The sequence below is a fragment of the Pseudomonas sp. FW305-20 genome (assembly GCF_058788075.1).
In genome coordinates, this window is sequence record NZ_JBYTAJ010000002.1 from 1 (window position 1) to 56,280 (window position 56,280).

51 protein-coding genes and 1 pseudogene (1 of these 52 only partly in view) are annotated in these 56,280 nt (G+C 59.7%); 17 read left to right on the top strand and 35 right to left on the bottom strand.

The window, feature by feature from the left end; genetic code table 11:
- Positions 1-198: 198 nt before the first annotated feature.
- Both copD and copC read right to left on the bottom strand, forming a co-directional pair.
- Positions 199-1,059, bottom strand: a complete 861-nt coding sequence (copD, locus tag AC3WP4_RS01990; protein ID WP_102616796.1) for a copper homeostasis membrane protein CopD — start codon at positions 1,057-1,059, stop codon at positions 199-201.
- A gap of 3 nt (positions 1,060-1,062) precedes the next feature.
- On the bottom strand, positions 1,063-1,428 hold the full coding sequence (gene copC / locus AC3WP4_RS01995; RefSeq protein WP_102616797.1) for a copper homeostasis periplasmic binding protein CopC: 366 nt from the start codon (positions 1,426-1,428) through the stop codon (positions 1,063-1,065).
- Positions 1,429-1,568: 140 nt separating this feature from the next.
- Between copC and AC3WP4_RS02000 the strand changes: the two genes are divergently transcribed.
- Complete coding sequence (locus AC3WP4_RS02000) at positions 1,569-2,189, top strand: TetR/AcrR family transcriptional regulator (RefSeq protein ID WP_008149783.1); 621 nt, start codon at positions 1,569-1,571, stop codon at positions 2,187-2,189.
- Between the two features lie 125 nt (positions 2,190-2,314).
- Here the strand turns inward: AC3WP4_RS02000 and preA are convergent, their stop codons facing one another.
- The 3 genes from preA to hydA form a co-directional block, all read right to left on the bottom strand.
- The gene (preA, locus tag AC3WP4_RS02005; RefSeq protein WP_074876206.1) at positions 2,315-3,589 is read right to left on the bottom strand and encodes an NAD-dependent dihydropyrimidine dehydrogenase subunit PreA; all 1,275 of its coding nucleotides are present in this window, start codon (positions 3,587-3,589) and stop codon (positions 2,315-2,317) included.
- Positions 3,590-4,957 carry an NAD(P)-dependent oxidoreductase gene (locus AC3WP4_RS02010; RefSeq protein ID WP_102616798.1) on the bottom strand — a complete coding sequence of 456 codons (1,368 nt, stop codon included), beginning with the start codon at positions 4,955-4,957 and terminating at the stop codon, positions 3,590-3,592.
- 170 nt (positions 4,958-5,127) lie between these two features.
- On the bottom strand, positions 5,128-6,567 hold the full coding sequence (hydA, locus tag AC3WP4_RS02015) for a dihydropyrimidinase (RefSeq protein ID WP_074876208.1): 1,440 nt from the start codon (positions 6,565-6,567) through the stop codon (positions 5,128-5,130).
- Between the two features lie 551 nt (positions 6,568-7,118).
- On the opposite strand from hydA, the gene AC3WP4_RS02020 reads away from it, so the two are divergent.
- A complete protein-coding gene (locus AC3WP4_RS02020; RefSeq protein ID WP_074876210.1) occupies positions 7,119-8,603 on the top strand; it encodes an NCS1 family nucleobase:cation symporter-1 in 1,485 nt (494 codons plus the stop codon).
- Between the two features lie 129 nt (positions 8,604-8,732).
- Complete coding sequence (locus tag AC3WP4_RS02025; protein WP_074876214.1) at positions 8,733-10,016, top strand: Zn-dependent hydrolase; 1,284 nt, start codon at positions 8,733-8,735, stop codon at positions 10,014-10,016.
- Positions 10,017-10,095: 79 nt separating this feature from the next.
- On the opposite strand, the gene AC3WP4_RS02030 is transcribed toward AC3WP4_RS02025, so the two are convergent.
- The 3 genes from AC3WP4_RS02030 to AC3WP4_RS02040 form a co-directional block, all read right to left on the bottom strand.
- Entirely contained in the window at positions 10,096-10,509 is a 414-nt protein-coding gene (locus tag AC3WP4_RS02030; protein ID WP_076031283.1) for a DUF6691 family protein, read from the bottom strand.
- A gap of 2 nt (positions 10,510-10,511) precedes the next feature.
- Positions 10,512-10,946, bottom strand: a complete 435-nt coding sequence (locus tag AC3WP4_RS02035; RefSeq protein WP_074876218.1) for a YeeE/YedE family protein — start codon at positions 10,944-10,946, stop codon at positions 10,512-10,514.
- 203 nt (positions 10,947-11,149) lie between these two features.
- Positions 11,150-11,608, bottom strand: a complete 459-nt coding sequence (locus AC3WP4_RS02040) for a hemerythrin domain-containing protein (RefSeq protein WP_102616373.1) — start codon at positions 11,606-11,608, stop codon at positions 11,150-11,152.
- Between the two features lie 304 nt (positions 11,609-11,912).
- Here AC3WP4_RS02040 and AC3WP4_RS02045 point away from each other — a divergent pair, with 304 nt between their 5' ends.
- Both AC3WP4_RS02045 and AC3WP4_RS02050 read left to right on the top strand, forming a co-directional pair.
- A complete protein-coding gene (locus AC3WP4_RS02045; RefSeq protein WP_074876222.1) occupies positions 11,913-13,409 on the top strand; it encodes a helix-turn-helix transcriptional regulator in 1,497 nt (498 codons plus the stop codon).
- A gap of 129 nt (positions 13,410-13,538) precedes the next feature.
- Positions 13,539-13,787 carry a DUF1652 domain-containing protein gene (locus tag AC3WP4_RS02050; RefSeq protein ID WP_074876224.1) on the top strand — a complete coding sequence of 83 codons (249 nt, stop codon included), beginning with the start codon at positions 13,539-13,541 and terminating at the stop codon, positions 13,785-13,787.
- Between the two features lie 416 nt (positions 13,788-14,203).
- Here AC3WP4_RS02050 and AC3WP4_RS02055 read toward each other — a convergent pair whose 3' ends face one another.
- From AC3WP4_RS02055 to AC3WP4_RS02080, 6 genes and pseudogenes are all read right to left on the bottom strand, one after another.
- Positions 14,204-15,319 carry a Gfo/Idh/MocA family protein gene (locus AC3WP4_RS02055; protein ID WP_102616372.1) on the bottom strand — a complete coding sequence of 372 codons (1,116 nt, stop codon included), beginning with the start codon at positions 15,317-15,319 and terminating at the stop codon, positions 14,204-14,206.
- Between the two features lie 184 nt (positions 15,320-15,503).
- Entirely contained in the window at positions 15,504-16,271 is a 768-nt protein-coding gene (locus AC3WP4_RS02060; protein ID WP_008149805.1) for an SDR family oxidoreductase, read from the bottom strand.
- 33 nt (positions 16,272-16,304) lie between these two features.
- Positions 16,305-17,372, bottom strand: coding sequence for a phosphotransferase family protein (locus AC3WP4_RS02065; protein ID WP_102616371.1), 1,068 nt, complete (start codon positions 17,370-17,372; stop codon positions 16,305-16,307).
- A 145-nt stretch (positions 17,373-17,517) separates the two neighbouring features.
- Positions 17,518-18,477 carry a 2-hydroxyacid dehydrogenase gene (locus AC3WP4_RS02070; RefSeq protein WP_102616370.1) on the bottom strand — a complete coding sequence of 320 codons (960 nt, stop codon included), beginning with the start codon at positions 18,475-18,477 and terminating at the stop codon, positions 17,518-17,520.
- Positions 18,478-18,640: 163 nt separating this feature from the next.
- Positions 18,641-18,805 (bottom strand): annotated as a pseudogene (locus AC3WP4_RS02075) (isochorismatase family protein); the annotation flags it as partial.
- A gap of 84 nt (positions 18,806-18,889) precedes the next feature.
- Positions 18,890-19,273 carry a tautomerase family protein gene (locus AC3WP4_RS02080; RefSeq protein WP_102616369.1) on the bottom strand — a complete coding sequence of 128 codons (384 nt, stop codon included), beginning with the start codon at positions 19,271-19,273 and terminating at the stop codon, positions 18,890-18,892.
- A 271-nt stretch (positions 19,274-19,544) separates the two neighbouring features.
- On the opposite strand from AC3WP4_RS02080, the gene AC3WP4_RS02085 reads away from it, so the two are divergent.
- The gene (locus tag AC3WP4_RS02085) at positions 19,545-20,825 is read left to right on the top strand and encodes a serine/threonine transporter (protein WP_074876234.1); all 1,281 of its coding nucleotides are present in this window, start codon (positions 19,545-19,547) and stop codon (positions 20,823-20,825) included.
- A 219-nt stretch (positions 20,826-21,044) separates the two neighbouring features.
- Here the strand turns inward: AC3WP4_RS02085 and acnB are convergent, their stop codons facing one another.
- The gene (gene acnB, locus AC3WP4_RS02090) at positions 21,045-23,654 is read right to left on the bottom strand and encodes a bifunctional aconitate hydratase 2/2-methylisocitrate dehydratase (protein WP_076031272.1); all 2,610 of its coding nucleotides are present in this window, start codon (positions 23,652-23,654) and stop codon (positions 21,045-21,047) included.
- A gap of 408 nt (positions 23,655-24,062) precedes the next feature.
- Here acnB and AC3WP4_RS02095 point away from each other — a divergent pair, with 408 nt between their 5' ends.
- The gene (locus tag AC3WP4_RS02095) at positions 24,063-24,533 is read left to right on the top strand and encodes a DUF1289 domain-containing protein (protein ID WP_008149863.1); all 471 of its coding nucleotides are present in this window, start codon (positions 24,063-24,065) and stop codon (positions 24,531-24,533) included.
- 121 nt (positions 24,534-24,654) lie between these two features.
- Here the strand turns inward: AC3WP4_RS02095 and AC3WP4_RS02100 are convergent, their stop codons facing one another.
- The gene (locus AC3WP4_RS02100; RefSeq protein WP_074876238.1) at positions 24,655-25,518 is read right to left on the bottom strand and encodes a universal stress protein; all 864 of its coding nucleotides are present in this window, start codon (positions 25,516-25,518) and stop codon (positions 24,655-24,657) included.
- 160 nt (positions 25,519-25,678) lie between these two features.
- On the opposite strand from AC3WP4_RS02100, the gene AC3WP4_RS02105 reads away from it, so the two are divergent.
- From AC3WP4_RS02105 to AC3WP4_RS02115, 3 genes are all read left to right on the top strand, one after another.
- On the top strand, positions 25,679-26,287 hold the full coding sequence (locus AC3WP4_RS02105) for a MiaE family protein (protein ID WP_074876240.1): 609 nt from the start codon (positions 25,679-25,681) through the stop codon (positions 26,285-26,287).
- Between the two features lie 154 nt (positions 26,288-26,441).
- The gene (locus AC3WP4_RS02110; protein ID WP_102616368.1) at positions 26,442-27,149 is read left to right on the top strand and encodes a winged helix-turn-helix domain-containing protein; all 708 of its coding nucleotides are present in this window, start codon (positions 26,442-26,444) and stop codon (positions 27,147-27,149) included.
- Positions 27,150-28,436 carry an ATP-binding protein gene (locus AC3WP4_RS02115; protein ID WP_102616367.1) on the top strand — a complete coding sequence of 429 codons (1,287 nt, stop codon included), beginning with the start codon at positions 27,150-27,152 and terminating at the stop codon, positions 28,434-28,436. It begins immediately after the preceding gene.
- 111 nt (positions 28,437-28,547) lie between these two features.
- Here the strand turns inward: AC3WP4_RS02115 and AC3WP4_RS02120 are convergent, their stop codons facing one another.
- From AC3WP4_RS02120 to AC3WP4_RS02150, 7 genes are all read right to left on the bottom strand, one after another.
- Positions 28,548-29,336: a MipA/OmpV family protein gene (locus AC3WP4_RS02120; RefSeq protein WP_102616366.1), complete on the bottom strand. Its 789-nt coding sequence runs from the start codon at positions 29,334-29,336 to the stop codon at positions 28,548-28,550.
- Between the two features lie 100 nt (positions 29,337-29,436).
- Positions 29,437-29,925, bottom strand: coding sequence for a GFA family protein (locus AC3WP4_RS02125; RefSeq protein WP_102616365.1), 489 nt, complete (start codon positions 29,923-29,925; stop codon positions 29,437-29,439).
- Between the two features lie 46 nt (positions 29,926-29,971).
- Positions 29,972-30,376, bottom strand: a complete 405-nt coding sequence (locus tag AC3WP4_RS02130; RefSeq protein WP_102616364.1) for a PaaI family thioesterase — start codon at positions 30,374-30,376, stop codon at positions 29,972-29,974.
- A 188-nt stretch (positions 30,377-30,564) separates the two neighbouring features.
- The gene (locus AC3WP4_RS02135; protein ID WP_102616363.1) at positions 30,565-31,182 is read right to left on the bottom strand and encodes a DNA-3-methyladenine glycosylase family protein; all 618 of its coding nucleotides are present in this window, start codon (positions 31,180-31,182) and stop codon (positions 30,565-30,567) included.
- Positions 31,183-31,185: 3 nt separating this feature from the next.
- Entirely contained in the window at positions 31,186-31,989 is an 804-nt protein-coding gene (locus AC3WP4_RS02140) for an isocitrate lyase/PEP mutase family protein (RefSeq protein ID WP_102616362.1), read from the bottom strand.
- Between the two features lie 42 nt (positions 31,990-32,031).
- Positions 32,032-33,114: a bifunctional transcriptional activator/DNA repair enzyme AdaA gene (locus tag AC3WP4_RS02145; RefSeq protein ID WP_102616374.1), complete on the bottom strand. Its 1,083-nt coding sequence runs from the start codon at positions 33,112-33,114 to the stop codon at positions 32,032-32,034.
- Between the two features lie 132 nt (positions 33,115-33,246).
- Positions 33,247-34,878, bottom strand: a complete 1,632-nt coding sequence (locus AC3WP4_RS02150) for a phospholipase D family protein (protein WP_102616361.1) — start codon at positions 34,876-34,878, stop codon at positions 33,247-33,249.
- A 258-nt stretch (positions 34,879-35,136) separates the two neighbouring features.
- Between AC3WP4_RS02150 and AC3WP4_RS02155 the strand changes: the two genes are divergently transcribed.
- A complete protein-coding gene (locus AC3WP4_RS02155) occupies positions 35,137-35,724 on the top strand; it encodes a LysE family translocator (RefSeq protein ID WP_074876258.1) in 588 nt (195 codons plus the stop codon).
- 29 nt (positions 35,725-35,753) lie between these two features.
- Here the strand turns inward: AC3WP4_RS02155 and AC3WP4_RS02160 are convergent, their stop codons facing one another.
- Both AC3WP4_RS02160 and AC3WP4_RS02165 read right to left on the bottom strand, forming a co-directional pair.
- A complete protein-coding gene (locus AC3WP4_RS02160) occupies positions 35,754-36,587 on the bottom strand; it encodes a helix-turn-helix transcriptional regulator (protein WP_074876260.1) in 834 nt (277 codons plus the stop codon).
- Positions 36,588-36,621: 34 nt separating this feature from the next.
- Entirely contained in the window at positions 36,622-37,125 is a 504-nt protein-coding gene (locus AC3WP4_RS02165) for a VOC family protein (RefSeq protein ID WP_102616360.1), read from the bottom strand.
- Between the two features lie 181 nt (positions 37,126-37,306).
- Between AC3WP4_RS02165 and AC3WP4_RS02170 the strand changes: the two genes are divergently transcribed.
- The 5 genes from AC3WP4_RS02170 (at position 37,307) to AC3WP4_RS02190 (ending at position 42,741) form a co-directional block, all read left to right on the top strand.
- Positions 37,307-38,665 (top strand): XAC2610-related protein, encoded by a 1,359-nt coding sequence (locus tag AC3WP4_RS02170; RefSeq protein WP_102616359.1) that lies wholly within the window; start codon positions 37,307-37,309, stop codon positions 38,663-38,665.
- Positions 38,666-38,831: 166 nt separating this feature from the next.
- Entirely contained in the window at positions 38,832-39,287 is a 456-nt protein-coding gene (locus tag AC3WP4_RS02175; RefSeq protein ID WP_074876266.1) for a (2Fe-2S)-binding protein, read from the top strand.
- A gap of 25 nt (positions 39,288-39,312) precedes the next feature.
- Entirely contained in the window at positions 39,313-41,481 is a 2,169-nt protein-coding gene (locus AC3WP4_RS02180; protein ID WP_102616358.1) for a xanthine dehydrogenase family protein molybdopterin-binding subunit, read from the top strand.
- 1 nt (position 41,482) lies between these two features.
- Positions 41,483-42,061: a hypothetical protein gene (locus AC3WP4_RS02185; RefSeq protein ID WP_074876270.1), complete on the top strand. Its 579-nt coding sequence runs from the start codon at positions 41,483-41,485 to the stop codon at positions 42,059-42,061.
- A 74-nt stretch (positions 42,062-42,135) separates the two neighbouring features.
- The gene (locus AC3WP4_RS02190) at positions 42,136-42,741 is read left to right on the top strand and encodes a GGDEF domain-containing protein (protein WP_074876272.1); all 606 of its coding nucleotides are present in this window, start codon (positions 42,136-42,138) and stop codon (positions 42,739-42,741) included.
- Here AC3WP4_RS02190 and AC3WP4_RS02195 read toward each other — a convergent pair.
- Complete coding sequence (locus tag AC3WP4_RS02195; protein ID WP_102616357.1) at positions 42,682-43,959, bottom strand: amidase; 1,278 nt, start codon at positions 43,957-43,959, stop codon at positions 42,682-42,684. The genes AC3WP4_RS02190 and AC3WP4_RS02195 overlap by 60 nt on opposite strands.
- Positions 43,956-44,381, bottom strand: coding sequence for a VOC family protein (locus AC3WP4_RS02200; RefSeq protein WP_074876276.1), 426 nt, complete (start codon positions 44,379-44,381; stop codon positions 43,956-43,958). Before AC3WP4_RS02200 ends, AC3WP4_RS02195 begins: the two co-directional genes overlap by 4 nt.
- A gap of 112 nt (positions 44,382-44,493) precedes the next feature.
- Here AC3WP4_RS02200 and AC3WP4_RS02205 point away from each other — a divergent pair, with 112 nt between their 5' ends.
- Positions 44,494-45,360: a LysR family transcriptional regulator gene (locus AC3WP4_RS02205; protein WP_102616356.1), complete on the top strand. Its 867-nt coding sequence runs from the start codon at positions 44,494-44,496 to the stop codon at positions 45,358-45,360.
- 183 nt (positions 45,361-45,543) lie between these two features.
- Here the strand turns inward: AC3WP4_RS02205 and fabI are convergent, their stop codons facing one another.
- The 8 genes from fabI to gloB all read right to left on the bottom strand — a co-directional run.
- Positions 45,544-46,338 (bottom strand): enoyl-ACP reductase FabI, encoded by a 795-nt coding sequence (gene fabI, locus AC3WP4_RS02210; RefSeq protein WP_008152082.1) that lies wholly within the window; start codon positions 46,336-46,338, stop codon positions 45,544-45,546.
- Positions 46,339-46,359: 21 nt separating this feature from the next.
- Positions 46,360-47,970 carry an ABC transporter ATP-binding protein gene (locus tag AC3WP4_RS02215; RefSeq protein ID WP_102616355.1) on the bottom strand — a complete coding sequence of 537 codons (1,611 nt, stop codon included), beginning with the start codon at positions 47,968-47,970 and terminating at the stop codon, positions 46,360-46,362.
- Between the two features lies 1 nt (position 47,971).
- The gene (locus AC3WP4_RS02220) at positions 47,972-48,991 is read right to left on the bottom strand and encodes an ABC transporter permease (RefSeq protein WP_074876282.1); all 1,020 of its coding nucleotides are present in this window, start codon (positions 48,989-48,991) and stop codon (positions 47,972-47,974) included.
- A 1-nt stretch (position 48,992) separates the two neighbouring features.
- Positions 48,993-50,066, bottom strand: a complete 1,074-nt coding sequence (locus AC3WP4_RS02225; protein WP_102616354.1) for a microcin C ABC transporter permease YejB — start codon at positions 50,064-50,066, stop codon at positions 48,993-48,995.
- Between the two features lie 4 nt (positions 50,067-50,070).
- Complete coding sequence (locus tag AC3WP4_RS02230) at positions 50,071-51,912, bottom strand: extracellular solute-binding protein (RefSeq protein ID WP_102616353.1); 1,842 nt, start codon at positions 51,910-51,912, stop codon at positions 50,071-50,073.
- Positions 51,909-53,741 (bottom strand): extracellular solute-binding protein, encoded by a 1,833-nt coding sequence (locus AC3WP4_RS02235; RefSeq protein ID WP_102616352.1) that lies wholly within the window; start codon positions 53,739-53,741, stop codon positions 51,909-51,911. Before AC3WP4_RS02235 ends, AC3WP4_RS02230 begins: the two co-directional genes overlap by 4 nt.
- 329 nt (positions 53,742-54,070) lie before the next feature.
- Positions 54,071-55,525, bottom strand: a complete 1,455-nt coding sequence (locus AC3WP4_RS02240) for a transglycosylase SLT domain-containing protein (RefSeq protein WP_074876289.1) — start codon at positions 55,523-55,525, stop codon at positions 54,071-54,073.
- Positions 55,526-55,624: 99 nt separating this feature from the next.
- Positions 55,625-56,280, bottom strand: partial view of a hydroxyacylglutathione hydrolase gene (gloB, locus tag AC3WP4_RS02245; protein WP_074876291.1) — the 3' portion only. It continues 112 nt past the right edge of the window; only the last 656 of its 768 coding nucleotides appear in the window; its start codon lies beyond the right edge, outside the window; it ends in the stop codon at positions 55,625-55,627.

Below are 56,280 nucleotides of genomic sequence, written 5' to 3' on the forward strand. Positions count from 1 at the left end.
CTCCCACGGTCTGTACTGCGTCAACAGTCAGAATCGAGCCTTGTCCCTCCTCCTCCCTTCAAGTCCTACCATACAAGTGAGCCGGCTCCGGGCGGCGTTCCGACGATAGCGGTCTGACATTCACTGCAGTGGTGTCTGTTCTACCGTCATCGTCGGAACGCCGCCCGGAGCCGGCTCGCTCCCACAGGGTTTTGTGTTTTAGCTCACGATCATCGGGGGCATGGTCCCCAGCAGGGAAACCGCCGCCACCGCGCCAATCCCCAGAAACCATTCCATGATCACGCTGGTTTTCAGCATTGGCAGTCGTTGCTCGCAATGCTTGATCCGCAGCCGATTGAACAACGCCAGCCCCAGCATCGCCGCGACGAGCACAACCTTGATCAACAGAATCAGCGCAAACCCGGATAGCAATGGCGTAGGCCAGAATTGCCCGGTTAGTACCCGCACGTTGATCAAACCGGTCATCACCAACCCCGCCACCAAGACGTAACCAATGCCGCTGAAGCGTTGCAAGGTCGCCTTGATGGAATGCTCTGCCGGCTGCCGCAGGATCAGCACCAACACCATCAAACCGCCGAGCCAGGCACCGACGCACGTCAGGTGAATGATTTGATTGAGGATCAGCAATTGACCGTTGAGGCCGTCGAGCATGGCCCCGTGGCCGACCGGGGCGAGGGTGGCCAGCAGCAGGCTGGCGAGGCCGATTCGCAGGGGCAGGTTGGCACGCAAGGGCGACATCAGCAGCGCGATCAACAGCCCATTGAGAAACAAGTGCCAGCGCCAGACCTGGCCGAAAAATGTATTGCCGAGTACCAGTCGCAGGGTCGATGGATCGAATGCCGCCTCCCAGGAGCCGGCCATGCTGGCGGTGATCAGCAGCAACCAGCTGACGCCAGTGACCAGCGCCGTCACCGCCAGCCAGCAGGTTGTTTTCGTCAGTCGCTGATCCAGATGTCCAGGGTTGCCATTGACCAGCAGCGGCCTGAACACCCACACCCCGAACAACATCAGCACGACGGTGAAATGCACAAACCGGCACAGCACCAACGCGCTCGTCATGAATTACTGGCCAACCTTGAAGCTATAGGCGCCTTCGCTTTTGTGGGTATCGACCGACACCGCGTGCCATTCGACTTTGTAGGCCCCCGCTGCCAACGGTGCGGCCGGGGTAACGATCAGGGTTTTCTTGTCGCTGCCTTCGGTGGCGAGGCCCTTCACCGGCAATTCGATGCCGTCCTTGCTGATCGAGACCTTGGAAAAGGTCGCTTCAACGCCTTCGGAAAACACCAGGCGCAGCTCCGACGGTGCGCTCACCGTGCTGTCGGCGGCCGGGGTCTGGTCTTTCAGATGGGCATGGGCAAACACCGATGAAGCGGCGAACAGCGAGCCGAGCAGGGCGACGATGGTCAGGGTTTTCTTGAACAGCATCGTGGAATACCTCTGAGGCGGGTTCGAAAAGGCGGTCAGTTTACCTGCGTGTAGCTGGGTGTACGAAGTTTCGTTTTCCCTTGTCGCCGCGAGGTAGAGCGGATGCTAGTCTTGAGCAACGCTGTTGTCAGGGAGCCCTCATGGGCAATCACAAGATCGAGATTCGTCGCAGTAACGTCGAGAAAATTCTGTTGGGAGCCGAAAAGGTTTTCGCCGAAAAAGGTTTCGGCGGCACTGCCATGGCCGACATCGCTGCCGAAGTGCAACTGCCGCGCTCCAACCTGCATTACTACTTCAGCACCAAGAGCGAGCTGTACAGCGCTGTGCTGTTGGGTCTGCTGGAAGTGTGGAAACAGGACGCCCTGTGCTTCGAGATGTTCGACGACCCGCGCGTGGTGCTCAGCAGCTACATCCGCGCCAAGATGAACCACTCCCGCAGCCGGCCTTACGGCTCCAAAGTCTGGGCCAACGAAATCATCCACGGCGCGCCGACCCTCGGCGAGAAACTGGATGTCAGTCTTTACGACTGGGCCAAGATGAAAGAAGCGAAAATCCGCCAATGGGTGGACGACAAACGCATCCTGCCGGTAGAACCTTCGAGCCTGCTGTACATGATCTGGGCGTCGACCCAGCATTACGCCGACTTTGATCATCAGGTGAATATTCTGAATGACCACCAGCCATTGTCGGACATGCAGTTCGAGCGGGCGGTGCAGACGGTGACGAGTGTGATCTTGCGGGGGATTGGGTTGGAGCCCTAACTTTTGCGGTGTTGCTGCTGGCCTCATCGCGAGCAGGCTCACTCCCACAGGGTTCTACTGAACACTGAAGATCCAATGTGAGAGCGAGCCTGCTCGCGATGGCGTCGGTTCAGGCGCCTCTGACCTCAAGGGCTGACATGGTAGGGATTGCGCGGATCATGATTCCAATCCAGAAACGGCTTCCCATTCTCCATCGGCACCATCTCGATACAATCCTGCACCGGGCACGTGATCTGACACAGATTGCACCCCACGCACTCATCATCAATCACTTCATATTTATGCGTCCCGTCCGCCTGCTTAAGGCTCGCAACCGCCTGGTGCGAAGTGTCTTCGCAAGCAATGTGGCAACGACCGCAACCGATGCAGGCCTCCTGGTCAATCCTGGCAATCACTTGATAGTTGATGTCCAGATACTTCCAGTCCGTGGTGTTGCCCACCGCACGCCCGGAAAATTCCGACACGCTGGCATAGCCCTGACTGTCCATCCAGCGCGATAAACCGTCCTTCATCTCCTCGACAATCCGAAAGCCATGCAGCATCGCCGCCGTGCACACCTGCACCGAGCCGCTGCCCAGCGCAATGAATTCCGCCGCGTCGCGCCAGCTGCCGATGCCGCCAATGCCGGAGATTGGCAGGCCTTGGGTCTGTGGGTCGCGGGCAATTTCGGCGACCATGTTCAGCGCAATGGGCTTGACCGCCGAACCGCAATATCCGCCGTGGGTGCTTTGACTGCCCACGGCGGGATTGGCGACCATGCGCTCCAGGTTGACGCTGGTGATCGAGTTAATCGTGTTGATCAACGACACCGCATCCGCACCACCGCGATGGGCCGCGCGGGCGGCGACGCGAATGTCGGTGATGTTCGGGGTGAGCTTGACGATCACCGGCAGCGAGCAGTACGTCTTGCACCAGCGGGTGACCTGCTCGACGTACTCCGGCACCTGGCCGACCGCCGCGCCCATGCCGCGCTCCGGCATCCCGTGCGGGCAACCGAAGTTCAGTTCGATGCCATCGGCGCCGGTGGCTTCCACCAGTGGCAGGATGGTTTTCCAGGATTCTTCGACGCAGGGCACCATCAGCGACACGATCAGCGCGCGGTCCGGCCAGTCTTTTTTGACCTGAGTGATTTCCCGCAGGTTGATCTCCAGCGAGCGATCGGTGATCAGTTCGATGTTGTTGAAGCCCACCACTTCGCGATTGGCACCAAAGTGTGCCGAGTAACGCGACGACACGTTAACCGCCGCCGGGTCTTCACCCAGGGTTTTCCAGACCACGCCACCCCAGCCGGCCTCGAAGGCGCGGACCACGTTGTAGGCCTTGTCGGTGGGTGGCGCGGAGGCCAGCCAGAACGGATTGGGGGCTTTGATGCCGGCGAAGACAATCGAGAGATCGGCCATTTACGCAGCCTCCACGTTGAGCATGAGTTGGGTGTTGATCGCCTCGGCGGCCCGTTTGCCGTGTTGCACGGCCTGCACGGTGAGGTCCTGATCGAGACTGGTGCAGTCACCGCCGGCGTACACGCCGGGGATGCTGGTGCGCAGGTTTTCGTCCACTTGAATCCGCTCGCCCTCACGCTTGAGTTCACGGGCCAGCGGGTCGGCGAGGGCGCTGGAGTCGAAGGCCTGGCCGATGGCTTTGAAGATCGCATCTGCGGCCAGTTCGAAGGTTTCGCCGGTGGTTTGCAGGCGACCGTCTACCAGGTGAGTGCGGGCGAAGCGCATGCCGCGCACGTTGCCTTGATCATCGAGTAGCACTTCTTCAGGTTGAGCCCAAGTCAACAGGCGCACCTGATTAGCCTTGGCGATGTCCTGTTCGTGATCTGTCGCGCCCATTTCATCGACACCGCGGCGGTACACCAGATTGACGTCGCGTGCCCCCAGACGTGCCATTTGCACGGCCATGTCGATGGCGGTGTTGCCGGCGCCCAAAACGATACAACGGTCAGCGAGGGGAAGTTGAGTCAGGTCATCGGCCTGACGCAGTTCGCGGATGTAGTCAGTAGCGGCGAGCAGGCCCGGTGCATCTTCATGAGCAAGACCCAGCTGTTTGCTGGCGGCCAGGCCGAGGCCGAGGAACACCGCATCGAATTGCTGATGCAGATCGCTGAGCGTCAGGTTCTCTCCAAGTTTCTGCCCGTGGCGGATTTCGATCCCGCCGATTTCCAATAGGAACTCAAGCTCCTTCTGCGCGTAGTCATCCACCAGTTTGTACTTGGCGATCCCGTATTCGTTGAGGCCGCCAGCCTTTTCCCGTGCCTCGAAAATCACCACGTCATGACCGTGCATGGCACTGCGATGAGCGCAGGACAAACCGGCCGGGCCGGCGCCCACCACGGCGATGCGCTTGCCGGTTGAGGCCGCACGCGTGAAGGGGTGTTCGCTGAAGTGGGCATTGTCGACGGCGTAACGTTGCAACAGGCCGATCAGCACCGGTGCGCATTCATGGTCGTTGTTGCGTACGCAGGCTTGTTGGCAAAGCACTTCCGTCGGGCACACCCGGGCGCAACTGCCGCCGAGGATGTTTGCCGAGAGGATTTTCTGCGCGGCACCCTGAACGTTTTCCTGGTGGATATTGCGGATGAACGACGGAATGTCGATCTCGCTCGGACAGGCATTCACACACGGCGCGTCGTAGCAATACAGGCAGCGCGAGGCTTCCAGATGGGCCTGGCGGTCGTTGAGCGGTGGCGCCAGATCGGTGAAATGGCCGGCGAGGGCGGCCGCATTCTCGTGCGGATGCGGGAGGTGGTTCAGGGTCTTGATCACGGTGTTGGCCTCACGGTTATTTGAGGTGCTGCCTCTGGTGGGCAGTGGTTTTGTGATCGTTCCCACGCTCTGCGTGGGAATGCAGCCCGGGACGCTCCGCGTCCCATTGGAACGCAGAGCGTCCCTTGAGGCATTCCCACGCAGAGCGTGGGAACGATCATTGGTACGGATCAGCGTTTCACAGCAACCGGCTTGTTCAACTCAGCCCGCTTGCTCAGCAAATCAAACACCGCCGGATACGCCGGCCGCTCGACATACCGCCCGGCACCGCGCTCGGCGCGCAAATCACCATCGGCCCACACCACCCGGCCCTGGCTGACGGTGTGGCTCGGCACACCGCGCACGGTCTTGCCTTCGAAGATGTTGAAGTCCACTTGCTGATGGTGAGTCTGCGCTGAAATCGTCCGCGTACCTTCCGGATCCCACAGCACCAGGTCTGCGTCCGCACCGACGCGAATCGCGCCTTTGCGCGGGTAGAGGTTGAAGATTTTCGCGGTGTTGGTGGAGGTAAGCGCTACGAAGTGCTGCATCGACAAACGCCCGGTGTTCACCCCTTCATCCCAGAGCACCGCCATGCGGTCTTCGATACCGGCCGTGCCGTTGGGGATCTTGCTGAAGTCGTCACGGCCGGCGGCTTTTTGCTCGGCGCAGAAGCAGCAATGGTCGGTGGCGGTGGTGTGCAGGTTGCCCGATTGCAAGCCGTGCCAAAGCGCCTCTTGATGGCCGCGCGGACGGAAGGGTGGGCTCATCACGTAACCGGCGGCGGTCTGCCAGTCCGGGTGTTGGTAGACGCTGTCGTCCAGCAGTAAATGCCCGGCCAGGACTTCGCCGTAGACTTGTTGGCCCTTACTGCGGGCGTAGGTTATTTCGTCGAGGGCTTCCTTGGTCGAGACGTGCACCAGGTACAGCGGCGTGCCTAACGTTTCGGCGATGCGGATCGCTCGACTGGCCGCTTCACCTTCCACCTGCGAAGGGCGCGATAACGGATGCGCTTCCGGGCCGGTCATGCCCTGGGCCATCAACTTGCGTTGCAGGTGATAGACCAGCTCACCGTTTTCCGCATGCACGGTCGGCACCGCGCCCAACTCCAGGCAGCGCTCGAAACTCGCTACCAGGGTGTCGTCGGCGGCCATGATCGCGTTCTTGTAGGCCATGAAATGCTTGAAGCTGTTGACCCCGTGCTGGCTGACCAGCTCGGCCATTTCCTCGCGCACCTGTTCGCTCCACCAGGTGATCGCGACATGGAAACCGTAATCCGACGCCGACTTCTCGGCCCAACCGCGCCACTGATGAAACGCTTCCATCAGGGATTGCTGCGGGTTGGGAATCACAAAGTCGATGATCGACGTCGTGCCACCGGCAAGTCCCGCCGCGGTGCCGCTGAAGAAGTCTTCGCTGGCCACCGTACCCATGAAGGGCAGTTGCATGTGCGTGTGCGGATCGATGCCGCCGGGCATCAGGTATTGGCCACTGCCGTCGAGCACTTCGGCACCCGCCGGAACATCAAGATTTTCACCGATGGCTTTGATCACGCCGTCGGCGCAATAGACGTCGGCGCGATAACTCTCATCATGGGTAATAACGGTGGCGCCACGGATCAACAGAGACATTCCGAGTTCCTCGCAGGCAATGACCGACTGGTGCCGGTTCTAAATGTTTTATAGGAAGCCTGCGCAAACAGGTGTATTCCTGTCAGCGCTGTCAGGAATAAACGCTAGTCTGAGTTTGAGGATTGAGCAAGAATATTTTTTATATGCTTATAACTTCTATAAGTAATTGATAATTAAAGATTAATTGTAAAAATCACCAAAATGGTGAGGCCTCTCACCATTTTGACGCACTTGACAGGTTGTAAAAATAGACGAGATTTCTTATGTGAAATCAGCCGCTTGAGAATGGTCTATGGTTGATGCGCGACATTGAAAAAAAGTGGTATGCACCAGATTGAGTCCTGACTGTTCGGACAACTTGCCTGGCATTCGGCCTGAGTGAACAGGCAAGTAACCGATGACTCATCGGCTAAATCAATAAAACTGATAAACATCAGTTGGTTATGAAGCGTTTATGGAACTGCCCGATGCGCAAACGGGGTAACCGGCACGTTAATTGATCCCGTCAGCCCCTGATGAGCAACAATAATCAAAAGAACAGTGGAGCGGCCATGCAACAGATCAGATCGCAAGTGACCGAGCGCGACGGCTTGTTTGAGCTCGAAGCCGGCAGTGACGTCCTCGACAGCCCCCGTTACAACCACGACATGGCACCGACCAAGGTGCACGAACGAACCTGGAACAAATGGCACATCACCGCGTTATGGGTGGGCATGGCGATTTGCGTGCCGACCTACACCCTCGGCGGTGTGCTCACTGCGCATTTCGGCCTCAGCGTCGGCGAAGCGCTGCTGGCTATTCTGTTCGCCAACATCATCGTCCTGATCCCCCTGACCCTGAACGCCTTTCCTGGCACCAAGTACGGCATTCCGTTTCCGGTGTTGTTGCGCTCGTCCTTTGGCATCCTCGGTTCGAACATTCCGTGCCTGATCCGGGCGCTGGTGGCGTGTGGCTGGTTCGGCATTCAGACGATGTTCGGCGGGCTGGCCATTCACCTGTTTCTCGGCTCGGTGTTCGACGGTTGGAAATCCCTCGGCGGTACCGGTGAAGTGATCGGCTTCATGGTGTTCTGGGCCTTGAACCTGTGGGTGGTGATTCGCGGCGCGGACTCGATCAAATGGCTGGAAACCCTCTCGGCACCGTTGTTGGTGCTGGTGGGCGTGGGGCTGCTGGTGTGGGCGATGCCGAACGTGTCGATGACCGAGTTGATGGCGATCCCGGCCAAGCGTCCGGAAGGGGCCAGCGTGGCCAGTTACTTTGCCGCCGGGCTGACCGCCATGGTCGGGTTCTGGGCCACCTTGTCCCTGAACATTCCGGATTTCAGCCGCTTTGCGAAAAGCCAGAAGGACCAGATCGTCGGGCAGATTATCGGCTTGCCCCTGACCATGTTTCTGTTCGCCTCCCTCGGCGTGGTGATGACCGCCGCCTCGGTAAAACTGGTGGGCGTCACCGTCTCCGATCCGGTCACCCTGATCGGGCATATCCAGAGCCCGGTCTGGGTGGCACTGGCCATGGCGCTGATCATCATCGCCACGCTGTCGACCAACACCGCGGCCAACATCGTTTCGCCGACCAATGATTTCCAGAACGTTGCACCTAAATTCATCAACCGCACCAAAGCGGTGATGCTCACCGGCCTGGTCGGTTTGGCGCTGATGGCCCATGAGCTGTTGAAGAAGCTCGGTTTGATCGTCTCGGATTTAAGCCTGGAGACGGTGTATTCCAACTGGTTGCTGGGCTATTCGAGCCTGTTGGGCCCGATCGCCGGGATCATGGTGGTGGACTATTTCCTGATCAAGAAACAGCAACTGGACCTGGCTGGCCTCTATCGCGATGACGTTTACCCGGCGTGGAACTGGTTCGGGTTCATTGCCTTTGGAGTGCCGGTGGCGCTGACGCTGCTGTCGCTCGGCAGCGATGCATTCAGCTGGTTCTACGACTATGGCTGGTTCACCGGCTCGGTGCTGGGTGGGCTGATTTATTACGGGTTGTGCTCGATGCGCCCCAGCCCATCAATCGCAAAATCCACGGTTTGATCGTTCCCACGCTCTGCGTGGGAATGCAGCCCGGGACGCTCCGCGTCCCTGAAGCGGACGCAGAGCGTCCATGGATGAATTCCCACGCAGAGCGTGGGAACTATCAGAAGAAAAACTGAGGAGATCATCATGAACGCTGCCGTAGACGTTCTGCAGTCCACCCATCAGCACATCAACCGCGACCGCTTGTGGCAGTCGCTCATGGACCTGGCCAGGCTCGGCGCCACGGTCAAGGGCGGCGTCTGTCGCCTGGCCCTGACCGACCTCGACCGTCAGGCCCGGGACATTTTCGTCAACTGGTGCGAGGAGGCCGGTTGCACCGTCAGCATCGACGCTGTCGGCAACATCTTCGCCCGCCGTCCGGGCCGCAACCCGAACCTGCCACCCGTGATGACCGGCAGCCACATCGACACCCAACCCACCGGCGGCAAGTTCGACGGCTGCTTTGGCGTACTGGCCGGGGTCGAAGTGCTGCGCACCCTCAATGACCTGGGCGTGGAAACCGAAGCGCCACTGGAAGTCGTGGTCTGGACCAATGAGGAAGGCTCACGCTTCGCGCCGTGCATGATGGGCTCCGGCGTGTTCGCGGAAAAATTCACCCTCGAAGAAACCCTGGCCAAGGTCGATGCCGAGGGTGTCACTGTCGGTGAAGCCTTGAACGCCATTGGCTATGCTGGCGAGCGCAAGGTCAGCGGGCATGCCGTCGGTGCCTATTTCGAGGCCCATATCGAACAAGGCCCGATCCTTGAAGACGAACACAAAACCATCGGCGTGGTGATGGGCGCCCTCGGCCAGAAATGGTTCGACCTGAAACTGCGCGGCGTCGAAGCCCACGCCGGCCCGACGCCGATGCACCTGCGCAAGGACGCCCTGGTCGGCGCCGCGGTGATCGTCGGTGCAGTCAACCGCGCCGCCCTCGGTCATCAACCTCACGCCTGCGGCACTGTCGGCTGCCTGCAAGCCTATCCCGGCTCACGCAACGTCATCCCCGGCGAAGTGCGCATGACCCTGGACTTCCGGCATCTGGAACCGGCGCGACTGGACTCGATGATCGCCGAGGTCCGCGAAGTCATCGAAACCACCTGCGAGGAACACGGCCTGACCTTCGAACTCACACCCACGGCGGACTTCCCGCCGCTGTACTTCGACAAAGGCTGCGTCGAAGCGGTACGCGGCGCCGCCCAAGGGTTGGGCCTGTCACACATGGACATCGTCAGCGGAGCCGGGCACGACGCAATCTTCCTCGCTGAGCTCGGCCCGGCCGGGATGATTTTCGTACCGTGCGAAGGCGGGATCAGCCACAACGAAATCGAAAATGCCGCGCCGGATGACCTGGCGGCCGGGTGTGCGGTGTTGTTGCGGGCGATGCTGGCGGCGTCGGCGGCGATTGCCAGCGGAGCATCGGCAGCCTGAAACGCAAAAATCGTAGCCTTCGGCAATGACTGCGCCGCCGAAGGTTACGACCTCTGGACATTGAACCAGGCGAGGCGATTTATCGACGCGCTTGCAACACGCTGAACATCAACATTCCCGCCAGCATGGCAATCGCAAACACCCACGCCTGCCAATGCCCCGTCGGCAACAGCACCAGTGCCGGCCCGGGGCAGATCCCCGCAATGCCCCAACCGACCCCGAACAGCAAACTACCACCGATCAAGCGCCGATCCAGTTCACGACTGACCGGCAACTGCATCGGCCCTCCCAGCAACGCCTTGGATTGTTTCATGGCCCAATGAAACGGCACCCAGGCCACGGCAATCGCCCCGATCATCACCAGCGCCAGGGAGGGATCCCACAGACCGGTGATATCGAGGAACGCCAGTACTTTGGCCGGATTGGCCATGCCGGCCAACAGCAGGCCGATGCCGAACAAGAGGCCTGCGAGGAAAGCCGTGAGTTTTTTCATGTTCAAAACCCCAGCAGATGGCGCAGCACAAACACGGTCACAAAGCCCGCGAACATGAAGCACAACGTCGCGACGATGGAGCGCGGGGACAACCGCGAGATACCGCACACCCCGTGGCCACTGGTGCAACCGGAGCCATAACGGGTGCCGATCCCGACGCACAACCCGGCGATGATCAGCCCCACGGTGCCGGTCTTGAATTCAATGGCCGGCCATACCTCAAACAGCGCCCACAACAGGGGCGCCGCCAGAAGCCCGAGGATGAACAAGGCTTTTTCGCCCCGTCCCGAATCACCTGGCGATAGGAGACTGCCGAGTAATCCGCTGATCCCGGCGACCCGTCCGTTGGCCACGACCATCACGCTCGCCGCCAAGCCGATCAACGCACCGCCTGCCAACGCGGACCAAGGCGTGAAATGTAACGTATCCAGGATCATGGAAACTCTCCAGGCAGATAAGGGACAGCATTAAATCAATTGTTTACGCGAGTTTAGGGCAGCCGCGGCGAGAGGGCGCTACGACCAAAAGATCAAAGTTTTTTGTCGCGGCACTGATTGAGGCTGTGCAGTGACTCAGTGCAGCAATGTTGCGCGCCAAAGCGAAGGGATTTGCAATATTGAAGGTATACGGTGAACGCCAACTAATGCCATTGACGCGTTATTTCCTGCCACTGATCGTCTGACAGCCATTTATTTGCCAACGGAAAGAAAATATTTTCCTCCGAGTCCATATGATCGAAGTATTTTTTGATGAAGTCATCGACAGTGTCAGCAATTACTCTCGTTTCCAGAGTTGTGTCCTCCAATGTCTTCAACTGTCCGGCAATGCGCCCAAATGCCTGGTGATCTCGCTCGATATCCTTGACCCGTTGGTGGATCGGTGCCTCAGTCGTTAGCAAGGCCAGCCGAATCAGTTCTTCATTTTCGTGGTGGTGTCGCTCTGCATCACCATGCAAGGCTTCCAGCATCTTGAACAACAGCTTGCAGTCATCAGCAGCATCGGATTCATGCTTCATTTTTCTCAGCAACTCTTTGATCCGAGTGATTTTTATAGCCACCTCATGATGATAGGCCTGAAGTTCTTTCAACAAGACGTTCATATCAAATCCTCGTTACGACACCCAATCATCACAGAGAAATATCTTTAACCAGCAACCTCCAAGGATACCAAGGCTATTAAATCACCATATTTATCAATGATTTAGTAATCGAGCTCGGCAGAACTGTTTACCCTTTTCAGTATAGGCGAGCACAAAGATCTCACCTTCGGAAATTTGCCGTCCTCGTTACAGGGGGCGCGTTCGCAAGTTCCCGCAGGTGAGCCATTTGCACTATCCCACCCCCTCGCGGTCGTAATCTTCACAGGGCGGCGCATGAAGGCGCCGCCGTACGCGTGGAGATCCAATGAGCCAGGACGTCCTGACCACCGAAACCAATCGCCGTCAGTTGCAGCAGATCATCGCCGGGCTGTCCGACGGGGTGATTCTGCTGGAACTCGACCAGACCCTTCTCTGGGCCAATGACGCCGCGTTGGCCATGCACGGCGTCGGGCAACTCAGCGAGCTGGGGGCGAATGCCAACGAGTACGCCAAGCGCTTCGCCTTGCGTTATCGCAATAATCATCCGGTTCAGACCGACAACTATCCGATCAGCCGCGTCGCCCGAGGCGAGTCCTTCAGCGATGTGTTGGTTGAGGTAACGCCTGCCGCCGACGAAGAGCGCACCTGGGTTCACAGCGTGCGCAGCATGGTGTTGGCCGACAGCGCTGGCAAACCGGAGTCGCTGGTGCTGATCATGAACGATGTTACGGAGTGGGCCAGCGCCGAACAGCGTTTCGAAAAAACCTTCAATGCCAACCCGGCCCCGGCGGTGATCTGTCGCCTCAGCGATTTGCGCTATATCAAAGTCAACCCGGGCTTTCTGGAGATGACCGGCTATACCCGTGATCAGGTGATCGGCCGTTCGACCTATGAACTGGACGTGCTGGAGGGCGCCGAAAACAGAGACCTGGCCAAGCAGCGGTTGCGCGAAGGGGTGACCATTCCGCAAATGCAGGCGCAGCTGCAGTTAGCCGAAGGTGGCAGCAAACAGGTGATCGTCGCCGGCCAGCCCCTTGAGCTGAACGATGAAGCCTGCATGCTGTTTTCCTTCGTCGACATCGAGCCTCGGCATAAGGCCGAAGTCGCCCTGCGCCAGAGCGAGGAACGTTTTGCCAAGGCTTTTCGACTGACCCCAGTGCCGATCCTGGTGTGCAACGCCGTCGATCAGGTGGTGATGGACGTCAATGAAGCCTTCCTCGATACGCTCGCGTACACCAGTGAAGAAGTGCTTGGCAAATCGGTCACGCAGATCGATTTTATCGATGACAAAGGCGCCCGCGCGCAACTGTTTACCGCGCTGGAAAAAAACGGAAGCGTGGATCGTGTCGATGTCCGGGTACGCAAGAAAGGCGCCGGGCTCATCGATTGCGCGGTCTCGGCCGACACCGTGAACATTCAGGACAGGCCCTGCTACCTGCTGGTGTTCATGGACATCACCGAACGTAAACGCACAGAGCTGGAGTTGGTGTCGGCGATCGAAGAGGTCATGAAGGACGCTTCCTGGTTCAGCCGCACGCTCATCGAGAAACTCGCTAACGTAAAAAACGTCAACTCGCCGCTGTTGCCTAGTGTGTCTTTCACCGACCTGACTGCCCGCGAGCGTGATGTGCTCGGCCTGATTTGCGAAGGCCTGGCCGACAAGGAAATCGCCGCACGGCTCAAACTTGCGCCGAACACCGTGCGCAATCATGTCTCGACGGTGTATTCCAAACTCGACGTTCACAGTCGCAGCGAGGCGATTGTCTGGGCTCGCGAACGCGGTTTGTTCTCCAGCGAGTGGCGGCCAAAGGCCCAGCGTTAGGTGCAAATGCACTACTCGAGGGGGTGCAAATTCATGTTCTGGACGGGCGCGGCAGTTCTTAGTCTGTGAGGGTGCGATACCGATCTGCGGGTATCGCCTCCCTATCAAAACAGCGACAGGAACTGCCGGATGATTCATGTGGCGCAATTGCGTATGCAACTGGAGCGGAGCTTTTCCCCGTTGGCCTGTGAGTGCAATGTCACGGGTGATCATTCATTGACGGTGAAGCTCTATCATCCCGTATCGGGTGAGGTGGACCTGGTGGTCAGTGGGTTGAACGTGGCCAACCTCAGAACGCCAGAGGCGGTGGCAGCGTTGATCGACGAGCTGCGTTATGAACTTGAGAGCAGCACGTTGCATTGTCGCCAGATGTCCTAGGAACTGTCAGGTTTTGCCGGCGGTCGTATGAGGAATACGAAAGTATTTTTTCTGTGACCGGTCCGCTGATAAGCGGTGAGAATGTTGGGTCGCGGAAGATCTCGATCACTTACCGCGGGTCAATCTATGAAAAGTCTTGGGAAACGCACTTTTACAACACTGTCGTTCGCACTCTGCATGGCGATTCTCGGGGGGTGTGCGAGTCCTCCGCCGCCACCTCCCGCGGCACCGCCTCCACCCCCTGTGCGCACCTGCCAAACCACTGAAGACACTGATGTGCAAGGCGATGTGAGGGCTGAGGGGCAGGTGACCCGGGAAACGACGCTCACTCGTTGCGTCACTCAGTAAGCACCTATTTGCCCACGTTGAACCGCCAGCGGCGCTGTGCCGCTGGCGAGTATCTGGGCGTTTTGCTCTCAAACTTCCTCGATCCTGACCCAACGCGACTCCCGCGCGGCCAACCGGATCGCCGTCGCCAGGCGTTCGACTTCCCACGCCTGCTCGAAATTCGTTCCACCCTGAGACAAGCCTGCCAGCGCCAACACCAGATCATGGACTTCCAGCGTCTTGAGCTCGTTGTATCCAAGCTGATGCCCTGCCGCCGGGCTGAACGCGGCATAACCCGGCAGATTGGGACCTGCCAGCAAGCGCTGGAAACCGTCCTGACCGGCACGAAACAGCCGCAGTTCATTCAGGCGTTCCTGATCGAACACCAACGTTCCTCGGGTGCCGCTGATTTCAAAACTCAGATGATTCTTGTAGCCGTGCTTGAGCCAACTGCTGCTGAACGTGCCCCGGGCGCCATTGGCAAACCGCAACAAGGCATGGACCTGATCATCGACGGCGATGCTGCGTTGCTCCGGACTGCCAGCCGTGGCGGGACGTTGCCGGTGTACGGTCTGGGTATCGGCGCTCACTGCTTCGACATCGCCCACCAGATAACGGGCCATGGCCAGCAAGTGACTGCCCAGATCGGCCAATGCTCCACCGGCATGATTGGCATCGCAACGCCACGACCAGGGGGATGCAGGATCGGCCATGAAATCTTCGCTGAATTCACCCTGGAAACTAATGATCCGACCCAGGTCGCCGTTTTCAATCAGCTCCCGGGCCAGCCCGATCATCGGGTTGTGCTGATAGTTGTAACCCACCCGCGTCACCACGCCCGCCGTTTTGGCCGCCAGGCGCATGGCGTCGGCCTGTTCCAGGTTCACGGCCAACGGCTTCTCGCAATACACCGGTTTGCCGGCGGCGAGGGCGGCCATGGCCATGGGATAGTGCAGGTGATTGGGCGTGGTGATGGCGATCAGATTGACCTGGGGGTCATCGATCAGTTGCTGCCAGTCGCTATGCGCGGTGCCGAAACCCCAGGCATCGGCGCAGTGGCGGGCACGCTGAGGATCGGCGTCGGCCAGGGCGGCGAGTTTGAGTTTGAGGGGCAGTTCGAAAACCGCACTGACGTTGCGAAACGCCAAGGCATGGGCGCGGCCCATGAAACCTGTGCCGATGAGTCCGATACCGAGTTCGCGCATAGCCGGGGTCCTTTTGGATTTTATTTTCAGGAGGGGCTATTTATGGAATAAATATTCTCAAGTTGCAAATAGTAGAATTAATATTCTTTCGTGCGGTCGTTCCCACGTTGTGCGTGGGAACGATCATTAGCGCAAAAAAAGAAGGCAGCCCGAAGGCTGCCTTTTGTTCATCCGGTACATCGGATCAGGACAAGAACCCACCATCCACATTCAACGAAACCCCGGTGGTGTAACTCGACGCATCACTGGCCAGATACAACACCGCTCCCGCCATCTCACTCGGATCCGCTACACGCTTGAGCGGAATCTGTTGCAGCGCGGTGTTCAAAATGGCCTCGTTCTTCACCAGTGCCGAAGCAAACTTGGTGTCGGTCAGGCCCGGCAGCAGGGCATTGCAGCGGATGCCGAACTGCGCGCATTCCTTGGCGAACACTTTGGTCATGTTGATGACCGCCGCTTTGGTCACCGAGTAGATGCCCTGGAAGATTCCTGGCGAGATGCCGTTGATCGACGCGACGTTGATGATGCTGCCGCCGCCGTTTTCGCGCATCAGCTTGCCGGCTTCCACCGACATGAAGAAGTAGCCGCGGATGTTCACATCGACGGTTTTCTGGAAAGCGCTGAGGTCGGTGTCCAGTACGTTGCAGAACTGCGGGTTGGTCGCCGCGTTGTTGACCAGGATGTCCAGGCGCCCGAACTGTTCGCGGATGCCGGCGAAGACCTGGCTGATCTGTTCCATTTCACCGATGTGGCACGCCACCGCAGTGGCTTTGCCGCCGGCGGCGATGATCGCGTCGGCTACGTGCTGGCAGCCGTCGAGTTTGCGGCTCGAGACGATGACGTGGGCGCCTTGCTGGGCCAGCAGTTTGGCGATGGCTTCACCGATGCCACGGCTGGCGCCGGATACAAATGCGATTTTGCCGTCGAGGTCGAACAACTGAGTCTTGGACATGGTTTTTCCTTGTTATTGGGGCCAGTGGCGTGATCAGAGGCTGGATTTCGAAATGACTTGCAGGCTCATCTGCTCCAGCAGTTTGTTCATGTGAATGAACTGCGCGAAGCGTTTGTCCTGGGTCTGGCCATGGAAGAAGCGGTAGTAGATCTGCTGCACGATGCCGGCCAGGCGGAACAGGCCGTAGGTGTAGTAGAAGTCGAAGTTGTCGATCTGGATGCCAGCGCGCTCGGCGTAGTAATCGACGAACTCACGGCGGGTCAGCATGCCCGGGGCGTGGCTTGGCTGGCGGCGCATCAATTGCACCGGGGCCGGGTCGTCGGCTTCGATCCAGTAGGCGAGAGTGTTGCCCAGGTCCATCAGCGGATCGCCGAGGGTGGTCAGTTCCCAGTCGAGCACGCCGATGATCTCCATCGGGTTGTTCGGGTCGAGGATCACGTTGTCGAAGCGGTAGTCGTTGTGGACGATACTGGAGGTCGGGTGATCGGCCGGCATCTTGTCGTTGAGCCAGGCTTTGACCGCTTCCCACTTCGGCGCGTCCGGGGTCAGGGCTTTCTCGTAGCGATCGCTCCAGCCCTTGATCTGCCGTGCGACATAACCTTCGGGTTTGCCGAGGTCACCCAAGCCATAGGCGTTGTAGTCGACCCGGTGCAGTTCGACGAACTTGTCGATGAAGCTCTTGCACAGCGTTTCGGTTTTCGCCGAATCCAGACCCAGTTCCGGCGGCAGTTCGGAGCGCAGGATGATCCCCTTGACCCGTTCCATCACATAGAACTCGGCGCCGATCACCGATTCGTCGGTGCAGTGCACGTAGGCTTTCGGGCAATACGGAAAACCGTCCCGGAGCTGATTGAGGATGCGAAACTCGCGGCCCATGTCGTGGGCGGACTTGGCTTTGTGGCCAAAGGGCGGGCGACGCAGGACGAACTCCTGTTCGGGGTATTCCAGCAAGTAGGTGAGGTTCGACGCACCGCCTGGAAACTGGCTGATCTGCGGCAAACCACTCAGGCCCGGAATGTGGGCCTTGAGGTATGGATCGATCAGGCTGGCATCGAGTTCTTCGCCGGTGCGGATACGGGTGGACTGGTCAGTAAGCGCCATGCTTATCCCTTCTGCTTATTCTGGAGGCCTGAGACTATTGGCTAATCTAATGCGCACACCCGACACCCACAACCACGAACGGCCCTTATAGGTGAGCGTGTTGCCGGACAATCATTGTTTTTGATACATCTGTTTGAATAGTGAATCAGATCATGCTCATCGACGATGGCAGGGCAATCGGGGTCAAAACCGGGTTGCCGGAGAAGAACGCCACCAGATTGCGACCTGCCAGCTCCACGGTGCCTTGAGTGGCTTCCGGGGACAAACCGGCGACATGCGGGGTGAGGATCACATTGGCCAACGCCTTGAAGGCATTGGGGACTTGGGGTTCTGTGTCGAAGACATCCAGCGCAGCGCCGGCAATCCTGCGCTGCTCAAGCGAGCTGATCAGGTCGGCGGTGACGATCACGCTGGCTCGGGCGATGTTGACGATGAACCCCTGGGGGCCCAAAGCGTCGAGTACTTGCCGGTTGATCAGGTGCTTGGTGCCTAGCCCGCCAGGGGTGGCGACGATCAAAAAGTCTGATTCCCGTGCCAGTTCGGTGGGCGTCGAGCGGAAGCTGTACGCCACGTCGCTGCGATGCTGGCGGTTGTGGTAACTGATCGTCATGTCGAAGCCGTGGGCGGCGCGTTTGGCGATGGCCATGCCGACCGCACCGAGCCCCAGGATGCCCAGGTGCTTGCCGGCCAGGGAAGGGCGCATGATTTTCGGCCACTCACCCCGGCGCACGGCGGCATCGCAACGGGGAATGTCACGCACCAGCGACAGCAGCATCGCCATGGCATGGTCGGCGACTGAAGAGGCGTTGACTCCGGCGCCATTGGTGACCGTAATGCCCCGGTTGGCGGCGGCTTGCAGGTCGACATGTTCATAACCGGCACCGATCACGCAGATGATCTTGAGATTGGGCAGGGCGGCGATTTCGTCGGCATACAAGCCCAATGGACCACGGGTCAGCACCGCATCGATCCGGGCGCCATGGCGCGTGATGGCGTCGGCGCGCTCGGCAGGTGTGGGAGCCAGAATCAGGTGAAAACCCTGATGTTCGAGAATCGGCAGGTACTCATTGATGGTTTCAACCAGTACCAGAACGGTTGCGGGCATGCTGGGCTCCTGTGGGCATCGGTAGTTCGGAGGCTCGAACGTCGCTTCGGATGGCTGATGGCGCAACGGTCTGGCATTAACCAAAGATAGCAGGCTTGTGGCCTGCGACCTCAGTGTAGGAGCGTTCCTTGGCGCTCACACATCCACGGTGTTCAATACCTTGGCGAAGGCACCGTTTCGGCATGTTGCGCTCCCTGGCCTGACGAATGAGTTGCTGGATGTTCGCCAGTACCCGTTCACCGTCGTAGGGTTTTTCCGCGCCATGGTACAGACCGACCTGCATATCGATGATCAATAGCGCTGATGAAACGACAAGACCCCGGTCCATTGCTGGCGGGGCCTTGGGTTCACCCGGCGTCGCGGGCGTGTCAACGGCCGTACCCGGGGTGGGAAATTTCCGGGCTGCCAGCAATCAGCTGACGTACTGGGCTATTCCATTGCCAAACGACCAGTTCTCTTTCTTTACCTCCACCAGATTGATGAATACATCTTCCAGGCGCACCGCCAGTTCCGCGTTAAGGCTCTCGGCGATGGTTTTGTAGAGGAGTTTTTTCTGCTCGATCGTGCGGCCTTCGCTCAGGGTGATCTGAATCACCACCAGATTGTCGGTTCGATTGATGCCCAGGTAGCCGGGATCAAAGATGAAATGCTGTTCGTCGTGCTCGGCCAGAATCTGGAAGTTATCGTTCTCGGGCACGGCGATGGCGCTGTGCAGGGCGGCGTAGATCAATTGCCCGACACGTTTGGCGTGCGTAGGGTCTTGATGCTTCTTGATGTCGACGCGAACGAGTGGCATGAGAGGGCTCCGCAGGTAAGGGCTGACGGCCAGCAGTCGGAATCGAAATTACAGGACGACAATCCTTTATTGGATAGATTTTTTTAGAACAGCTATTCAATAAAGGGATGCCAAGCATCTGATCCGTTCAACCACTCCTCAGCTAAGTCTTTGCTTCTGCTCATTAATCCCGGACAATCGCGCCCCTGTTTCGGCCAGGGCGCTGCCTGTCGGATTTTTCCGACTCGTCCTGACCGGGTAGCAACTGACCGGAATGCGGAGATCCCACCGGATGAATGATCAGGCCAATAGCGTCGACGAACGCTATGTATCGACGGCACCAGCGACGCTTGAGAGCTGGAATCGCCATGACACCACCTGGATGCTGGGCCTGTTTGGCACAGCCATCGGGGCCGGCACGCTGTTTTTGCCGATCAACGCGGGTCTGGGCGGCTTCTGGCCGTTGCTGGTCCTGGCGGTGTTGGCGTTCCCCATGACGTTTTACGCACACCGTGGCCTGACCCGCTTCGTGTTGTCCGGACGCGAAGGCGCGGACATCACTGAAGTCGTGGAAGAGCACTTCGGGATCAAGGCTGGTGCGCTGATCACCTTGCTGTATTTCTTTGCGATCTTCCCGATCCTGCTGATTTATAGCGTGGCCCTGACCAATACCGTGGGCAGTTTCCTCGAGCATCAATTGCACATCATGCCGCCACCGCGCGCCGTGCTGTCGCTGGTGCTGATCCTCGGCCTGTTGGCGGTGGTGCGTTGCGGCGAGCAGGTGATCGTCAAGGCGATGAGCCTGATGGTTTATCCGTTCATTGTTGCGCTGCTGTTCCTCGCGGTGTTCCTGATTCCACACTGGAACGGCGGCATTCTCGCCACCGCATCGACACTGCCGGAACCCTCGGCACTGTTGCATACGCTGTGGCTGGCGATTCCGGTGATGGTGTTCTCGTTCAACCATTCGCCGATCATCTCGGCGTTCGCGGTGGACCAGAAGCGTCGTTACGGCGATCACGCCGAAGAGCGCAGCTCGCAGATCCTGTCCCGGGCCCACCTCTTGATGGTGGTGATGGTGTTGTTCTTCGTGTTCAGTTGCGTGCTGACCCTGTCGCCGGCGCAACTGGCGGAAGCCAAGGCGCAGAACCTGTCAATCCTGTCGTACCTGGCCAACCACTTCAGCAACCCGACCATCGCCTTCGCGGCGCCGTTGATTGCGTTCGTGGCCATTTCCAAGTCGTTCCTTGGCCACTACATCGGCGCCAGCGAAGGCCTTAAAGGTCTGATCGTGAAGAGTGGCAAGCGCCCGGCACCGAAGACCCTCGATCGCATGACTGCCGCCTTCATGCTGGTGGTCTGCTGGATCGTTGCCACGCTGAACCCGAGCATTCTGGGGATGATCGAAACCCTCGGTGGTCCGATCATCGCCGCGATCCTGTTCCTGATGCCGATGTACGCAATCCGCAAGGTTCCGGCCATGGCGCGTTATCGCGGTCAGGCTTCCAACGTCTTCGTGACGGCGGTGGGCCTGGTGGCGATTTCGGCGTTGATCTATTCGCTGACAGCTTGAATTTGAGCGACCACTGACGTTTCTATGGGGCTGTGAGTCCGCTATCGCGAGCAAGCTCACTCCCACAGGTTCTGCACCCGTTCCTGTGGGAGCGAGCCTGCTCGCGATGGGGGGCGCCTCGTTCTTCAGGTAAGCCAGGCAGTGGGCCCCATATTTCTTCAGGCATAAAAAAACGCCGCTCATCTCACGATGGGCGGCGTTTTTTATTGCGTTGCAGCGTTAGGCTTGAACGACCGGGATGTTGGCGTTCGCAGCAGCTTCACGGAACTCGGCGATCTGGTCGAAGGACAGGTAGCGGTAGACATCGGCCGCCATGCTGTCGATCTTGCCAGCGTATTCCATGTACTCCTCGACGGTCGGCAGGCGACCCAGGATGGAAGCAACAGACGCCAGCTCGGCCGAAGCCAGGTAGACGTTCGCGCCGTCACCCAGACGGTTCGGGAAGTTACGGGTCGACGTCGACACAACAGTGGAGTTCGGTTCTACACGTGCCTGGTTACCCATGCACAGCGAGCAGCCCGGCATTTCCATGCGTGCGCCGGCCTTGCCGTAGATGCCGTAGTAGCCTTCTTCGGTCAGCTGGTGAGCGTCCATTTTGGTCGGCGGCGATAGCCACAGACGGGTTGGCAGCTGGCCTTTGACCTGTTCCAGCAACTTGCCGGCAGCGCGGAAGTGGCCGATGTTGGTCATGCACGAACCGATGAACACTTCGTCGATTTTCTCGCCAGCAACGCTGGACAGCAGACGGGCGTCGTCCGGATCGTTTGGCGCGCAGAGCACAGGCTCCTTGATGTCGGCCAGGTCGATTTCGATGATTTCCGCGTATTCGGCGTCAGCATCGGCAACCATCAACTCAGGGTTGGCGATCCAGGCTTCCATCGCTTGAGCACGACGTTCCAGGGTGCGCGCATCGCCGTAGCCTTCGCCGATCATCCAGCGCAGCAGGGTGACGTTGGAGCTCAGGTACTCGGTGATCGACTCTTTCGACAGCTTGATGGTGCAACCGGCAGCCGAACGTTCGGCCGAGGCGTCGGACAGCTCGAACGCTTGCTCGATGCTCAGGTTGTCCAGGCCTTCGATTTCCAGGATGCGGCCGGAGAAGGCGTTCTTCTTGCCTTTCTTCTCGACGGTCAGCAGGCCAGCCTGAATCGCGAAGTAAGGAATGGCGTGAACCAGGTCACGCAGGGTGACGCCCGGTTGCATTTTGCCTTTGAAGCGCACCAGGATCGATTCCGGCATGTCCAGCGGCATAACGCCAGTGGCTGCGGCAAACGCTACCAGACCGGAACCGGCCGGGAACGAAATGCCCATCGGGAAACGGGTGTGCGAGTCACCACCGGTACCGACGGTGTCCGGCAGCAGCATACGGTTCAGCCAGCTGTGGATGATGCCGTCGCCCGGACGCAGGGAAACGCCGCCGCGGGTCATGATGAAGTCTGGCAGGGTGTGATGGGTGGTCACGTCGATCGGCTTAGGGTACGCCGCGGTGTGGCAGAAGGACTGCATCACCAGATCGGTCGAGAAGCCCAGGCACGCCAGGTCTTTCAGTTCGTCACGGGTCATCGGACCGGTGGTGTCCTGGGAGCCGACGGTGGTCATCTTCGGTTCGCAGTAGGTGCCAGGACGAACGCCTTTGCCTTCTGGCAGGCCGCACGCCTTGCCGACCATTTTCTGTGCCAGGGTGAAGCCTTTGCCGGTGTCGACAGGTGCTTCAGGCAGCTTGAACAGGTCGGTAGGGCCCAGGCCCAATTCGGCACGGGCCTTATCGGTCAGGCCGCGACCGATGATCAGCGGAATCCGGCCGCCAGCGCGAACTTCGTCCAACAGCACCGGAGTCTTCATTTCGAAGGTGGTCAGGACTTCGTCAGTGCCGTGCTTGCAGACTTTGCCAGCATGCGGGTACAGGTCGATCACGTCGCCCATGTGCATGTTGGTAACGTCGAATTCGATTGGCAGTGCGCCCGCGTCTTCCATGGTGTTGTAGAAGATCGGAGCGATTTTGCTGCCGAAGCAGAAACCACCGGCACGCTTGTTCGGTACGAAAGGAACGTCGTCGCCGAAGAACCACAGCACCGAGTTGGTGGCGGATTTACGCGAAGAACCGGTACCGACCACGTCACCGACGTAGGCGATCGGGAAGCCGGCGTTGCGCATTTCTTCGATCTGCTTCATCGGACCGGTGACGCCCTGGACGTCAGGCACGATGCCTTCACGGGCCATTTTCAGCATGGCGAGGGCGTGCAGCGGGATGTCCGGGCGGGACCAGGCGTCCGGAGCAGGGGACAGGTCGTCGGTGTTGGTTTCGCCGGTGACCTTGAACACGCGAAGGCTGATCTTGTCGGCCAGGACAGGGCGGTTCTTGAACCACTCGCCGTCAGCCCAGGATTGCAGCACGCCTTTAGCGTGAACGTTGCCGTTCTTGGCTTTTTCAGCGACGTCGTGGAAAGCGTCGAACATCAGCAGGGTGTGCTTGAGTTCTTCGGCAGCGACTGGCGCCAGTTCGGCGTCTTCCAGCAGATTGACCAGCGTCACGATGTTGTAGCCGCCCTGCATGGTGCCGAGCAGTTCAACAGCGCGTTTCTTGTCGATCAGAGGGGATTTTGCTTCGCCTTTGGCGAGGGCAGACAGGAAACCGGCCTTTACATAGGCTGCTTCGTCCACACCTGGCGGAATGCGATTGGTGATCAGGTCAACGAGGAAAGCTTCTTCGCCCGCCGGGGGATTCTTCAGCAGCTCGACCAGGCCTGCAGTTTGTTCGGCGTTTAGCGGCTGGGGAACGATACCCAGTGCTGCACGCTCTTCGATATGTTTGCGGTAGGCTTCAAGCACAGTTATTACCCTCATCAGTGGTCCCAAATGGGTGTCCGGGACGCTCATCCCGAAATTGCCGTACTCATGCGCTGCGTGGCGTTGTGGGCCGCTTAGCCAGAATTACCGACAATTCCTTACAGAAGCTGCTTTCAAAGTTTTACGCCTGCAGAACGGGGAGCTGATGAGGGTTGGCGTTGGGCTTTTCCCCGCTGGAAAAACCCTTCGCCAACACCGCTCTGAAGGAACGACTGTGCTCGTGACGCTTTGAAAACAGCTTCTAACGGACATTGGCGCCTTAAAAGGCTGGCTGATTCTACGGCAAAAAAAATTTAAAGGTAAGTTGGCCCTCGAACTTTGAGGGGTGATGAATGTTAGACAAAGGGCTAACATGCCGACCTGTTCTGCTTTCCCGTGCTCTCCCAACCTATGCCCAATCAGACCATCAAGACCCCCTGCGTCGGCCTCTGCTCCACTGTTTACGGTGATTTGGTGTGCCGAGGCTGCAAGCGTTTCCACCATGAAGTGATCAACTGGAATGGTTACAACGAGGAGGAAAAGCGCGCGGTGTGGCTGCGTCTTGAGCTATTGCTGTCCCAGGTGATGGCCAGCAAGCTTGAAGTTTTCGATCCCCAGCGCCTGCGTCTGCAGCTGGAGCAGCGCAAGATCCGCTTTGTGCCGCATCAGTCGGAATATTGCTGGGCGTATCAGTTGATCGCCCGGGGCGCGCGGGTCATCAACAACCTGGAAGCCTACGGGATGGTGCTGATGCCGGAGTTTCGCGACTGGAACCTGCCGGAACTGCGGGATGCCATTGATCGGGAATTCTTTTTGCTCTCCGAGGCGCATTACCAGCGCTACATTGCGCCCGGTTTCCTCAAAGACGCGTTCGGCGGCTGAAAAGCATCGCGGGCAAGCCACGCTCCCACAGGGTTTGTGTCGTGCACAATGGTTGTGATCGACACGAACCCTGTGGGAGCGTGGCTTGCCCGCGAAGGCGTCCTTATTGGCGCTGCCTATATCAATGCTGGGTCACGATCTCCTCCAGATGGTCCATGATCGTGTCCGGCTTCAGCACCAGCACATCGCTCTCCACCGCATCGAGCACCACTTCCGCCGTATTGCCGATCAACGCCCCTGACAAACCGGACCGCGCCACGGTACCAATCACCGTCACCGCCGCTTGCAGCTTGTGGACCATGAACGGAATCAACACATCCGCCGGGCCTTCCTCGATATGCAGGTGCTCGTCATCAATATCGAATTCGGCCTGAAACGATTTGCACTGTTCGCGATAGCGCGCCTCGATGGTTTCGCTGAGCTGTAACGTCGGGTCGGCCGCCGACAGCATCGGCGATGGATGGGCGCTGACCACGTGCAAATGGGCCTTCGCCAGGCTGGCGATGTCGTAACCGTGATCGACGATACAAGCGTGCAAGGTGCGGTGTTCGGCATCGGTATTACCGACATCGATTGCCGCCAGAATGACCCCGCCAGTCCACGGTTTCGAGGTTTTGACCAGCAGCACCGGCGTCGGGCAGTAACGCAGCAGTTTCCAGTCCGCCGGGGTCAGCAGGGCTTTTTTCAGCGGGCTGTCGGGGTAATGTTGTTTGATCACCAGTCCGCAGCCTTCAGCCTGCTGCACATCGACAATGGTTTCGTGCAGGCTTTCGTTCCACGCCTGCTCGGTGGTGACGCTGTAGCCGTCCTCTATCAGCGCGGCCTTGAGCACGCCCAACATGCCGCTGTGGTCATGCTTGCGGTCGCAGACCAGCAGATGCAGATGAGCCTGGGTCACGCCGGCAATCAGCTTGGCCCGTTTGAGCGCCAGGCTTTCCGAGTGTTCAGGTTCGAGGACCACCAGAATGCTGCGAATGGCTTGCATGATCGGGATCTCCATGAAGTAAAAAATACTGCGTTGGACAACTATAGTTGCTGGCTGGCCATTCGGGACTTGATGTATATCAACGGTCGCGACTGGTGGTCTGCTGGCAGGCCGGTATAATCGGCGCCCTTCGATTTTGAACCTCTTGTCCGTGAGCCCCATGATCCTTCCCGAAATTCACGAGTTCCTCGGCTGCCGCACCCCCGATGGCTGGGTTCAGGCCGCGCTGGCTGATCAGGAAACCTTGCTGATCGATCACAAAAACTGTGAATTCAAGGCCGCCAGTACCGCGTTGAGCCTGATTGCCAAGTATCACTCCCACGTCGATCTGATCAACCTGATGTCGCGACTGGCCCGGGAAGAGCTGGTTCACCATGAACAGGTCATGCGCCTGATGAAAAAGCGCAAGATCGAGCTGCGTCAGCTGTCCGCCGGGCGCTACGCTTCGGGCCTGCGCAAAGTGGTGCGCAGCCACGAGCCGGTCAAACTGGTGGACACCCTGGTGGTCGGCGCCTTTATCGAAGCCCGTAGCTGCGAGCGCTTTGAAGCGCTGGTGCCGCACCTGGATGAAGATTTGGGCAAGTTCTATTTCGGCCTGCTGAAAAGCGAGGCCCGGCATTTCCAGGGTTACCTGAAACTGGCCTACCAGTACGGTGACGCCAAGGACATCGCCCAGGTGATCGACAGGGTTCGCACCGCCGAGCAAGAGCTGATCGAGTCGCCGGACGTAGAGTTTCGTTTCCACAGCGGTGTGCCAGCGGCCGCCTGATGCTTCGACGGCAAATGTAAAAAACTCTTAAAAGTATGAAACATCTCCGAAAACCGGCCCCCGAGGCCGGTTTTTGCTGCCTGCGATAACCGTCCGGTCACCGATTGGCGCCATAATGCCGGCCACTTCTCACAAGGGTTGGCAGACGGTCGTTATGGATAGCCTGGGTTTTGGCAAAGTACTGCTGGTGGAAGACGACGAGAAGCTCGCCGGGCTGATCGCGCATTTCCTGTCGCAACATGGTTTTGAGGTCCGGCAGGTGCACCGCGGCGACCTCGCATTGGCCGCGTTCCTCGAATTCAAACCGAAAGTCGTCGTGCTCGACCTGATGCTGCCGGGCCAGAGCGGCCTGCACGTGTGCCGCGAGATCCGTAGCGTGTCCGACACGCCGATCGTCATTCTTACCGCCAAGGAAGACGACCTTGACCACATCCTCGGCCTGGAGTCCGGTGCCGATGACTATGTGATCAAACCGATCAAGCCGCCGGTCCTGCTGGCCCGGTTACGCGCCTTGCAACGCCGCCAGATGCCGGACAGCAGCGTGTGCAGCGCTCTGGAATTCGGCCATCTGAGTATCGACCGCAGCTGCCGGGTAGTGCGGCTGGCGGGAGAGGGCATCGAACTCACCACCATGGAGTTCGAACTGCTGTGGTTGCTGGCCAGCGCTGCCGGAAAAATCCTGTCCCGTGACGATATTCTCAACCGCATGCGCGGCATCGCTTTCGACGGCCTGAACCGCAGCGTTGACGTCTACATCAGCAAACTACGGGGCAAGCTCAAGGACAACCCTCGAGAGCCGCTGTGTATCAAGACCGTATGGGGCAAGGGTTATCTGTTCAATCCGTTTGCGTGGGAGCGGTGAATGCTGCGGTTATTTTTGGGGCTGTTTCTGGTGATGACGGTTGGCCTGGTCCTGGGGCTGCAAACGGTCGATCGCGCGTTCAATGCGCTGCTCGACGGTCAGATGCAGAGCTACAACCGCGAGGCGGTGCGGGGCCAGGCCTGGTCGCTGGCCGAGCAGTTGCGCGGCCTGGACGGGGCGGCCCGGGAGCGACAACTGGACGCGGTGCGCCCCTACTACGGCTTGGGCCTGAGCCTGGTCGAGACCGACCAATTGTCCCTGAGCGATCAGGAGAAAGCCGAGTTGGCCCAGGGCCTGCTGGTGATTCGTGAAAAGTACACGCAATTCATCTCGCGCATTGACGACGGTTCGCAACTGCTCAGCATCATGCTGCCGGCGGAGCCGAGTCTGATGTCGTTCTACATTGCCGCGGCCTATCTGATGATCGCGGTGATGATCGGGTTCGTGTTGTTATTCTGGGTGCGCCCGCACTGGCGCGATCTGGAAAAGCTGCGTCTGGCGGCCGAGCGTTTTGGCGATAACGACCTGTCATCGCGGATCCAGCTGTCCAAGCGCTCGAACATCCGCGACCTGTCCGAACATTTCAACCTGATGGCGGCGCGCATCGAAAGCCTGATTGCCAATCAGCGCGAGCTGACCAACGCGGTGTCCCATGAATTGCGCACGCCGATTGCCCGACTGTCTTTCGAGCTGGACCAGCTCAAGCAACAACCCGATCCGACCCAGAACCGTGAACTGATTGCCGACATGTACGCCGACCTCGGCGAGCTCGAAGAGATGGTGTCCGAACTGCTCACCTATGCCAGCCTCGAGCGCGGCGCCACGGTGATCACTCGGGAAAACATTCAGGCCAGCAGCTGGCTCGACAGTGTGCTCGGCAGCGTCGCGCTGGAAGCTGAAGCCGCTGGTGTGCAATTGCTGATTGTCGAGTGCCAGGTCGATGAGGTCCGCATCGAGCCGCGCTTCATGGCCCGGGCGGTGATCAACCTGCTGCGCAATGCCATTCGTTATGCCGATGGGCGGGTGGAGGTGTCATTGGTTCGCACCGGTGATCACTACGAAGTGCGGGTCAACGACGACGGGCCAGGCGTGCCGATGGACGGGCGGGAGAAAATCTTCGAGCCGTTCTCGCGCCTGGACGCCAGTCGCGACCGCCGCACCGGTGGCTTCGGCCTGGGCCTGGCGCTCGTGCGGCGGGTGTCGCAATCCCATGGCGGGCAAGTGGAAGTGGCGGATTCGCCGTGGGGCGGGGCGTCGTTTCGCATGACCTGGGCGCACCAGGATTAATTGCGCCGCTCTTGCGGACCCCTTCGCGGGCAAGCCCGCTCCCACAGGGGAATGCATTCCAAATGTGGGAGCGGGCTTGCCCGCGAAGAGGCCATCTGCAACACCGCATCGTCAAAAGGTGTACGCAACCTGGCCAGCCAACGATGTCTGCATCCGCTGCTCAACAATCGGACTGTCCGCCGCATCGTTCGCCAGATACTGCACCGCCAGCACCGTCGAAACACGCCACTGCCCATTGACGGGTAATGTCCAGGTCACATCCGCGCCGCGACTCACCAGCCCGCCATGTGTGTCATAAGCCCTGAACTGGCTGCGCGACGCTTGGGCATCGCTGACGCCGTACCAGGTGCGCACGTAATGACTGTCACCAAACTGGCTGTTGAGGCTGCCGACGACCTTGCCATGCTCACCTTCATAAAATGGTGCGCTGATGCTCAGTTTCAACCGGTTCCACGCCGAGCCGGTGTCATGATCGTCGTCGTCCTTTTCCAAGGCATGCTCAAAGCTCGCACCGAGGATAATCGGCCCCATGTGGTAAGCCCCGTCGAGCCCCAGCGCCGGGCGTGACTTGATCGAGCCCATGCCGTTGAGCTCATCCGAACCTTTGAACCCGGTCTTGCGATCCTTGCGCACATCACTGGCGCCGATGTACACGCTGAGGCCGAAATCTTCCTCGTCGAACGCCCAGCCCAGACCCTTTTCAGTGTCCAGGAAGAATCCGTAAGGGCTGAGGATTTCAGCGCCCAACAGCGGCGCCACCACACGTTCGTCACTGCCGCTGTAACGGGGCACGCTGGCGGCCCCGGCCCGCAAGGTGTAGCGCCAGTCTTCAGCACGCAAAGAGTCAACGGGAATGAGCAGGCACAGCGAAGTCAACGACAGGGATAGCGAGCGAAACATGGGAGCACCCGAGGAAATTTGGATGCGCCCATGCTAGGCGGCTGCCGGGCGGCAATCTTTGACAGCTTTGTCGGGAAACTGTCAAAGACTGTGAACCGGTTTAGCGGTTCAAACCCAGGCGCTCATGCCATTCGGCAATGGATTCTTTGGGAAAAATATCGAACTGTTTATCGCCAGGCTGCACCTGTGCCTCGACCCAAGGCGCCTTTGAACCGAGCATCAAGTGGGTGTGCTCCGGTGGCACCGGCAGCGGGGTGTCGATAGCAGAGGCAAACGGGTGAATCAGCTCTGGCCACTCGGGGCTGAATATCCATAAGCCCGAGCCGCAGGTCGTGCAGAAATGTCGCTCCAGGCTGCTGCGGTGGGCGCGCTTCTGGCCTTCATCCTTGAGCCGCGCACGGTAAATCGCAACGTGTTTGCGCCCTCGCACTTTCAGGCTATTGGCATCACCGGCAATATTGATCGCGTAGCCGCCACCGCCCTGAGTCTTGCGACAGATCGAGCAATAGCAACGCTGATACGGGTAGGGGTGGGCGCTGGTCAAACTGAACGACACCGCGCCGCAATGGCAGGAACCTTCGAGCTGCATGGGAACCTCCGTCAAATCTGCAACGTTCCCAAGTTAGCCTAGACCCTCAGCGCCCCTCGACCGGTACGAGAATCGCGTCGCCGGTCGCCACCAGTTTCAGCTGATCGCCGGTTTGCGCGAACAACTCGGCGCGGGCGAACACTTGTTTCTTGCCGGCCTTTACCACCCGCCCCCGAGCGATGAACACTTCGCCGATGGCGGGTGCCAGGCAGTTCACTGAGAAATGTGAGGCCAGCACATTGCCGGCGACCGTTCCGGCTGCGAATCCGCAGGCGGTGTCGAGCAGCGCGCCGATCAGCCCTGCGTGCAGGAAGCCTGCGTACTGCGCCATATCGCTCTCGCGAAAAGCCATCGTGAGCTCGGCTTCGCCGCTCTCGGCACGAGTGACTTCGAAACCGGCCCAGCGATTGAAGGCTGAGGTTGAGTTGATCTGTTTGAGTGCGTTGAGCATGGCGAATCCCTCCGGTTGAGGGATCAACATGCGCCGGGTTTGAGGATAAGTCATGGCGGATAAGGGAGGGTGATGGGTAGTTGGATTTGTGGTGAATGGTCCGGCCTCTTCGCGAGCAAGCCCGCTCCCACATTGAAATGCATTCCCCTTGTGGGAGCGGGCTTGCTCGCGAAGAACGATAACGCGGTCTACTTGCCGGTCATCCGCCACAAATACCAGGAAGCCACCGTCCGATAAGGGCTCCACGCCAACCCGATCTCAATCATCTGCTTGCGCGTCGGCTGCACCTCCAGCCCCTTGAGCCGGCGATATCCCTCACGCACGCCAAAGTCATCGGCGGGCAAAATATCCGGCCGCTCCAGGCTGTAGATCAGCAACATCTCAACCGTCCAGCGCCCAACCCCGCGCAAGGTAATCAATCGCTCGACCAGCGCCTCATCCTCCATCGCCATTGCCTCAGCGTAATCCGGCACCACACCGTCCAGCGCCGCTTGGGCAATGCCCTGAATGGTTGCGATCTTGCTGGCGGAAAAGCCGCAACTGCGCAGTTGATCGAACCCGGTCGCGACAATCTGCTCAGGCCTCGGGAACGCGCCCGTCCCAAACAACGCGATCAACCGACCGACAATCGCATCACCGGCCTTCGCATGCAGCTGCTGATAGGCAATCGCCCGCACCAGCGACTCATAAGGATCGCGTGCCGCATGGGGCTGGTGCAGGCATGGGCCGATGGCGGCAATGTGGCGACGCCAGTCGTCATCGATGGACGATAGAAACTCGGTGGCGGGCAGGTAGGCGTCGGGCATGGGTCAAGCTTTCCCGGACGGCGCCAACAGGGCGTTCACTTCGCCATAGGTGAAGGCCTTCAGCTCACGGCTGTCGAGTGTCCCCGTTTCCAGAAAGCTCTTGGCCAGTGCACTCATGGCGCCATACAGAAACTCGGCGATGCGTGACCCCGCGCTCAAACGGCGTACGCCGAGGGCCTTCAGTTCTTCAGGCGAAGGCAAGCCGGGGAGCCCGAGCACGTTCAACGGCAACCGAGTGCCCTGGCACAGCGCGGCGATTTCGTACTCGGCCGTGACGCCAGCCGCGAACAAACCATCGGCCCCGGCCGCCTGATACAACGCGGCGCGCTTGAGCGTCTCGGCCACGCGATCTTCGGCGGGCACCAGGCTCTTGAGGTACACATCGGTTCGGGCGTTGATGAACAGCTTCACGTTATGGCGCTTAGCAACCTGCCGAGCGATTTCGATTTTGCGTACCAACAGTTCGGGCGGGGAAGCGCCGTCCTCGATATTGATCCCGACCGCCCCGGCGGCAATTACCGCCTCAATGACTTCGGCCACCCGCGTCAGGTCATCGGAATAACCGGCCTCGATGTCCACGGTCAACGGCACCGAGATCACCCGGGCGATGGACTCGACTGTCGATACCAGACGCTCGAGGGGCAGGGCGTTACCGTCCGGATAACCGTGGGCCCAAGCGACTGCCGCGCTGCTGGTGGCGACGGCTTTACAACCCAGTTGCTCCACGATGCGCGCCCCGGCGGCATCGGCAACATTGGTGAGGATCAGCAAGCCGTCGTGGTGCAGTTGGTGAAATTGCGTGTCCATCAATGTCCTTCCTTATGACTTTTTGAGAAACCCGGAAAGTAATCAGAATGCGAGTTGTTGCGTGATCTGCACCGCTGCTTTTTCCAGCCTGAGCAGGAACGCCTTACGCGGTTGTCCTCCACCATAGCCGGTCAGCGAGCCGTCAGCGCCGATCACCCGGTGACAGGGCACAACAATCGAGAGACGGTTATGCCCGTTGGCCAGGCCCACGGCGCGGCTGGCGCCGGGCTTGCCCAATAACGCCGCAATGGCGCCGTAGGTGCTGGTCTGGCCGTACGGGATCTTCGCCAGTTCGGCCCAGACCTGTCGGGCGAAATCGCTGCCAGGCAAGTGTAGTGGAACGTTGAAGTCAGTGAGTTTTCCGGCGAAATACTCGGTCAGTTCGGCTTCAATCTGCTGCAAATGCGCGTTATGTCCTGGCGCAACCGCGTAGCCGTATCGATTCTGCAGTTCTTCGACTTCCTTGGTCAGCGCTGGTCGATCAAGAAACTCCAGCAGCACCAGCCCGCGTCGTTCGGCCATGGCGATCATCGGCCCCAGCGGTGTGGTCAGGCGCGTGAACAGCAGTGGTTCGCTGTTGCCGGCGCGGCCGGGCGTGATGTTGAAGGACTTTTGAAACGCATCGCGAAACCCGCTCAGGGACTCGTAGCCCGAATCGAACGCGGCGTTGTCGATGGAGTCGCCCTGTTTGATTCCGCCCAACGCCATGCCGAGGCGTCGGGTGCGCAGCCAGGCGTGAAAGGTCATGCCGAAATGCTGCTTGAACCAGCGGCGCAGCTTCAGTGGTTCGATGCCCTCGGCCAACAGTTGGGCATCGGTCCAGCGCTGCTCGGGGTCGGCATCCACCGATTTGAGCAGCTGCTGCACCCAATCCGGTGCAATGGCCGCCGCGTCCAGTGGTTTGCAACGCAGACAGGCGCGGTAGCCGGCCGACATGCACTCATCGGCATGGGCGAAGAACTCGACGTTCTCCGGTTTCGGCTTGCGCGCCGTGCAACTGGGGCGACAGAAGATGCCGGTGGTTTTGACCGCAGTAAAGAACACCCCCTCATAGGCGGTGTCTCGTTCGAGCATGGCACGAACCATCTCGGCGTGGGGCGGAAGCAAAGTGTTTTGTAGGTTCATGGGCTGAGCATAAGCCGCGTCGCCCAGCGCCTCCACCGGAAAATCGACAGAGAATTCCAGCCATCGTTTCGCACCGGCTGATCAGTCCAGGTGCAGTGTGTTTTTCCGAGTCCCGTAAAGAACCTTTTCAAGCTAGAGCAACTTCTCCAGGCCGATCATGCTGGTGAACCATGAGTTGAAGTGTCGCCACCAACTCCCCGGTTCCTTGGTCAATGTGCGCTGTTTGCCGTCATCTTCGGTGACCCAGACGATCTGACCCTTTTCCAGCCGGACCTGATAGCTGAGCGCTGGCGCCATACCTTCCAGCGCCAGTGCGCGAACCCGACTGGCGAGCTCCGGATTGTCCACCAACACCCCGACTTCGGTGTTCCACAGTAATGAGCGCGAGTCGAAATTGAACGATCCGATGAAGGCTTTCTGCTGGTCGAAAATCATTGTCTTGCTGTGCAGGCTGGAGTCGGAGCTATTGGATGATGACCCCTTGTTGAACGGGCGCGGCCCACTGCCACCGTTGCCGTTGCCGTTGCCGTTGCCGTTGCCGTTGCCGTTGCCGTTGCCGTTGCCGTTGCCATTGCCGTCGGGCTGACGGCGCAATTCGAACAGCTGCACGCCATGCTCCAGCAAGGTTTTGCGATAGGGCGCGTAACCACCGTGCGTCGCCGGTACATCCGTGGCTTCCAGTGAGTTGGTCAGCAAGCTGATCGACACGCCGGCATCGGCGCGATCCGTCAGGTACACCAGCCCCGGTTGGCCGGGCACGATGTAGGCCGAGACCATGATCAGTTCCTTGCTGACGCCATTCAGCTCGGGTGCCAACTGGGTGGCCAGCAACAGGTGCGGGTCAGGCTCGCCCTTGGACAGCACCTTGCTCGGTGCGTCCCACAGCGCCTGGTTCCATGCCCAGACCAGCTCCCGGCGCCAGACGTTCAGACGCGGGTGAGTGGTGTAGGTCTTCAACTGCTGATACAGCGCGTGATTCTCTTTGCGCGTTTCCTCCAGGGACTCATTCAGCCGGGTCCGGGTGTTTTCCAGGTCTCGGGCTGTCGGTTTACTCGAGATGAATTGATCGATCGGCTTGCTCAGGGCGCTGTTCCAGTACTGGTCGAAGCTATGCCCCAACTGTTCGGCGACCGGGCCGATGCCGAGCAAATCGATGTCGGTGAAATTGCGGTTAGGCTCGGCATCGAAATACTCGTCCCCCAGGTTGCGCCCGCCAACAATGGCCGCGCTGTTGTCGGCTACCCACAGTTTGTTGTGCATGCGCCGGTGTTGCTGCGACAGGTTGAGCAACCGGCCCATCGTCCGTGTCACGACGGTGCTGCGGCCCAGGTGCAGCGGATTGAACACGCGGATTTGAATCTTCGGATGGACGGCGAGGGTCGCGATGATCCAGTCCAGATCATCGCTGGTGGTGTCGTCGAGCAGGATCCGCACCCGTACTCCGCGGTCGGCGGCGTCGAGCAGTTCGCTCACCAGTACCCGCGTGCTGATGCCGTCGTGAACGATGTAGTACTGCAAATCCAGGCTGCTTTGGGCATTGCGAATCAGTTCGGCGCGGGCAGTGAAAGCCTCGGCGCTGTCGGAGAGCAAGCGAAAGCCCGATCGGCCCTGATGGGGGACTGCCTGCGCCTGAATCGAACGGCCGAACGCCGAATGGATTGCCGGCAGGGCCTGACTGGGTTCGCGAGGGACATTAACGGTCGTACAGCCACCAAACAGCGAGGCGAGTAACAGAAAAGCAAGCAGGGGCTGTCTGATTCTCACGGAGCGTATTCCGGGTGGTAGCGGTTAGCATATGGACGCCGGACGCCGAAGAAAGGTCAGTCGGTATGCGCCAGTGGTTTTATCGCTGCCGCACCGGCTTTGCGCACCGCTTCTTCAATCTGCGGGGTTGTTTTGGCAGCGTAGTTCATCCGCAGGCAATTGCAGCACAGGGTCAACCGAGGGGCGTTTTGTTCAATACAGCCCTCAGGTGGCTCTTTACCTTGGGGCCTTGTTCAACTGAATTGAAGAAGGTCTGTGATGAGTCTGATTATCTCGATGGCGGCATTTGCCCTGGTGGCCTCGATAACGCCAGGGCCAGTGAACATCGTGGCGTTGAGTTGCGGCGCGCAGTTTGGTTTTCGCGCCAGTCAACGGCATGTCGCCGGGGCGACGCTGGGTTTCGTCGTGTTGTTGGTGTTGATGGGGTTAGGGCTGCACGAAGTGTTGCAGCGCTGGCCAGCGCTGACGCAGGGGGTGCAATGGGCGGGCGTGGCTTTCCTGTTGTACATGGCCTTCAAGTTGGCTGCCGACAAGGGAGATCTGGATGCGAAGGAATCGGGCCGGACACCCTCGATGCTGTATGGCGCCGCCATGCAATGGCTCAACCCGAAAGCCTGGCTGGCCTGTGTGGCCGGTATGGGCGCTTTTGTGGCAGATGGCGAGGCGCGGCTGGTCTGGCAGTTTGCGGCGGTGTATCTGGTGATTTGCTACCTGTCCGTCGGCTGTTGGGTCTACGCCGGGACGTTTTTGCGCGGGTATTTGAGCAACGCCAAAGGCATGCGGTTGTTTAACCGAAGCATGGCGTTGCTCTTGGTGGTATGCGCGGGATATTTGATCCGGGCTTAAGCGTTGCCCTTTGGGGGTGACGGCTGATGTCAACTCCGGTATTGCCCCGGCGTCGCCGCCAGATGCTGTTTGAAAACCCGTTGAAAGTGCGCCTGATCGGCAAACCCTGCTTCAAGTGCCACATCGGCAATCAATTTGCCGCGACGCAACCGCTCCCGGGCGAACTGGATTCGCTGGTTGAGTACAAACGCGTGGGGCGTCATGCCGTAATGCTGCTTGAACGCGCGGATGAGGTAGGAAGGCGACAACTGAGCAGCCGCGCAAATATCTTCGAGCTTGAGCAATTGCGTGAAGTTGTCGCGGATGTACTCGGCGGCCCGCTCCAGTTTGAAATTGGGCTCGCGCAGAGGCTGATCACCGGGGTTGAGGCGCTGCTGTACATCGGTGAAAAACTCCACCGCGGCGCTGTGCTTGCGCAGGATGTCGTGCTGATCATCGACCAGCACGTCGTACAAACCCTTGAGCCCGGCAAACAGATCGGCGTCGTCCACGTGAGTGATGGAAAACCGGCGGAACGCCAAGTCCGGGCTGAAACCGAGCTGATGCTGCAAATCGGTCAGCCAGGGTGTCTCGACGTACAGCATCAGGTACGACCACGGTTGGTCATCGAGGGGATTGCAGGCGTGGACATCACCGGGATTCATCAGCACCACGGTGCCGGCACTGACCTGACATTCCGATTGTTCATGGAGATAGGTACTGCACCCGGCCGTGATTGCACCAATGGAAAAGTGCTCGTGAGAATGCCGGGTGTAGCAGACCTCGCGGCCGTCGGCGATGGAACGGGCTTCGATGAAGGGCAGGGCGTCGTCGCGCCAGAAGCGCGGGGCTTTGTCGGCATCTTTGGCAACGGCGGGCTTCATGGTCAGCGTCCTCGGCAGGTCAGCGCGAAGTGTATTAGCTCTCGCCGTCAAAGGCTCGTTGCAGTGCAGCGATATCGAGTTTTTTCATCTGCAACAGCGCCGTCATGGCGCGTTGGGATTTTGCCGTGTCGGGGTCTTTCATCATGTCCGTCAGGGCCACCGGAACGATCTGCCAGGACACGCCGAATTTATCCTTGAGCCAGCCGCATTGCTGAGTCTCAACGGGCCCGCCCGCGGACAGACGCCCCCAGAAGTGGTCGACTTCTTCCTGAGTATGGCAATTGACCTGGAATGAAACCGCTTCATTGAACTTGAACAGGGGGCCGCCGTTGAGGCCGGTGAAACTCTGTCCGTCCAGTTCGAAACTGACCGTCATCACCGAACCTTCGGGCCTGCCATGTATCTCCTGGCCGGCCTTACTGTAGTGGGTAATGGCACTGATTTTCGAATGATCGAAGATCGCACAGTAGAACTTCGCGGCCTCCTCGGCTTGATCGTCGAACCACAGGCAGGGCGTGAGTTTTTGAACGCGGTGCATGGCGCAGCTCCTCTTCGGATTACTCAGGCTGGACTTTCAGCGTAGTCAGCCTCGGGTGGTCTGGCCGTACCGTAGATCGACAAGTTGAAAGAGTTTGCTTTGGCGACGGAATCAACAATGTCGGGATGACCCGATAGCCGCTAGACTTGCCGACCTGATTGCCGCAAGGAAGCTCTGCGCCATGGTTGCCTCTCGTTTACTGGCTGTTTCCTGTCTGCTGGCTGCCGGTGCTGTAAGCGCCGGGCCGGTGACGTATCACCTCACGGATCCCGCGAAGAAATACGTCATTGACGTGCTGTTCGCTCAGCCGCCCACCCAGACTTTCGACGGCGCCCCTGCGCTGATCACCTTGCGCAAAAGGGCCGGCGGGCAGGTGCTGCAGCGCATCGAGTCAGCCGAAGCGTTCGCCCTGTTCAAGCCAGGCCGCAAAGCTTCGGAGTTCGACCGCAACCTGGCGTATGCCGATCAAAGTCTGCTGTTGTTCGGCGATTTCAATTTCGACGGCCAACAAGATCTTGCCGTACGCAATGGCAATGATGCGGGCTATGGCGGTCCTTCCTATGACATCTACCTGTTCGATCCCCAGAGCCGGACGCTGCTGTTGAGTCCATCCTTTTCCGCTCTGACCCGTGACGAACACCTTGGCATGTTCGAGATCGACCCGGTTACCAAAAGCCTGCACACCCAGTCCAAAAGCGGTTGCTGCTGGCACCAGAGCGCGACCTGGCAAATACAGGACAACCGTCCTGTAAAGGTGGCCGAGAAAACACAGGTGGAGCAAAAACCCTCCGAAGCCAACCCGTTCATGCCTAATGGCTATGTGGACGTCACCGATCGTGAACTGAAGTCCGGCCAGTGGACTGAGCGTCGTCGCCTCGAAGGGCCCATCGGTGAAGCGCCTGTCATGTTGCGCGGCACCCTCGATGACAAGATCCCCGTTGAACTGTGGTGGCAACGTCAGGGGGATGTCTACGTCGGGGAAGTCCGCTACAGCAAGACGGGCAGCGGCAAACCGATCCGGCTGGTGGGCAATACCTACGAAGATGGTGGAATCGTTCTGCGTGAACTGGGCGACGACGGTCAGATGATCGGCAACTGGTTCGTCGAAGGCACGCCGAACGAGCAGGGCAGCCAGACCGGCACGTGGATCAACGGCTCGCGGCAATTAAGCATCAATTTGAGACCGACTGCGTTCAAGGTTGCTGCGCAAAAACTCGAGCCGGTTGCAGACAGTCAGCGAGAAGGGCGCTACCTCGTGAGCAATGTCCAGGATCAGCGCGTCGGCGAATTGACCGTCAAAGTATTGCCGGCAATCGACAACGGCCCGGAGATGGCGGACGTCAACCTGAGCATTTTTCAACTCAAGGATCCGCCCGTCGAAATCGGTCATCAGTACCCGTTGCTCGCCGGCAATCTTGTTATTGCACTGAACCCCGAGGGCGACCCGCTGTTTCGCCTGCAATTGCTGAACGGCGCCGCAGAAGTGACCGGTTTTGGTGAGTATCAGAAGTACAGCGCGGCTTATGTGAAACAACCTTGATGTCGTCGGGTTACCTCGGTCTTCTTTGTGTGACCGGTGGTCGATGAACCCGTCTCGCCCGGTAATTTGCGCTTAGCTGAAAGGATAACGCTGCTCCTGCAAAGGGCGTAACGGCGCAGCCCCGAGAGAGCCCGTTCAGAACACCGTGAATCTGAGGAAATTCGCAATGCTGACCCTCAACATCAATGGCAAGGACCAGGCGCTGGATGTCCCCGCAGACATGCCGCTGCTGTGGGTACTGCGCGATGTCGCGCACCTGACCGGCACCAAATTCGGTTGCGGCATGGCCCAGTGCGGCGCTTGCACCGTGCACGTCGACGGCGCGCCGCTGCGCTCCTGCGTCACCCCCGCCACAGCTGTGGCCCATGGGCAAAAAATCCTCACCATCGAAGGCCTGTCCAGCGACGGTTCGCACCCGGTGCAGCAAGCCTGGGCCGAACTCGATGTGGTGCAATGCGGCTACTGCCAGTCAGGGCAGATCATGTCGGCCGCCGCGTTGCTGGCGAAAATTCCCAAACCCACCGACAGCGACATCGATCAGGCGCTCTCCGGCAACATCTGCCGCTGCGGCACCTACCCAAGGATCCGTGCAGCGGTCAAACGCGCCGCAGAAATCGGTTGATGCCACGTCGAAGGGAGTCCGAACAATGAACAGCCTCAATCCTCTGTCACGCCGCGGTTTCCTCAAGGGCAGCGCGTTGCTGGGCGGTGGTCTGGTGGTGGCGTTTGTTATCCCCGGTGGCCATCGCTTTGCGATCGGCGCGGAGAATCAGGGCAATGTTTTTGCGCCCAATGCGTTTCTACGGATCGGCAATGACAACAGCGTCACCATACTGCTCGGCCATTCGGAAATGGGCCAGGGCATCTGGACCGGCCTGACCATGTTGATCGCCGAAGAACTGGACGCCGACTGGTCGAAGATCCGCGTCGTACATGCACCCGCTTCGGCCGCCGAATATGGTCTGGCTGGGTTTGGCGGTATGCAGATCACCGGTGGTTCGACCTCGACCTGGATGGAGTTCGACCGCTACCGGCAGGCCGGAGCCGCAGCGCGTTTGATGTTGATTGAGGCGGCGGCCAAACGCTTCAACGTCGCACCCTCCGCGATTCGCACCGAATCGGGTGTGGTGATTGCCGGCGACCAACGCGCCACCTACGGCGAACTGGCCGATGACGCCGGCAAGCTGCCGGTGCCGGATCCGGCGTCGATCAAGCTCAAGGAGCCCAAGGACTGGAAAATCATCGGCAAACCGACCAAGCGCCTGGACACCCCGGAGAAAATCACCGGCCGCGCCAAGTTCGGCATGGACGTGCAGTTCGACGGGCTGATGACCGCCATGGTCGCGCGCTCGCCGGTGTTCGGTGGCACCGTCAAATCCTTCGAAGGCGCCGAAGCGCTGTCGATTCCGGGCGTACACAAAGTGGTGCAGGTGCCCACCGGGGTGGCGGTGATTGCCGATCATTACTGGGCGGCGAAGCTGGGGCGCGATGCATTGAAGGTCGATTGGGACCTGGGGCCGAACACCGGGCTCGACAGTCAAACGCTGCTGGACAGCTTCCGCAAACTCGCCGCCACCCCTGGCGCTTCGGCCAGTCAGGCGGGGGATGTTGCGGCGGGTCTGGGTAAAGCGGCGAAGACCATCGATGTCGAATACAGCGTGCCGTACCTGGCCCACGCGCCGATGGAGCCGCTCAACTGCACAGTAAAAATCAGCAAAGACAAATGCGAAATCTGGACCGGCACCCAGTTCCAGACCCTGGATCAAATGGTCGCCGGGAAAATCACCGGGCTCAAACCCGAGCAGGTGGAGATTCACACCGAGTTCCTCGGCGGCGGATTCGGTCGCCGGGCCAATCCGACCTCGGACTTTGTCGCTGAAGCCGTGGAAGTTGCCAAGGCTGCGGGCGCACCGGTGAAAACCGTCTGGTCCCGGGAGGATGACATTCGCGGCGGCTACTACCGCTCCGCGTTCCTCCATCAGGCGCGCGTCGGGCTCGATGCGGGCGGCCTGCCGATCGCCTGGAAGCATGTGATGGTCGGGCAGTCGATCATGGCGGGCACCTCGTTCGAGGCGACGATGGTCAAGAATGGCATCGACAAGACCTCTGTCGAAGGGGTTGCCGACAGTCCGTACCTTTCAGGGTTGGCGAATCACCAGGTTGAACTGCATTCGCCGCAAACCGGCATCCGCGTGCTCTGGCTGCGCTCGGTGGGGCACACCCACACCGCGTTCGTGATGGAGTCGCTGATCGACGAACTGGCAGAAGCGGCCGGCAAGGACCCGGTGGAGTACCGGCGAACCTTGCTCAAGGACCATCCGCGGCATCTTGGCGTGCTGAACCTGGCCGTCGAGAAAGCCAACTGGAAGGCGCCACTGCCGGCCGGCCATGCATTGGGTGTTGCGGTGCATGAGTCGTTCGGCAGCTACGTCGCCCAGGTGGCCGAGGTGTCCCAGGACAACCTGGCGATCCGCGTGCATCGGGTGGTGTGTGCGGTGGATTGCGGCATTGCGGTCAACCCGATGAGCATCGCGGCGCAAATGGAATCGGCCATCACCTTCGGCCTCGGGTTTACCTTGCACAGCAAGTTGACCTTCAAGAACGGGCAAGTGGTGCAATCCAATTACCACGACTATCAAGTGCTGCGGCTCAACGAAATGCCGGTGGTGGAGGTGCATATCGTGCCCAGCAGCGACAAACCCGGTGGCATCGGTGAGGCCGGTGTGCCGCCCACGGCGCCGGCAGTGGCCAACGCGGTGTTCGCCCTGACCGGCCAGCGCTTGCGGGAATTGCCGTTGCAGCTGTCGGGGGTGTGAGATGAGACGACATCTGATGCTTGGCGCAGTGGTGTTGATCGGCCTGGTCGGCTACGCCGAGGACTTGTTCGCTGACAATAAGGAAGCGATCAAGGCGTTCGATACCGTGCAACAGGTCTTCCAGAGCCCGCGCTGTCAGAATTGCCATATCCCCGGCGATTCGCCATTGCAGTTTGACGCCGGGATCCCTCACGCCATGAACGTCGTGCGGGGCATGGACGGCAAGGGCGCGGCGGGTTTGCCCTGCGCGACCTGTCACGCCGAGCGCAATCCGCCGGCCAGTTACGGCGCAAACGCACCGCCAGGGGCGCCGCACTGGAGCTTGCCGCCAGCCGCGCACAAAATGGCCTGGATCGGTCTGCCAACCGATAAATTGTGCGCAATGATCAAGGACCGTTCGAGCAACGGTGACCGCGATTTCGCTGCGCTGATCAAACATGTCAGCGAAGACAAACTGGTGCTCTGGGGCTGGAATCCAGGATATGGAAGGGCGCCGGTACCGGTGCCGCACGACATTTTCGTCACCCAGTTCAAGCTTTGGGCTGATGCAGGAGGGCCATGTCCGGTCGCGGGTAGCTGACCGGCGGTCCGTTAACAGGGAGTCAAAGCGGGTATGGACGACTCTAAGAAATATACCCGCCAATGGAGTGAGTAATGCTGATCCCAGGCAAACCGGTAAAACCAGGCGCGTGCGCCGACCCGTTGCGCACGCCATTGCAGGAGCGCGAGCTGCTGCGTGACTTGGCCCGCAAGGCCGAGGAGGAGTTGATGGGCGTGCAGATGGCGAGCATGGACGAGTTGACGCTGCTCTCCAACCGACACGGTTTTACAGCGCTGGCCCAACAAGGGCTGGATGTCTGTCACCAGCTGAAAAAGCCGGCAACGCTGCTGCTTTTCAATATCGATGACTTCAAGCACATCAATTATCTCTATGGTCGTGCCGAGGGCGACAAAGCCCTGAAAACCTTCGCTGATGTGCTGCGCATTGCCTTTCGCGAGAGCGATGTAATCGGCCGGCTGGGCAGCGACAAATTCGTCGCGTTACTGACCGGATCAAGCGTTGTGGAGATTCCCGCGATCAGGGCACGACTCGAAGAAATACTCGAAGAGCGCAATGCCACAGAGCATCGCGGTTGCGACATCCACTTCAGTGTCGATCAGATTGAGTTTCATCCTGCGCTCCACGAGACGGCCGAAGGCTTATTGGCCGCGATCAACGAGCAAATCGACAGCGACCCGTTCGGCCACCCGGAGCAGTGAACCGTCATTTCTGAACCGGCCGATCATCTGTAAACCGATGGGCATCGATCCTTCTGCGCGAACCAGCGGGATATTCACCTGCGGCCAGCCGAACGCGCCCCAGAACTTGATGAAATCCGATGGGCCGGTGCTTTCCAGACCCAGGGGCGCAACCATCCCGCAGCAAGGGCCGAGCATCGCGTCGTAGGGCTGGCAGCGTTCATTCAGGCGCGGTGCAAGCGCTGCCAATCGGGCCTTGGCAGCGGACTCCTGTTCCCAGGTGGTCGCCGCCGCTCGGTCGAACATTGCCAAGGTCGAAGGGCTTAGCAGTGCGCGGTGTCCCTCAAACTCCTTCGCCAGAGAACGCGCGCCTTCGCAGTCGTTGATCAACAGGTGATCGTCGAATACCCCGGCAAACTCATCCGGTAGTTGCACGTAGTCGACCTGATGGCCGGCACTGCGCAAGTGGTCCACCGCCTGTTCCAGGGCGTTGGCCACCTCGGGGTCGACCTGATCCCAGCGCGCTGTGCGATAGAAGCCCAATTGCAGAGGGCGTGGTTCAACCTCCGGCATTGTAAAACCTGGAATCAATACCCGCGCCACCAAGTGCAGATCCCGCACCGAGCGACCGTACCAGCCTACGGTGTCGAAGCTCGGTGCCAGCGGTTTTACACCTTCCAGCGATACCAGTCCAAACGACGGTTTGAACGCGAACAGACCGCAATAGGACGCCGGTTTCAGCAGTGAGCCGGCCGTCTGGGTACCCAGCGCCACCGCAAAGAAATCCGCTGCCATCCCGGCCGCCGAACCGGCGCTGGAGCTGCCCGGCGTGCGGTCCGGGTCATGGGGGTTGCGGGTCGGGCCGGTGTGCATGTACGCAAATTCAGTGGTGTGGGTCTTGCCCATGATCAGCGCGCCGGCCTGGCGGAGCAGGGTCACCACATGGGCATCCCGGGCAGGTTGATGACCGGCATAGATGGGTGAGTTGAATTGCGTCGGATGATCGGCACTGTCGAAGACATCCTTCACCCCCACCGGAACGCCGGCCAGCAAGCCACGATTGGTGTGCGACGCAGCATCGGCGCGGACTTTTCGGGCATCGAACGAGACGAAGGCCTGAATCTCCGGCTCCAGTGCCTGAATGCGCTCCAGGACCGTTTCGGCGACGGCGGCGGCGGTGGTCTCACCCTTGATCACGGACTGACTGAGGGTCGTGGCATCCGGGACGGGGCGGATCATTTGGCGAACAACTGAGTGATGTCCTTGAACGCCTTGAACTCCAGCGCATTGCCGCAAGGATCGAAGAGAAACATCGTCGCTTGCTCACCCACCAATCCCTGGAAGCGAATGCCCGGTTCGATGACGAACCGGGTGTCGAGGGCTTTCAATCGCTCGGCCAACGCCTCCCATTCGTTCATCCCCAACACCACGCCGAAATGCGGCACCGGTACGTCATGACCATCGACAGCATTGGTGTGCGCGGCTTCTTGCGAGGCGTTTTTCGGCGCCAGGTGAATCACCAGTTGATGGCCGAAAAAATTGAAATCGACCCAATGATCGCTTGATCGACCTTCTTCCAGGCCGAACACGTTGCCGTAGAAATTACGTGCGGCAGTCAGGTCATGGACCGGGATGGCCAAGTGAAAAGGGGAAAGTTGCATCGGATGTGCCTCGACTGTCTGGATTCGAACTGATTTTAGTCCTGTGCTTTTTGATTAAAAGACGATAATTTTTGCCGCGAGCTCAAATTATTTCGATCAATCGGGAGCAATCATGCTGCGCGAACTGAAAACTTTCATTGCCGTCACACGCTATGGCACGTTCGCGGCGGCCGGAATGCACATCGGCCTGACGCAGTCGGCGGTCAGCGCGCAGATGCGCAATCTGGAGCAGGCGTTGGGCATTCGCTTGTTCGATCGCACCGGGCGTCAGGCGCTGCTCAATGCAGCGGGGCAACGCGCGTTGCCGATGGCGCGGGAGATCCTTGAGACCTTCAGCCGCATGGCGGTCAGCGATGATGTCAGCGAGTATCGCGGCGAGTTGAAAATAGGCGCCGTGGCCACGGCCCAGACCGGACTGCTGCCCCAGGCATTACTGCGACTGAGGCAACAGGCGCCGTTGCTGGAGCCGAAACTGGTGCCCGGCGTGTCGCTGAACCTGCTGAGCCAGGTGGACACCGGTGAGGTGGATCTGGCGATCCTGATCAAGCCGCCGTTCGAGTTGCCCAAGGAGCTGTCAGCGCAGATCATCCGCAAGGAACCGTTTGTATTGATCGTGCCGGCGGACCTTGAAGGCGATGAGCCGTTGCAGATCCTCGCGAGCCATCCGCAAGTGCGTTACGACCGCAATTCGTTCGGTGGAAGACTGGTAACCCGGTTTTTGCGCGAGCAGCAGATTGATGTGCAAGTGGCTTTGGAATTGGATGAGCTGGAAGCCATCGTGAAGATGGTTGAATGCGGATTAGGGGTGTCGCTGCTACCCGAGGCCGGGCTCTGGCTTGAGCATGGGGCGAAGGTGCGGATCATCCCGTTGGGCGCGTTGACGTTCTACCGGGAAATGGTCCTGTTGCAGCGCTATAGCCAGCGCACACAGCCGATCCAGCAGCTATTTGCCAGTTGCCTGACACCGAGTGATGGTTAAACACAAATCCCCTGTGGGAGTGAGCCTGCTCGCGATAGCGGACTGACATTCAAAATTGATGTCGACTGACACTCCGCTATCGCGAGCAGGCTCACTCCCACAGGGGTTCTGCATCAGGCCGCAAATCGCAGGTATAAAAAAACCCGCCTGAAGAGGCGGGTTTTTTAAGGGGCTGACCGAAGATTATTCTTCGAGGCTACCCATGGCCGTGGTGTTGAAACCACCGTCCACGTACATGATTTCGCCGCTGATGCCGGACGCCAGGTCCGAGCACAGGAAGGCGCCGGCATTGCCGACTTCGTCGATGGTGACGTTACGACGCAGCGGAGTTTGCGCTTCGTTGGCGGCCAGCATCTTACGGAAGTTCTTGATGCCGGAAGCAGCGAGGGTGCGGATCGGGCCAGCCGAGACGCAGTTGACGCGAGTGCCGTCCGGGCCCAGGGAGCCAGCCAGGTAACGAACGCCAGCTTCCAGGGAAGCCTTGGCCATGCCCATCACGTTGTAGTTCGGCATGGTGCGCTCGGCGCCCAGGTACGACAGGGTCAACAGGCTGCCATTGCGGCCTTTCATCATTTCGCGGCCAGCTTTGGCCAGGGCCACGAAGCTGTAGGCGCTGATGTCGTGAGCGATGCGGAAACCTTCACGGGTGGTGGCTTCGGTGAAGTCGCCATCCAGTTGGTCGCCCGGGGCGAAGCCGACGGAGTGCACGATGCAGTCCAGGCCGTCCCACTTCTTGCCCAGCTCAACGAAGACCTTGGCGATTTCTTCATCGCTGGCCACGTCGCACGGGAAGCACAGATCAGGGTTGGAGCCCCAGCTTTGTGCGAACTCTTCGACACGACCCTTGAGTTTGTCGTTCTGATAAGTGAAGGCAAGCTCAGCGCCCTCGCGATGCATGGCGGCAGCGATGCCGGATGCGATGGACAGCTTGCTGGCGACACCGACGATCAGTACGCGCTTACCGGCGAGAAAACCCATGTGTTGCTCCTCTCTTTCAGGTTATTGCGCAGTGGCCGGGGCCAGGAAAGCGGCTTCCAGCAACTGCTGTGTATACGGATGTTTGGGGGACGCAAAAATACTTTGCGCGTCTCCCTGTTCGACCACTTGGCCTTGCTTGACCACCATCAGCTGGTGGCTCAGCGCTTTGACGACAGCCAGGTCATGGCTGATAAACAGATACGTCAGGTTGTACTTGGTTTGCAGTGAACGCAAAAGCTCCACCACTTGGCGTTGCACTGTCCGGTCGAGGGCCGATGTCGGCTCGTCCAACAGAATCAACGCCGGTTTTAGCACTAATGCCCGGGCAATGGCGATTCTCTGCCGTTGCCCGCCGGAAAATTCGTGGGGGTAGCGGTGCCGGGTTTCCGGATCCAGGCCTACCTCCTTGAGTGCCGCAATAATCGCCAGTTCCTGTTCCGCCTCGGTGCCCATCTTGTGGATCCGCAGGCCTTCGCCGACGATCTGGCTGACGCACATCCGTGGGCTCAGGCTGCCGAACGGGTCCTGAAACACCACCTGCATCTGTCGACGCAGCGGCCGAACCTGTTGCTGCGTCAGGCAGTCTAGCTGCTTGCCTTCAAAACGGATCGCGCCTTGGCTGCCGATCAGCCGCAAAATCGCCAAACCCAGTGTCGACTTGCCCGAGCCGCTTTCTCCCACAATCCCCAGGGTCTGGCCCTGAGGCAGGCTGAAATTGATGCCGTCCACCGCTTTGATGTGGTCTACGGTCTTTTTCAGAAAGCCTTTCTTGATCGGGAACCAGACTTTCAGGTCCTCGACTTGCAGCAACGGCGGGCCGATAACGTTAGTTGCCGGCTTGCCGCTGGGCTCCGCTGCCAGCAGTTCCCGAGTGTACGGATGCTGTGGTGCGCGGAACAACTCTTCGCACGATGCCTGTTCGACGATGCAACCGCGCTGCATGACACATACGCGATGCGCAATTCTTCGTACAAGGTTCAAATCGTGACTGATCAGTAGCAGCGCCATGCCCAGCCGGGCCTGTAATTCTTTGAGCAATTCAAGGATTTTCAGCTGGACGGTGACGTCCAGCGCGGTGGTCGGCTCGTCGGCGATCAGCAGTTCCGGCTCGTTGGCCAGGGCCATGGCAATCATCACCCGCTGACGCTGGCCACCGGACAGTTCGTGGGGCAGGGCCTTGAGACGCTTCTCGGGCTCCGGGATGCCGACCATTTCCAGCAGCTCCAGCGTGCGCTTGGTCGCGATTTTGCCGATCAGGCCTTTGTGGATGCCCAACACTTCGTTGATCTGCTTCTCGATCGAGTGCAGCGGATTGAGCGAAGTCATCGGCTCCTGGAAGATCATCGCAATCCGGTTGCCGCGGATGTGGCGGATGGTTTTCTCTTTCAGGTCCAGCAGGTTCTGGTCGGCGTAGGTGATGGTCCCGGCCGGATGTCGAGCCAGCGGGTAGGGCAGCAGCCGCAGGATGGAATGGGCGGTCACTGATTTTCCGGAGCCACTTTCACCCACCAGTGCCAGGGTTTCGCCGCGCTTGATATCGAAGCTGACGCCTTCGACCACCCGTTGAACGCGCTCGCCAACGACAAATTCGACGGCCAGGTCGCGCACTTCGATCAGATTGTCCTGATTCATTTCACTTCCTCGGGTCGAAGGCATCGCGAGCGGACTCGCCGATGAACACCAGCAAACTCAACATCAACGCCAGCACGGCAAACGCGCTCATACCGAGCCACGGCGCTTGCAGGTTGGATTTGCCCTGGGCCACCAGTTCACCCAGGGACGGAGCGCCAGGCGGCAGACCGAAGCCCAGAAAGTCGAGAGCGGTCAGGGTGCCGATGGCGCCGGTCAGGATGAACGGCATGAAGGTCATGGTCGAGACCATGGCGTTGGGCAGGATGTGGCGGAACATGATCGCACCATTCTGCATGCCCAGAGCCCGCGCGGCGCGCACGTATTCCAGGTTACGACCGCGCAGGAACTCGGCGCGCACCACGTCCACCAGGCTCATCCAGGAGAACAGCAGCATGATCCCCAGCAGCCACCAGAAGTTCGGCTGGACGAAGCTGGCAAGAATGATCAGTAGATACAACACCGGCAGCCCAGACCAGATCTCCAGAAAACGCTGCCCGGCCAAATCCACCCAGCCGCCGTAAAAGCCCTGCAAGGCCCCGGCGATCACGCCGATGATCGAGCTGAGAATGGTCAGTGTCAGGGCGAACAGCACCGAAATCCGGAAGCCGTAAATCACCCGGGCCAGCACATCGCGCCCCTGATCGTCGGTGCCCAGCAGGTTGTCGGCGGAAGGCGGCGCCGGGGCCGGGACTTTCAAGTCGTAGTTGATGCTTTGATAGCTGTAGGGAATCGGCGCCCACAGCACCCAGGCGTCCTTGGCCTTGAGCAATTCGCGGATGTACGGGCTCTTGTAGTTGGCTTCCAGCGGGAATTCGCCGCCGAAGGTGGTTTCCGGGTAACGCTTGAGCGCCGGGAAATACCAGCCATTGTCGTAGTGCACCACCAAGGGTTTGTCGTTGGCGATCAACTCGGCGCCGAGGCTCAGCCCGAACAGCAGCAGGAACAGCCACAACGACCACCAGCCACGCTTGTTGGCCTTGAAAAGTTCGAAACGTCGGCGATTGAGAGGGGACAGGTTCATCTCAATGCTCCCGGCTTTCGAAGTCGATGCGCGGATCGACAAAGGTGTAGGTGAGGTCGCCGATCAGTTTCACCACTAATCCCAACAGGGTGAAGATGAACAGCGTGCCAAAGACCACCGGGTAATCGCGGTTGATCGCCGCCTCGAAACTCATCAGCCCGAGGCCGTCGAGGGAGAAGATCACTTCCACCAGCAACGAACCGGTGAAGAAAATCCCGATAAACGCCGACGGGAACCCGGCGATGACCAACAGCATGGCGTTGCGGAACACGTGGCCGTAGAGCACGCGGTGATTGGTCAGGCCCTTGGCCTTGGCGGTGACCACGTACTGCTTGTTGATCTCGTCGAGGAAGCTGTTTTTGGTCAGCAGGGTCATGGTCGCGAAGTTACCGATCACCAACGCCGTCACTGGCAATGCCAGGTGCCAGAAGTAATCGAGGATCTTGCCGCCCATGCTCAATTCATCGAAGTTGTTGGAGGTCAGCCCTCTGAGCGGGAACCAGTCGAAATAGCTGCCGCCGGCAAAGACAACGATCAGCAGGATGGCGAACAGGAACGCCGGTATCGCGTAACCGACGATGATCGCCGAACTGGTCCAGACGTCGAAATGGCTGCCGTGCCGCGTCGCCTTGGCGATCCCCAGCGGGATCGACACCAGGTACATGATCAGCGTGCTCCACAACCCGAGGGAGATCGACACCGGCAACTTTTCCTTGATCAGGTCAATAACCTTGGCGTCGCGGAAGAAGCTGTCGCCGAAATCCAGGGTGGCGTAGTTCTTGATCATGATCCACAAGCGTTCCGGCGCCGATTTGTCGAAGCCGTACATGTGCTCGATTTCCTTGACCAGCGCCGGGTCCAGGCCTTGCGCCCCACGATAGGCCGAGCCGGCCACCGAGACTTCGGCACCGCCGCCAGCGATGCGGCTGGTGGCGCCTTCGAAGCCTTCGAGCTTGGCGATCATCTGCTCCACTGGCCCGCCGGGGGCGGCCTGGATGATCACGAAGTTGATCAGCAAAATGCCGAGCAAGGTCGGGATGATCAGCAGCAGTCGCCGAAAAATATACGCCAGCATCTGATTACTCCGTGCCCGCAGGGTCGGCTTGCAGTTTGGTTTCGACTTCTATCGGCAATGTCGCGTCGGGCTTGACCCACCAGGTATTAATGCCGATGTCGTACTTGGGGGAGATTTTCGGGTGGCCGATGTGGTTCCAGTACGCCACGCGCCAGGTCTTGATGTGCCAGTTGGGGATCACGTAATAGCCCCATTGGAGCACGCGGTCCAGTGCGCGGGCGTGGGCCACCAGACTTTTGCGCGAATCGGCGTTGATCAGTTGCTCGACCAACTGGTCCACCACCGGGTCTTTGAGGCCCATGGAATTGCGGCTGCCGGGTTTGTCGGCGGCGTCGGACATCCAGAATTCGCGTTGCTCGTTGCCCGGGGAGTTGGACTGCGGGAAGCTGCCGACGATCATGTCGAAGTCCCGCGAACGCACGCGGTTGATGTACTGCGAGACGTCGACCCGACGGATCACCAGTTCGATGCCCAGGTCGCTGAGGTTGCGCTTGAACGGCAGCAACACACGTTCGAATTCGGTCTGGGCCAACAGGAACTCGATGGTCACCGGTTTGCCATTGGCGTCGACCATCTTGTCATCGACAATCCGCCAGCCCGCCTCTTGCAGCAATTGATAGGCTTTGCGCTGCTGGGTGCGGATCATCCCGCTGGCGTCGGTCACCGGGTTCTGGAACGCCTCGCTGAACACCTGCTCGGGAATCTTGCCGCGGAACGGGTCGAGGATCGCGAGTTGATCGGCGTCCGGCAGGCCACTGGCCGCCATTTCCGAATTCTCGAAGTAGCTGCGGGTGCGCGCGTAGGCGCCGTTGAACAGTTGCTTGTTGGTCCATTCGAAGTCCAGCAACAGCGTCAGGGCCTGACGCACGCGCACATCCTGAAACACCGGGCGGCGCAGGTTGAACACGAAGCCTTGCATGCCGGTGGGGTTGCCGTTGGGGATCTCTTCCTTGATCAGCCGACCTTCGGCCACCGCCGGAATGTTGTAGGCCTTGGCCCAGTTTTTCGCGGCCGATTCCAGCCAGTAGTCGAACTGGCCGGCCTTGAGCGCTTCCAGTGCGACGGTGTTGTCGCGGTAGTAGTCGGTGGTCATCACGTCGAAGTTGTAGAACCCACGGTTGGCCGGCAGGTCCTTGGCCCAGTAATCCTTGACCCGCTCATAGCGCACCGAACGTCCAGCCTTCACTTCGCTGACCTTGTAGGGGCCGCTGCCCAATGGCATTTCCAGGTTGCCCTTGGTGAAATCGCGCGTCGCCCACCAATGCTTGGGTAGCACCGGCAGTTGGCCGAGGATCAGCGGCAGCTCGCGGTTGTTGGTGTGCTTGAACTTGAACAGCACCGTCAGCGGATCTTCAGCGACCACTTCCTCGACATCGCTGTAGTAACCGCGGAACAGCGGAGCGCCGTCCTTGATCAGGGTCTGGAAGCTGAACACCACATCCTCGGCGCGCAGCGGATGCCCGTCGTGGAAGCGTGCCTCGGGGCGCAGGTAGAAACGCACCCAGCTGTTGTCCGGGGCTTTTTCGATCTTGCCGGCAACCAGGCCGTACTCGGTGAACGGCTCATCCAGGCCCTGTTTGGCCAGGGTGTCGTAGATCATGCTGATGTCGTCGGCCGCGACACCCTTGTTGATGAAAGGGTTGAGGCTGTCGAAGCCGCCGAAACCGGCCTGGCGGAAGATCCCGCCCTTGGGCGCGTCGGGGTTCACGTAATCGAAATGTTTGAAATCGGCCGGATATTTCGGCGGCTCGTTGTACAGGGTCAGGGCATGTTGCGGGGCGGCACAGGCCAGCCCGGCAAACAACAGACCGCTGGCCTGCAAGAGCAGGGTGCGTACGGGTTTCATCGATCTTTCTCCGAAGATTTCAGCCACCAGGCGCTCAGGCCCAACGTGTAGGGCGGCGTGGTGACGAAGGCGAACCGGTTGCGGTAGGCCAGGCGGTGATAATTGAGGTACCAGTTGGGAATGATGTAGTGCTGCCACAGCAACACCCGGTCGAGCGCCTTGCCGGCGGCGACCTGTTCATCGCGGGTCTGGGCGGCGAGCAATTGTTCGAGTAAATGGTCGACCACCGGATTGGCAATGCCGGCGTAGTTTTTGCTGCCCTTGACCCCGACCTGGCTGGAATGGAAATACTGCCACTGTTCCAGGCCCGGGCTGAGGGTCTGGTTGAGGGTCATCAGGATCATGTCGAAGTCGAACTGATCGAGGCGTTGTTTGTACTGGGCGCGATCGACGGTGCGCAACCGGGCGTCGATGCCGATGCTGGCGAGGTTCTCGACGTAAGGCTGGAGGATACGTTCCAGGTTCGGGTTGACCAGCAGGATCTCGAAACGCAACGGTTGGCCGATGGAGTTTTGCAGTCGCTGACCGTTGAGCTTCCAGCCGGCCTCGGCGAGCAGCGACAGGGCCTTGCGCATGGTTTCCCGCGGAATGCCGCGGCCTTCGGTCTGCGGCAGGCTGAACGGTTCGGTGAGCAGCTTGGCGGGCAACTGATCGCGATAGGGCTTGAGCAGCAGCCACTCATGACCGACCGGTAGGCCGGTGGCGGAGAATTCGCTGTTGGGGTAATAACTCATGGCGCGCTTGTAGGCGCCGCTGAACAGCGTGCGGTTGGTCCACTCGAAGTCGAACATCAGGCCCAGCGCTTCACGGACCTTGGCCTCGGCAAAAGCTGGCCGCCGGCTATTCATGAACAGGCCCTGGCTCTGGGTCGGGATCTGGTGCGCGATTTGCGCCTTGATCACATCGCCACGACGCACGGCCGGGAAGTTATAGCCATTGGCCCAGTTTTTCGCCTGGTGTTCGATATAGATGTCGAATTCGCCAGCCTTGAACGCTTCGAAAGCCACGTCGCTGTCACGGTAGAACTCGACTTCCATACGATTGACGTTGTATTTGCCACGATTGACCGGCAAGTCCTTGCCCCAGTAATCCTTGACCCGTTCGAAAATGATCCGTCGTCCAGGCTCTACCGAGGTGATGCGATAGGGGCCGCTGCCCAGTGGCGGTTCGAAGGTGGTGGCCTTGAAGTCGCGACCTTTCCAGTAATGCTGGGGCAACACCGGCAACTCGCCCAGGCGCAGGATCAGCAACGGGTTGCCGGCGCGCTTGAAGACGAAACGAATACGTTGCGGATTGAGGATGTCGACCCGCGACACTTCCTGAAGGTTGGTGCGGTATTGCGGATGGCCTTCCTTGAGCAACAAACGGTAGGAGAACGCCACGTCATAGGCGGTAATCGGTGTGCCATCGTGGAAACGCGCTTCGGGGCGCAGATTGAACACCACCCAGCTGCGGTCTTCGCTGTATTCCACCGATTGGGCGATCAGGCCATAGCTTGAGATTGGTTCATCGCCGGACGGCGCGTACTGGCCGGTGCCGACCATCAGCGGTTCGTTGAGCTCGTTGATGCCGTATTGCAGGAAGTTGGCGGTGGAAACCGGGCTCGAGCCTTTGAATGTGTAGGGGTTGAGCGTATCGAAGGTGCCAAACGCCATCACCCGCAACGTACCGCCCTTGGGCGCTTTCGGGTTGACCCAGTCGAAGTGGGTAAATCTGGCCGGGTACTTGAGCGTGCCGAACTGCGCATAACCATGGCTTTCGCTGATCGTCGCGCTTGCGGGGGAGCTCAAGGCCAGGCAGATCAGGAGCAGGAGGAGGGCATGCTTCAAGTCAGGGATCCGATCCAGGCGGCTTGGGCTTTGTGGGCCGTACAGTAACAGCTTGTATCGACAGGAAAAAGACGGGGGGTTAATGCGTGGTTAATTGTCGGGGAGATTGGCCTGCAAGCGCAAAACCTGTGGGAAGGGGGTTTGCCTGTGGCGAGGGGGCTTGCCCCCGTTCGGCTGCGCAGCAGTCGTAAATCCTGCGAATGCGGTGGACCTGAAAAAGTGCTGGGCCGCTTCGCGCCCCGACGGGGGCAAGCCCCCTCGCCACAGGCAAGCCCCCCTCGCCACAACAGCCCCATCCACCACAAAAGCCCCTCGACAGGGCGTGCTTATTAATGTGGGGAAGCCACCGTCAGCATCTGGCCGGGCTTCAGCGCCTGGCCAACACGTGGGTTCCAGCGCTTGAGGTGCTGCATTTCAACGTTGAAGCGTTTGGCGACCATGTACAGCGAGTCGCCTTGCTTGACCTTGTATTGGGTCTGCGACTTCTGCTTGTCAGCTTTAGTGTTTGCTTTGCTGTTCGCCGCCACGACGGTGTTGACCCGACCGCGGCTGCGCTTGGTGGTGTCCTGCATGACCAATGTCTGGCCGGCCTTGAGGTTCTTGCCGGTCATCTTGTTCCAGCGCTGCAGATCCTTGACGTCGACGTTGTTGGCCTTGGCGATAGCGGCCAGGTTGTCGCCGCGTTTGACGCGGTAGGCACGTTTGAGGCCGGCGATTTCAGAGTCGTCTGCGCCTTCGAATACCGGTTTGAGCGACTTCTTGCTGATCAGCTCTTCAGGACGCATGGTCGACAGGCTGGCGGTCAACAGTTGCGCCTTGGACGTCGGCACCAGCAAATGCTGGGGGCCATCGATGGTAGTGCGCTGCTTGAAGGCAGGGTTGAGCTGGAACAGTTCGTCTTCGTCGATGTTCGCCACCGCGGCGACCTTGGACAGGTCCATGCGCTGGTTGATTTCGACGACCTGGAAGTACGGTTCGTTGGCGATCGGGTTCAGGTTCACGCCGTAGGCTTCAGGTGCCAGCACCACTTGCGACAGGGCCAGCAGCTTTGGCACGTAGGCCTGGGTTTCGGCCGGCAGCGGCAGGTTCCAGTAATCGGTCGGCAAACCGAGCTTTTCGTTGCGCTCGATGGCCCGGCTGACGGTGCCTTCGCCGGCGTTGTACGCGGCCAGGGCCAACAGCCAGTCGCCATTGAACATGTCGTGCAGGCGGGTGAGGTAGTCCATGGCCGCGGTGGTCGAGGCGGTGATATCGCGACGGCCATCATAGAAGCGGGTTTGACGCAGGTTGAAGTAACGCCCGGTGGAAGGGATGAATTGCCACAAGCCAACCGCGTTGGCCCGGGAATAGGCCATCGGGTTGTAGGCACTTTCAATCACTGGCAGTAGCGCCAGTTCCAGCGGCATGTTGCGTTCTTCAAGGCGTTCGACGATGTAGTGAATGTAGAGGCTGCCGCGTTCGCCGGCGTTCTCGAGGAAGGACGGGTTGCTGGCGAACCACAGGCGCTGTTGCTCGATGCGCGGGTTGACACCCACGTTGTCTTGCAACTGAAAGCCTTGGCGCATGCGCTCCCAGACATCTTGCGGAATTTGTGGAGTCGGTTTTTCGCTGAGCCAGATAGGTTTCTGCTTGGCCCGGGCGGCGATATTCGGAGTGTGTGTCGCTTCGGTCTGCGGCACATGGCTGGAACAGCCCGCCAGCGTGGCGGACACAGCCACCGCAATGGCTTGAGCCAAGCGGGTCAATGCGTCTGAATTGATGGCTTTACGAATAGATGACGACATTGGCTGGAAGTAAGTTCCGGGCAAAAATGTCGGGCGATTCTAGAAAGCGCACCCCCTGCGGTCAACCATTCAGAATTTTTGTACCAACGTGATGGCTACTTAGAACTTATCTTTCCAAGCACGCAGAGCAGCAAAAACCGCACTCGGAGCCCGGTTTTGGGTTCCATTCCGTTCGTCCACTTTTTCTTTAACGGATGTTACGTCGACACGCAAAAACGGGTTGGTCAGCTTTTCAAGCGCCAGAGTAGAGGGCAGCGTCATGATTCCGGCTTCACGTTGCGCGGTGACTTTTTCCAGACGTGCGGCGGTGTCCGCATTGCCCGGTTCGACCGCTGCGGCAAATTTCAGGTTGCTCAGCGTGTATTCGTGAGTGCAGTAGACCAGCGTATCTTCAGGCAACGCGGCCAGGCGGGTCAGTGAGGTATGCATCTGCTCCGGCGTGCCTTCGAACAAGCGCCCGCAACCGGCGGCGAACAGGGTGTCACCGCAGAACAGCAAACCATGATGGTAATAGGCGATATGCCCTAGGGTGTGGCCGGGCACGGCAAAGACATCGAAGTCCCAGCCCAGTACGCTCACGCGGTCGTTGTCCTTGAGCGACACGTCCCGCGCCGGGATGCTTTCGCTGGCCGGGCCGTAGACTGTCGCGTCTGTCGCTTTTTTCAGCTGCTCGACGCCGCCGACGTGGTCATGATGATGGTGAGTGATCAAAATATCACTCAACACCCAACCCGAATGCGCTTCGAGCCAGGCCT

What these genes read in the sequence shown, in the direction of transcription:
- copD (WP_102616796.1), bottom strand. Translation starts at nt 1,059, where the DNA reads ATGACGAGCGCGTTGGTGCTGTGCCGGTTTGTGCATTTCACCGTCGTG.
- copC (WP_102616797.1), bottom strand. Translation starts at nt 1,428, where the DNA reads ATGCTGTTCAAGAAAACCCTGACCATCGTCGCCCTGCTCGGCTCGCTG.
- AC3WP4_RS02000 (WP_008149783.1), top strand. Translation starts at nt 1,569, where the DNA reads ATGGGCAATCACAAGATCGAGATTCGTCGCAGTAACGTCGAGAAAATT.
- preA (WP_074876206.1), bottom strand. Translation starts at nt 3,589, where the DNA reads ATGGCCGATCTCTCGATTGTCTTCGCCGGCATCAAAGCCCCCAATCCG.
- hydA (WP_074876208.1), bottom strand. Translation starts at nt 6,567, where the DNA reads ATGTCTCTGTTGATCCGTGGCGCCACCGTTATTACCCATGATGAGAGT.
- AC3WP4_RS02020 (WP_074876210.1), top strand. Translation starts at nt 7,119, where the DNA reads ATGCAACAGATCAGATCGCAAGTGACCGAGCGCGACGGCTTGTTTGAG.
- AC3WP4_RS02025 (WP_074876214.1), top strand. Translation starts at nt 8,733, where the DNA reads ATGAACGCTGCCGTAGACGTTCTGCAGTCCACCCATCAGCACATCAAC.
- AC3WP4_RS02030 (WP_076031283.1), bottom strand. Translation starts at nt 10,509, where the DNA reads ATGAAAAAACTCACGGCTTTCCTCGCAGGCCTCTTGTTCGGCATCGGC.
- AC3WP4_RS02035 (WP_074876218.1), bottom strand. Translation starts at nt 10,946, where the DNA reads ATGATCCTGGATACGTTACATTTCACGCCTTGGTCCGCGTTGGCAGGC.
- AC3WP4_RS02040 (WP_102616373.1), bottom strand. Translation starts at nt 11,608, where the DNA reads ATGAACGTCTTGTTGAAAGAACTTCAGGCCTATCATCATGAGGTGGCT.
- AC3WP4_RS02045 (WP_074876222.1), top strand. Translation starts at nt 11,913, where the DNA reads ATGAGCCAGGACGTCCTGACCACCGAAACCAATCGCCGTCAGTTGCAG.
- AC3WP4_RS02050 (WP_074876224.1), top strand. Translation starts at nt 13,539, where the DNA reads ATGATTCATGTGGCGCAATTGCGTATGCAACTGGAGCGGAGCTTTTCC.
- AC3WP4_RS02055 (WP_102616372.1), bottom strand. Translation starts at nt 15,319, where the DNA reads ATGCGCGAACTCGGTATCGGACTCATCGGCACAGGTTTCATGGGCCGC.
- AC3WP4_RS02060 (WP_008149805.1), bottom strand. Translation starts at nt 16,271, where the DNA reads ATGTCCAAGACTCAGTTGTTCGACCTCGACGGCAAAATCGCATTTGTA.
- AC3WP4_RS02065 (WP_102616371.1), bottom strand. Translation starts at nt 17,372, where the DNA reads ATGGCGCTTACTGACCAGTCCACCCGTATCCGCACCGGCGAAGAACTC.
- AC3WP4_RS02070 (WP_102616370.1), bottom strand. Translation starts at nt 18,477, where the DNA reads ATGCCCGCAACCGTTCTGGTACTGGTTGAAACCATCAATGAGTACCTG.
- AC3WP4_RS02080 (WP_102616369.1), bottom strand. Translation starts at nt 19,273, where the DNA reads ATGCCACTCGTTCGCGTCGACATCAAGAAGCATCAAGACCCTACGCAC.
- AC3WP4_RS02085 (WP_074876234.1), top strand. Translation starts at nt 19,545, where the DNA reads ATGAATGATCAGGCCAATAGCGTCGACGAACGCTATGTATCGACGGCA.
- AC3WP4_RS02095 (WP_008149863.1), top strand. Translation starts at nt 24,063, where the DNA reads ATGCCCAATCAGACCATCAAGACCCCCTGCGTCGGCCTCTGCTCCACT.
- AC3WP4_RS02100 (WP_074876238.1), bottom strand. Translation starts at nt 25,518, where the DNA reads ATGCAAGCCATTCGCAGCATTCTGGTGGTCCTCGAACCTGAACACTCG.
- AC3WP4_RS02105 (WP_074876240.1), top strand. Translation starts at nt 25,679, where the DNA reads ATGATCCTTCCCGAAATTCACGAGTTCCTCGGCTGCCGCACCCCCGAT.
- AC3WP4_RS02110 (WP_102616368.1), top strand. Translation starts at nt 26,442, where the DNA reads ATGGATAGCCTGGGTTTTGGCAAAGTACTGCTGGTGGAAGACGACGAG.
- AC3WP4_RS02115 (WP_102616367.1), top strand. Translation starts at nt 27,150, where the DNA reads ATGCTGCGGTTATTTTTGGGGCTGTTTCTGGTGATGACGGTTGGCCTG.
- AC3WP4_RS02120 (WP_102616366.1), bottom strand. Translation starts at nt 29,336, where the DNA reads ATGTTTCGCTCGCTATCCCTGTCGTTGACTTCGCTGTGCCTGCTCATT.
- AC3WP4_RS02125 (WP_102616365.1), bottom strand. Translation starts at nt 29,925, where the DNA reads ATGCAGCTCGAAGGTTCCTGCCATTGCGGCGCGGTGTCGTTCAGTTTG.
- AC3WP4_RS02130 (WP_102616364.1), bottom strand. Translation starts at nt 30,376, where the DNA reads ATGCTCAACGCACTCAAACAGATCAACTCAACCTCAGCCTTCAATCGC.
- AC3WP4_RS02135 (WP_102616363.1), bottom strand. Translation starts at nt 31,182, where the DNA reads ATGCCCGACGCCTACCTGCCCGCCACCGAGTTTCTATCGTCCATCGAT.
- AC3WP4_RS02140 (WP_102616362.1), bottom strand. Translation starts at nt 31,989, where the DNA reads ATGGACACGCAATTTCACCAACTGCACCACGACGGCTTGCTGATCCTC.
- AC3WP4_RS02145 (WP_102616374.1), bottom strand. Translation starts at nt 33,114, where the DNA reads ATGAACCTACAAAACACTTTGCTTCCGCCCCACGCCGAGATGGTTCGT.
- AC3WP4_RS02155 (WP_074876258.1), top strand. Translation starts at nt 35,137, where the DNA reads ATGAGTCTGATTATCTCGATGGCGGCATTTGCCCTGGTGGCCTCGATA.
- AC3WP4_RS02160 (WP_074876260.1), bottom strand. Translation starts at nt 36,587, where the DNA reads ATGAAGCCCGCCGTTGCCAAAGATGCCGACAAAGCCCCGCGCTTCTGG.
- AC3WP4_RS02165 (WP_102616360.1), bottom strand. Translation starts at nt 37,125, where the DNA reads ATGCACCGCGTTCAAAAACTCACGCCCTGCCTGTGGTTCGACGATCAA.
- AC3WP4_RS02170 (WP_102616359.1), top strand. Translation starts at nt 37,307, where the DNA reads ATGGTTGCCTCTCGTTTACTGGCTGTTTCCTGTCTGCTGGCTGCCGGT.
- AC3WP4_RS02175 (WP_074876266.1), top strand. Translation starts at nt 38,832, where the DNA reads ATGCTGACCCTCAACATCAATGGCAAGGACCAGGCGCTGGATGTCCCC.
- AC3WP4_RS02180 (WP_102616358.1), top strand. Translation starts at nt 39,313, where the DNA reads ATGAACAGCCTCAATCCTCTGTCACGCCGCGGTTTCCTCAAGGGCAGC.
- AC3WP4_RS02185 (WP_074876270.1), top strand. Translation starts at nt 41,483, where the DNA reads ATGAGACGACATCTGATGCTTGGCGCAGTGGTGTTGATCGGCCTGGTC.
- AC3WP4_RS02190 (WP_074876272.1), top strand. Translation starts at nt 42,136, where the DNA reads ATGCTGATCCCAGGCAAACCGGTAAAACCAGGCGCGTGCGCCGACCCG.
- AC3WP4_RS02195 (WP_102616357.1), bottom strand. Translation starts at nt 43,959, where the DNA reads ATGATCCGCCCCGTCCCGGATGCCACGACCCTCAGTCAGTCCGTGATC.
- AC3WP4_RS02200 (WP_074876276.1), bottom strand. Translation starts at nt 44,381, where the DNA reads ATGCAACTTTCCCCTTTTCACTTGGCCATCCCGGTCCATGACCTGACT.
- AC3WP4_RS02205 (WP_102616356.1), top strand. Translation starts at nt 44,494, where the DNA reads ATGCTGCGCGAACTGAAAACTTTCATTGCCGTCACACGCTATGGCACG.
- fabI (WP_008152082.1), bottom strand. Translation starts at nt 46,338, where the DNA reads ATGGGTTTTCTCGCCGGTAAGCGCGTACTGATCGTCGGTGTCGCCAGC.
- AC3WP4_RS02215 (WP_102616355.1), bottom strand. Translation starts at nt 47,970, where the DNA reads ATGAATCAGGACAATCTGATCGAAGTGCGCGACCTGGCCGTCGAATTT.
- AC3WP4_RS02220 (WP_074876282.1), bottom strand. Translation starts at nt 48,991, where the DNA reads ATGAACCTGTCCCCTCTCAATCGCCGACGTTTCGAACTTTTCAAGGCC.
- AC3WP4_RS02225 (WP_102616354.1), bottom strand. Translation starts at nt 50,066, where the DNA reads ATGCTGGCGTATATTTTTCGGCGACTGCTGCTGATCATCCCGACCTTG.
- AC3WP4_RS02230 (WP_102616353.1), bottom strand. Translation starts at nt 51,912, where the DNA reads ATGAAACCCGTACGCACCCTGCTCTTGCAGGCCAGCGGTCTGTTGTTT.
- AC3WP4_RS02240 (WP_074876289.1), bottom strand. Translation starts at nt 55,525, where the DNA reads ATGTCGTCATCTATTCGTAAAGCCATCAATTCAGACGCATTGACCCGC.